The organism is Brevibacillus sp. HB1.4B (assembly GCF_013284285.1).
Taxonomy (GTDB): Bacteria; Bacillota; Bacilli; order Brevibacillales; family Brevibacillaceae; genus Brevibacillus; species Brevibacillus porteri.
This window is the reverse complement of record NZ_JABSUT010000004.1, coordinates 57,672-115,342: the sequence shown is the minus strand read 5'-3', so window position 1 is coordinate 115,342 and position 57,671 is coordinate 57,672. Positions and strand designations below refer to the sequence as shown.

At 48.0% G+C, this 57,671-nt stretch carries 58 protein-coding genes and 1 riboswitch (2 of these 59 cut by a window edge); of the genes, 16 read left to right on the top strand and 42 right to left on the bottom strand.

Annotated elements, in window-relative coordinates; genetic code table 11:
- From HP398_RS11230 to HP398_RS11220, 3 genes are all read left to right on the top strand, one after another.
- Positions 1-356, top strand: partial view of a hyaluronate lyase N-terminal domain-containing protein gene (locus HP398_RS11230; protein WP_173622592.1) — the final stretch only. 2,572 nt of this gene lie to the left of the window's left edge; 356 of the gene's 2,928 nt are visible here — the last part of the coding sequence; its start codon lies off the left edge, out of view; its stop codon occupies positions 354-356.
- Positions 357-489: 133 nt separating this feature from the next.
- Positions 490-843: a hypothetical protein gene (locus tag HP398_RS11225; protein WP_017249740.1), complete on the top strand. Its 354-nt coding sequence runs from the start codon at positions 490-492 to the stop codon at positions 841-843.
- A gap of 180 nt (positions 844-1,023) precedes the next feature.
- Positions 1,024-1,311 (top strand): hypothetical protein, encoded by a 288-nt coding sequence (locus HP398_RS11220; RefSeq protein WP_173622591.1) that lies wholly within the window; start codon positions 1,024-1,026, stop codon positions 1,309-1,311.
- An 85-nt stretch (positions 1,312-1,396) separates the two neighbouring features.
- On the opposite strand, the gene HP398_RS11215 is transcribed toward HP398_RS11220, so the two are convergent.
- The 5 genes from HP398_RS11215 to HP398_RS11195 are packed head-to-tail and all read right to left on the bottom strand — an operon-like array spanning position 1,397 to position 6,410.
- On the bottom strand, positions 1,397-2,533 hold the full coding sequence (locus HP398_RS11215) for a M20 family metallopeptidase (RefSeq protein WP_173622590.1): 1,137 nt from the start codon (positions 2,531-2,533) through the stop codon (positions 1,397-1,399).
- Positions 2,534-2,545: 12 nt separating this feature from the next.
- The gene (locus HP398_RS11210; protein WP_048031089.1) at positions 2,546-3,346 is read right to left on the bottom strand and encodes an ABC transporter permease; all 801 of its coding nucleotides are present in this window, start codon (positions 3,344-3,346) and stop codon (positions 2,546-2,548) included.
- Positions 3,343-4,185 carry an ABC transporter permease gene (locus tag HP398_RS11205; protein ID WP_173622589.1) on the bottom strand — a complete coding sequence of 281 codons (843 nt, stop codon included), beginning with the start codon at positions 4,183-4,185 and terminating at the stop codon, positions 3,343-3,345. The genes HP398_RS11210 and HP398_RS11205 overlap by 4 nt, the downstream gene beginning before the upstream one ends.
- A 3-nt stretch (positions 4,186-4,188) precedes the next feature.
- The gene (locus HP398_RS11200) at positions 4,189-5,283 is read right to left on the bottom strand and encodes an ABC transporter ATP-binding protein (RefSeq protein WP_017249735.1); all 1,095 of its coding nucleotides are present in this window, start codon (positions 5,281-5,283) and stop codon (positions 4,189-4,191) included.
- 8 nt (positions 5,284-5,291) lie between these two features.
- Complete coding sequence (locus HP398_RS11195) at positions 5,292-6,410, bottom strand: ABC transporter substrate-binding protein (protein ID WP_017249734.1); 1,119 nt, start codon at positions 6,408-6,410, stop codon at positions 5,292-5,294.
- Positions 6,411-6,611: 201 nt separating this feature from the next.
- Here HP398_RS11195 and HP398_RS11190 point away from each other — a divergent pair, with 201 nt between their 5' ends.
- Both HP398_RS11190 and HP398_RS11185 read left to right on the top strand, forming a co-directional pair.
- Positions 6,612-7,373 (top strand): IclR family transcriptional regulator, encoded by a 762-nt coding sequence (locus HP398_RS11190; protein ID WP_017249733.1) that lies wholly within the window; start codon positions 6,612-6,614, stop codon positions 7,371-7,373.
- A 226-nt stretch (positions 7,374-7,599) separates the two neighbouring features.
- Complete coding sequence (locus tag HP398_RS11185; RefSeq protein WP_173622588.1) at positions 7,600-8,136, top strand: hypothetical protein; 537 nt, start codon at positions 7,600-7,602, stop codon at positions 8,134-8,136.
- Positions 8,137-8,254: 118 nt separating this feature from the next.
- On the opposite strand, the gene pdxR is transcribed toward HP398_RS11185, so the two are convergent.
- The 7 genes from pdxR to HP398_RS11150 all read right to left on the bottom strand — a co-directional run bounded on the left by pdxR (position 8,255) and on the right by HP398_RS11150 (position 16,922).
- Complete coding sequence (pdxR, locus tag HP398_RS11180) at positions 8,255-9,712, bottom strand: MocR-like pyridoxine biosynthesis transcription factor PdxR (protein ID WP_173622587.1); 1,458 nt, start codon at positions 9,710-9,712, stop codon at positions 8,255-8,257.
- Positions 9,713-9,783: 71 nt separating this feature from the next.
- Positions 9,784-10,491 carry an ABC transporter ATP-binding protein gene (locus HP398_RS11175; RefSeq protein ID WP_069847329.1) on the bottom strand — a complete coding sequence of 236 codons (708 nt, stop codon included), beginning with the start codon at positions 10,489-10,491 and terminating at the stop codon, positions 9,784-9,786.
- Between the two features lie 14 nt (positions 10,492-10,505).
- Complete coding sequence (locus tag HP398_RS11170) at positions 10,506-11,282, bottom strand: ABC transporter ATP-binding protein (protein WP_144617864.1); 777 nt, start codon at positions 11,280-11,282, stop codon at positions 10,506-10,508.
- A 21-nt stretch (positions 11,283-11,303) separates the two neighbouring features.
- A complete protein-coding gene (locus tag HP398_RS11165; protein WP_106834489.1) occupies positions 11,304-12,587 on the bottom strand; it encodes a branched-chain amino acid ABC transporter permease in 1,284 nt (427 codons plus the stop codon).
- Between the two features lie 9 nt (positions 12,588-12,596).
- Positions 12,597-13,643: a branched-chain amino acid ABC transporter permease gene (locus tag HP398_RS11160; RefSeq protein WP_017249727.1), complete on the bottom strand. Its 1,047-nt coding sequence runs from the start codon at positions 13,641-13,643 to the stop codon at positions 12,597-12,599.
- 61 nt (positions 13,644-13,704) lie between these two features.
- Positions 13,705-14,940, bottom strand: a complete 1,236-nt coding sequence (locus HP398_RS11155; protein ID WP_017249726.1) for a branched-chain amino acid ABC transporter substrate-binding protein — start codon at positions 14,938-14,940, stop codon at positions 13,705-13,707.
- A 224-nt stretch (positions 14,941-15,164) separates the two neighbouring features.
- A complete protein-coding gene (locus HP398_RS11150; RefSeq protein ID WP_173622809.1) occupies positions 15,165-16,922 on the bottom strand; it encodes an adenine deaminase C-terminal domain-containing protein in 1,758 nt (585 codons plus the stop codon).
- A 193-nt stretch (positions 16,923-17,115) separates the two neighbouring features.
- On the opposite strand from HP398_RS11150, the gene HP398_RS11145 reads away from it, so the two are divergent.
- The 4 genes from HP398_RS11145 to HP398_RS11135 all read left to right on the top strand — a co-directional run bounded on the left by HP398_RS11145 (position 17,116) and on the right by HP398_RS11135 (position 19,583).
- Positions 17,116-17,655, top strand: a complete 540-nt coding sequence (locus HP398_RS11145) for a YgaP family membrane protein (protein WP_173622586.1) — start codon at positions 17,116-17,118, stop codon at positions 17,653-17,655.
- A gap of 18 nt (positions 17,656-17,673) precedes the next feature.
- Entirely contained in the window at positions 17,674-17,808 is a 135-nt protein-coding gene (locus HP398_RS31180) for an EYxxD motif small membrane protein (RefSeq protein ID WP_017249723.1), read from the top strand.
- Positions 17,809-17,979: 171 nt separating this feature from the next.
- Complete coding sequence (locus HP398_RS11140; protein WP_017249722.1) at positions 17,980-18,363, top strand: MarR family winged helix-turn-helix transcriptional regulator; 384 nt, start codon at positions 17,980-17,982, stop codon at positions 18,361-18,363.
- Positions 18,364-18,374: 11 nt separating this feature from the next.
- Positions 18,375-19,583 (top strand): MFS transporter, encoded by a 1,209-nt coding sequence (locus HP398_RS11135; RefSeq protein WP_173622585.1) that lies wholly within the window; start codon positions 18,375-18,377, stop codon positions 19,581-19,583.
- 83 nt (positions 19,584-19,666) lie between these two features.
- Here the strand turns inward: HP398_RS11135 and HP398_RS11130 are convergent, their stop codons facing one another.
- The 5 genes from HP398_RS11130 to HP398_RS11110 all read right to left on the bottom strand — a co-directional run bounded on the left by HP398_RS11130 (position 19,667) and on the right by HP398_RS11110 (position 25,343).
- Complete coding sequence (locus tag HP398_RS11130; RefSeq protein WP_173622584.1) at positions 19,667-20,512, bottom strand: hypothetical protein; 846 nt, start codon at positions 20,510-20,512, stop codon at positions 19,667-19,669.
- An 83-nt stretch (positions 20,513-20,595) separates the two neighbouring features.
- Positions 20,596-21,579, bottom strand: coding sequence for a hypothetical protein (locus HP398_RS11125; RefSeq protein ID WP_254476078.1), 984 nt, complete (start codon positions 21,577-21,579; stop codon positions 20,596-20,598).
- Between the two features lie 297 nt (positions 21,580-21,876).
- Positions 21,877-23,154: a phosphoribosylamine--glycine ligase gene (gene purD / locus HP398_RS11120; RefSeq protein WP_173622583.1), complete on the bottom strand. Its 1,278-nt coding sequence runs from the start codon at positions 23,152-23,154 to the stop codon at positions 21,877-21,879.
- Positions 23,155-23,233: 79 nt separating this feature from the next.
- Positions 23,234-24,784 (bottom strand): bifunctional phosphoribosylaminoimidazolecarboxamide formyltransferase/IMP cyclohydrolase, encoded by a 1,551-nt coding sequence (gene purH / locus HP398_RS11115; RefSeq protein WP_173622582.1) that lies wholly within the window; start codon positions 24,782-24,784, stop codon positions 23,234-23,236.
- Positions 24,785-24,965: 181 nt separating this feature from the next.
- On the bottom strand, positions 24,966-25,343 hold the full coding sequence (locus HP398_RS11110; protein WP_017249716.1) for a hypothetical protein: 378 nt from the start codon (positions 25,341-25,343) through the stop codon (positions 24,966-24,968).
- Positions 25,344-25,513: 170 nt separating this feature from the next.
- Here HP398_RS11110 and HP398_RS11105 point away from each other — a divergent pair, with 170 nt between their 5' ends.
- Positions 25,514-27,628 carry an EAL domain-containing protein gene (locus tag HP398_RS11105; RefSeq protein ID WP_173622581.1) on the top strand — a complete coding sequence of 705 codons (2,115 nt, stop codon included), beginning with the start codon at positions 25,514-25,516 and terminating at the stop codon, positions 27,626-27,628.
- A 119-nt stretch (positions 27,629-27,747) separates the two neighbouring features.
- Positions 27,748-27,916, top strand: a riboswitch (M-box (ykoK) riboswitch).
- A 293-nt stretch (positions 27,917-28,209) separates the two neighbouring features.
- Positions 28,210-29,145, top strand: coding sequence for a magnesium transporter CorA family protein (locus HP398_RS11100; protein ID WP_173622580.1), 936 nt, complete (start codon positions 28,210-28,212; stop codon positions 29,143-29,145).
- Between the two features lie 60 nt (positions 29,146-29,205).
- Here HP398_RS11100 and purN read toward each other — a convergent pair whose 3' ends face one another.
- Genes purN through purC form a run of 7 tightly spaced genes read right to left on the bottom strand, consistent with a single transcriptional unit; the run spans position 29,206 to position 36,163 of the window.
- Positions 29,206-29,814 carry a phosphoribosylglycinamide formyltransferase gene (gene purN / locus HP398_RS11095; RefSeq protein ID WP_017249713.1) on the bottom strand — a complete coding sequence of 203 codons (609 nt, stop codon included), beginning with the start codon at positions 29,812-29,814 and terminating at the stop codon, positions 29,206-29,208.
- Positions 29,808-30,848 carry a phosphoribosylformylglycinamidine cyclo-ligase gene (gene purM / locus HP398_RS11090; RefSeq protein ID WP_017249712.1) on the bottom strand — a complete coding sequence of 347 codons (1,041 nt, stop codon included), beginning with the start codon at positions 30,846-30,848 and terminating at the stop codon, positions 29,808-29,810. Before purM ends, purN begins: the two co-directional genes overlap by 7 nt.
- Before the next feature lie 30 nt (positions 30,849-30,878).
- Positions 30,879-32,297: an amidophosphoribosyltransferase gene (purF, locus tag HP398_RS11085; protein ID WP_017249711.1), complete on the bottom strand. Its 1,419-nt coding sequence runs from the start codon at positions 32,295-32,297 to the stop codon at positions 30,879-30,881.
- A complete protein-coding gene (purL, locus tag HP398_RS11080; protein ID WP_017249710.1) occupies positions 32,282-34,525 on the bottom strand; it encodes a phosphoribosylformylglycinamidine synthase subunit PurL in 2,244 nt (747 codons plus the stop codon). The genes purF and purL overlap by 16 nt, the downstream gene beginning before the upstream one ends.
- Positions 34,506-35,198 carry a phosphoribosylformylglycinamidine synthase subunit PurQ gene (purQ, locus tag HP398_RS11075; protein WP_017249709.1) on the bottom strand — a complete coding sequence of 231 codons (693 nt, stop codon included), beginning with the start codon at positions 35,196-35,198 and terminating at the stop codon, positions 34,506-34,508. Before purQ ends, purL begins: the two co-directional genes overlap by 20 nt.
- Positions 35,199-35,202: 4 nt before the next feature.
- Entirely contained in the window at positions 35,203-35,451 is a 249-nt protein-coding gene (gene purS, locus HP398_RS11070) for a phosphoribosylformylglycinamidine synthase subunit PurS (protein ID WP_007717324.1), read from the bottom strand.
- The gene (gene purC / locus HP398_RS11065) at positions 35,444-36,163 is read right to left on the bottom strand and encodes a phosphoribosylaminoimidazolesuccinocarboxamide synthase (RefSeq protein ID WP_173622579.1); all 720 of its coding nucleotides are present in this window, start codon (positions 36,161-36,163) and stop codon (positions 35,444-35,446) included. The genes purS and purC overlap by 8 nt, the downstream gene beginning before the upstream one ends.
- A gap of 291 nt (positions 36,164-36,454) precedes the next feature.
- On the opposite strand from purC, the gene HP398_RS11060 reads away from it, so the two are divergent.
- Complete coding sequence (locus tag HP398_RS11060; RefSeq protein WP_173622578.1) at positions 36,455-37,654, top strand: iron-containing alcohol dehydrogenase; 1,200 nt, start codon at positions 36,455-36,457, stop codon at positions 37,652-37,654.
- A 96-nt stretch (positions 37,655-37,750) separates the two neighbouring features.
- Positions 37,751-38,866: an aminopeptidase gene (locus HP398_RS11055; RefSeq protein WP_106834475.1), complete on the top strand. Its 1,116-nt coding sequence runs from the start codon at positions 37,751-37,753 to the stop codon at positions 38,864-38,866.
- 135 nt (positions 38,867-39,001) lie between these two features.
- Here HP398_RS11055 and HP398_RS11050 read toward each other — a convergent pair whose 3' ends face one another.
- The 6 genes from HP398_RS11050 to HP398_RS11025 form a co-directional block, all read right to left on the bottom strand.
- Positions 39,002-39,649 carry a hypothetical protein gene (locus HP398_RS11050; RefSeq protein ID WP_173622577.1) on the bottom strand — a complete coding sequence of 216 codons (648 nt, stop codon included), beginning with the start codon at positions 39,647-39,649 and terminating at the stop codon, positions 39,002-39,004.
- A gap of 274 nt (positions 39,650-39,923) precedes the next feature.
- Positions 39,924-41,015, bottom strand: coding sequence for a sensor histidine kinase (locus HP398_RS11045; RefSeq protein ID WP_173622576.1), 1,092 nt, complete (start codon positions 41,013-41,015; stop codon positions 39,924-39,926).
- Between the two features lie 42 nt (positions 41,016-41,057).
- The gene (gene vanT, locus HP398_RS11040; RefSeq protein ID WP_173622575.1) at positions 41,058-43,211 is read right to left on the bottom strand and encodes a serine racemase VanT catalytic subunit; all 2,154 of its coding nucleotides are present in this window, start codon (positions 43,209-43,211) and stop codon (positions 41,058-41,060) included.
- On the bottom strand, positions 43,198-43,995 hold the full coding sequence (locus tag HP398_RS11035; protein WP_173622574.1) for a M15 family metallopeptidase: 798 nt from the start codon (positions 43,993-43,995) through the stop codon (positions 43,198-43,200). Before HP398_RS11035 ends, vanT begins: the two co-directional genes overlap by 14 nt.
- Positions 43,996-43,998: 3 nt before the next feature.
- Complete coding sequence (gene vanG, locus HP398_RS11030) at positions 43,999-45,051, bottom strand: D-alanine--D-serine ligase VanG (RefSeq protein WP_173622573.1); 1,053 nt, start codon at positions 45,049-45,051, stop codon at positions 43,999-44,001.
- Between the two features lie 2 nt (positions 45,052-45,053).
- Positions 45,054-45,932 (bottom strand): D-Ala-D-Ala carboxypeptidase VanY, encoded by an 879-nt coding sequence (locus tag HP398_RS11025; protein WP_017249700.1) that lies wholly within the window; start codon positions 45,930-45,932, stop codon positions 45,054-45,056.
- A 136-nt stretch (positions 45,933-46,068) separates the two neighbouring features.
- On the opposite strand from HP398_RS11025, the gene HP398_RS11020 reads away from it, so the two are divergent.
- Both HP398_RS11020 and HP398_RS11015 read left to right on the top strand, forming a co-directional pair.
- Positions 46,069-47,016, top strand: a complete 948-nt coding sequence (locus HP398_RS11020; RefSeq protein ID WP_173622572.1) for a helix-turn-helix transcriptional regulator — start codon at positions 46,069-46,071, stop codon at positions 47,014-47,016.
- A 65-nt stretch (positions 47,017-47,081) separates the two neighbouring features.
- The gene (locus HP398_RS11015; protein WP_173622571.1) at positions 47,082-47,603 is read left to right on the top strand and encodes a DinB family protein; all 522 of its coding nucleotides are present in this window, start codon (positions 47,082-47,084) and stop codon (positions 47,601-47,603) included.
- On the opposite strand, the gene HP398_RS11010 is transcribed toward HP398_RS11015, so the two are convergent.
- The gene (locus HP398_RS11010; protein WP_017249697.1) at positions 47,600-48,376 is read right to left on the bottom strand and encodes a DUF169 domain-containing protein; all 777 of its coding nucleotides are present in this window, start codon (positions 48,374-48,376) and stop codon (positions 47,600-47,602) included. The two genes, HP398_RS11015 and HP398_RS11010, sit on opposite strands and share 4 nt — an antisense overlap.
- A 206-nt stretch (positions 48,377-48,582) precedes the next feature.
- On the opposite strand from HP398_RS11010, the gene HP398_RS11005 reads away from it, so the two are divergent.
- Entirely contained in the window at positions 48,583-49,143 is a 561-nt protein-coding gene (locus HP398_RS11005) for a hypothetical protein (RefSeq protein ID WP_017249696.1), read from the top strand.
- A gap of 78 nt (positions 49,144-49,221) precedes the next feature.
- Here the strand turns inward: HP398_RS11005 and HP398_RS11000 are convergent, their stop codons facing one another.
- The 11 genes from HP398_RS11000 to HP398_RS10950 all read right to left on the bottom strand — a co-directional run.
- Positions 49,222-50,535 (bottom strand): VWA domain-containing protein, encoded by a 1,314-nt coding sequence (locus HP398_RS11000; protein WP_017249695.1) that lies wholly within the window; start codon positions 50,533-50,535, stop codon positions 49,222-49,224.
- Between the two features lie 35 nt (positions 50,536-50,570).
- Positions 50,571-50,771: a hypothetical protein gene (locus HP398_RS10995; protein WP_017249694.1), complete on the bottom strand. Its 201-nt coding sequence runs from the start codon at positions 50,769-50,771 to the stop codon at positions 50,571-50,573.
- Between the two features lie 32 nt (positions 50,772-50,803).
- Positions 50,804-51,004 (bottom strand): hypothetical protein, encoded by a 201-nt coding sequence (locus HP398_RS10990; RefSeq protein ID WP_235617602.1) that lies wholly within the window; start codon positions 51,002-51,004, stop codon positions 50,804-50,806.
- A 26-nt stretch (positions 51,005-51,030) separates the two neighbouring features.
- Positions 51,031-51,699 (bottom strand): Tad domain-containing protein, encoded by a 669-nt coding sequence (locus HP398_RS10985; protein WP_017249692.1) that lies wholly within the window; start codon positions 51,697-51,699, stop codon positions 51,031-51,033.
- On the bottom strand, positions 51,700-52,101 hold the full coding sequence (locus HP398_RS10980) for a TadE/TadG family type IV pilus assembly protein (RefSeq protein WP_026043177.1): 402 nt from the start codon (positions 52,099-52,101) through the stop codon (positions 51,700-51,702).
- Positions 52,102-52,135: 34 nt separating this feature from the next.
- Entirely contained in the window at positions 52,136-52,858 is a 723-nt protein-coding gene (locus tag HP398_RS10975) for a hypothetical protein (RefSeq protein ID WP_017249690.1), read from the bottom strand.
- Between the two features lie 23 nt (positions 52,859-52,881).
- Entirely contained in the window at positions 52,882-53,736 is an 855-nt protein-coding gene (locus HP398_RS10970) for a hypothetical protein (protein WP_017249689.1), read from the bottom strand.
- Between the two features lie 15 nt (positions 53,737-53,751).
- Complete coding sequence (locus HP398_RS10965; RefSeq protein WP_173622570.1) at positions 53,752-54,897, bottom strand: hypothetical protein; 1,146 nt, start codon at positions 54,895-54,897, stop codon at positions 53,752-53,754.
- Positions 54,898-54,927: 30 nt separating this feature from the next.
- Positions 54,928-56,373: a vWA domain-containing protein gene (locus HP398_RS10960; protein WP_173622569.1), complete on the bottom strand. Its 1,446-nt coding sequence runs from the start codon at positions 56,371-56,373 to the stop codon at positions 54,928-54,930.
- Positions 56,374-56,502: 129 nt separating this feature from the next.
- Positions 56,503-56,706 (bottom strand): hypothetical protein, encoded by a 204-nt coding sequence (locus HP398_RS10955; RefSeq protein ID WP_254476036.1) that lies wholly within the window; start codon positions 56,704-56,706, stop codon positions 56,503-56,505.
- A 109-nt stretch (positions 56,707-56,815) separates the two neighbouring features.
- Positions 56,816-57,671 carry the 3' portion of a type II secretion system F family protein gene (locus HP398_RS10950; RefSeq protein ID WP_017249686.1) on the bottom strand. The gene runs 80 nt beyond the window's last position, so only the last 856 of its 936 coding nucleotides appear in the window; its start codon lies off the right edge, out of view; the stop codon is at positions 56,816-56,818.

The window sequence follows — 57,671 nt, the reverse complement described above, 5'->3', positions numbered from 1 at the left end:
AGAACATCAAACCTTATAAATACTATCGATTCTACTCTACCTCTTCTCAATACGGGTCTGGTGCAACTCAAATTCAGGAATTACGATTACAAAAGGCCGTAGACCAAAATCATCTACAATCCAAGCCCGAGAAAACCACTACACCGCCAAATAAAATCGTGATTGTCGGAGATGAGACGGTTAATGGTGGAAGCATCAAATACCAGGCATCTCGGGATAGTGGAAACACTTGGACAGACGTTCCTGCACAAACGTTAACGGATATTTCCAGTCAACCGGTCGGAACACAACTCGTCGTAAAAGCAATCATCACTGGGAATGCAGAGCTCAATGCGTGGGGCTACTACTATGAGTAAGACAGGCAGCATTCAAGCCTCGCACTCCGACGACTATGTTGTGGTAGCATTTTCACTCAAAACACCGTGAGAAATCTCCCAAACTGTCTACTCTATATATAGACCTCACAAGAGAAAGCGGGTGAATAAACGGATGATCCAAACACTACTCAACTCTTCCACTCTCCCTTTGGTAGTATCCAGTGTACTGACGGCAATCGTCACCTATCTGGTCGCTCGCCACAACAACAAGAAAGAGTTGATGATTACAGACAGGCAGCAAATCTCGCAGGAAAACCAGCAAATTCGTCAGGAGCTTCGTCAGGAAATGGACAAGCTTCGGGAAGAACTCCACGTTTGGCGCAACCGTTGCATGGAGCTTGAAACCATCGTGCAGGAGTGGCGAGATAAATACACGACGCTGGTAGTAGAAAGACAACAGCTAGAGTACCGTGTCAAAGAGCTAGAAACCGAACTCAAAACGTACATGCAAGCGAGGATTTCCTAGATGTTGCAACGTTAACCACAAAGGTGACTCCTCCCTTCCTTGGGGCGAAATCTCGCCTCGCGAATTAACTCCCTTCCCAATGAATGACGGCTGGATGTTTGTTTATCAGCCTTGATCGCCTCTGACTCCCCGAAGCATGCCCCGCTTTACCAACAAAAGGAGGAACAACCTTTGATTGACATGAACCAATTTATTCACAGCCTGAGTTTGCTTACTTTTATGGCGATCTTGATCGAAGCCGTAACCGAAATTTTAAAGAATGCCTTCCCCGTATTAAAAGATCGCTCCACTTACATCCTCTCTATCCTCATTGGCATTTCGCTCTCCCTCGCTTTTCAAGTCAACCCCTTTGGTCTTGAGGGCAGCGGCTACTACGTTTCTGCCGTGCTGGCTGGTATCCTCACCAGCCGCGGAGCGAACTACCTCAACAGCTTTGTGAAAAAGCTGAATACATCCTCGAAACAATAACCTCTTCTTCCTCACACAAAAACAAAAGCACCTGCTCCGATGCAATCTCTTTCGCATCAGGGCAGGTGCTTCTTCTCTTTTTTCTCTATACTTCCTCTATCAACCGCGCCAACAAAGTAGCCCGCGTCGATATTTCTCCCAGTTCGATCCATTCATCCGGTGAGTGGGCGTAGCCACCTTTTACACCAAGTCCATCCAGTGTCGGGACTCCACAAGCAGCAGCGAAGTTGCCATCGCTTACTCCACCTGTACCCGATTCTTCCAAAGCCATCCCTAGTTCATTGATGCTAATCGATTGTGCAAGGGAAAATAATTTGCCTGTCTCTTCGGTACGCTCCATTGGCGGTCGGCGAATGCCTCCCTTTACGCTGATGTTTGTTCCCGCGAGCACTGGCGTGAGTTCACTCATTACCTTCTCAATGCGTAATGCCTCTTGCATCGAGATAAATCTCACGTCTACTTCAGCTTCTGCCGAGTCGGCTACAACATTGGAGCCAATCCCGCCCTTGATGACGCCCACATTGACCGTGGTTCCTTTCTCGTAATCGGTCAGGGCATGCAGAAATTGCACCTGTCTCGCCAGCTCTTCAATAGCAGAGACACCCTTTTGATGATCGACACCAGCGTGTGAGGAAATACCACTGACTGCCACGGTAAAATGGGCGCTTCCCTTCCGCCATGTTTTGAGTGCGCCGCTTGGTTCGGTTGGCGGCTCCAACACAAAGCTTGCCACCGAACGCGCGGCTTCTTCTTCTACAAGTCGTCGAGAAGTCGGGCTGCCGATCTCCTCGTCACTGTTTAATAGGAGCACGATTTTTTTATCTGTAGGCAGGCGATCCAGCTTTACCAATGCCCGCATCGCAAACATGGCTTGCAAAACGCCAGCTTTCATATCGTATACACCCGGTCCGTACGCTTTCTCATCCCGGATCGCAAATGGTCGGCGAGTTGCCTCCCCTTCTAGCCATACAGTATCGTAGTGACCGATGATGAGGATTTGCTTTTCCCCGTTGCCCAGCGTACAACGCACCTGATCGCCATACGTCTTATTCGGGATCAGCTCTGCTACTCCCCCTGTCAGCCGTTGAAACTGCAGAGCGAACCAGCCCGCCATGCGGTCGCCCAGCTGTTTGTCACGAGAAGGTGAGTCCATGTTGACCGCCTCTTCGAGTAGCTGTAGATAGTGGGACATATTCTCTTGTACATAAGTGTGGATTGACATAGTGCCTCTTCCTTAGTGAGATTGTGAATTGAGTCCGAACAGGCGCTCTAGTCCGTACACTTTTTCCAACAAGACGATGAACACCAGACTCAGCAGGATGACCACCGAGGAGATCGAAGCCACCAACGGGTCAAGTGTTTCCTGCATATAGGTGAAAATCGCGAGTGGCAGCGTCGTCGTATCCGGTGCCACCAAGAATAAGGAAACCGTCACATTGTCAAACGACGTCAAGAACGAAAAGATCATCCCCGACACGATGGCCGGACGCAACAGTGGCAACGTAATATCCCAGAACACCCGAAACGGATGGGCCCCCAGCATGTATCCCGCTTTTTCCAACGTATAATCGAACGAGCTAAGCCCTGTGAGCACCAGCCTTACGACATACGGAATCGAGATCAGCATGTGCGCCAGCAAAAGCCCCGTAAACGTCCCCGCGATACCAATTCGCGTGAAAAACAGCAGCGCGGAAATCCCGATAATGAGCGAAGGAACGGTAAGCGGTGAAAGCATCAGAGCGTTGATGATGCCGCTCCCACGAAACTTGTATTTGGACAGCGCGAATGCAGCCAATGTCCCTATGAGAGTCGCCAAAATTGCCGTTACCGTAGCTAGCTTAAGACTGAACCACAGCGAATCGATGAACTCCGGTCGATCCAAAATCATTTCATACCACTGCCACGAAAACCCTTCCGGCGGAAATCCGAGATATCCTGCTGCGGTAAAGGAGCTCGGGATGATGACCAGAAACGGCAGATTGACCAAAACAAGCACAAAGAATGTGATGAGTCCGAGTACGTTTATTTTTTTCATGACGCAAACACCTCTTTATACCGCTTGGTTTCAATCAGCTTCGTATACAAAGTCACCAATAGAATCGTGCTGCCCAGAAGCAGGAAGGCAAGTGCCGCACCCAAAGGCCAGTTCAGTGTCGCCATGATTTGCTCATAGGCAATGACAGGCATGACCTTCACGGACGTTCCACCCATCAAGGCAGGTGTTACAAAAGCACTCATCGACAAGCTGAACACCAGTGTCGTACCAGCAATCATCCCCGGCAAACACAAGGGCAATGTCACACTGAAAAACGTACGTGCGCGGGAAGCCCCCAAAATCGATGCCGCCTTATTCAGGGACGGATCGATGGCATACAAGCTGGTTGCAATCGCCAGAACCATGTAGGCAATAAAGGAATCCGTCAGACCGATCACAATACCCAGCTCGTTGTACAACAGCCGCAATGGTTGATCGATCACCCCCAGACTCATCAATGTTTCATTGATCCACCCTTTTTCCCCCAATACCACTACCCAACCGAAGTTGCGAATAACAACACTGATGAGGTGAGGGGCTAGGATCAGCATCGTGACGATTCCACGCATTTTCCCTGTAGCCTGCGCCATGTACATCGCTACAGGAAATCCAAGCAAGAGGCACGCCAGTACCGTCCAGAGACTCACGCGAATTGTCCGCCAAAGAATCTCCAAGTAGTACGGATCTTGTATAAATAATGAATAATTGTGAAAAGAGAACGCCTGATTCTCATCCTGAAAGCTGAGCAAAAGCATCATCAGCATCGGGAGGATGAATACGCCAAGCAGCAAAATCATCGCAGGTGCTGTCAACAATGTAACCGAGAGACGCTTGCTCATCCGTCATCCCCTTCCTGCGGGCATGACCAGTACGTCGTCCGCGTTCCATTGACAGTAAACCGTTTGACCTTCTTGGCGGTCCACCGAACTATCGGTCATTTGGACTTTTACCGAAAGCGTATGCTCCCCGACCTTGACCTCACATTCTGTGTACGAACCCAGGAAGGAGGCAAGCTGCAAATGTCCTTTTACCCGATTCGCTTCCTCACTGACTGCTGTATCAGTCAGCTTGATTTTCTCTGGTCGGATAAAAATGATCACTTTTTCATGGAGTGCCACTGTTCGCTGTTGCTTTGCCGCCTTCACGAGCATTCCACCAGTCGTCCGCAGCGTAAGTACATCCCCGTCAATTCCGATGACTTCCCCTTCCAAACGGTTCGTCTTACCGATGAAGGTATGTACGAATTCAGATGCGGGTTGATTGTAAATCTCCAGCGGTGTACCGATTTGCTCCACGAATCCGTGATTCATAACCACGATGCGATCAGAGAGCGCGAGCGCCTCTTCTTGATCATGTGTAACGAAAATAGTCGTAACGCCGATTTCGTGATGTAAGCGCTTTAACTCATCGCGCAGCTCTTCCCGAAGTTTGGCATCCAAGTTACTGAGCGGCTCATCCAAAAGCAGGAGCGACGGCTCAATAACAAGCGCCCGTGCAATCGCAATCCGCTGACGTTGTCCGCCAGAGAGCTGTTTCGGGTAGCGGTCTGCTACGTTTGGCAGCTTGACCAGGCCAAGTACACGATTCACACGCTCTTGCATCTCTTGCTTGCTCACTTTGCGTAATTTCAAGCCATAGGCGATGTTTTCCGCCACAGTCATATGCGGGAACAGCGAGTACGTCTGAAACACCATTCCCAGTTCCCGTTTGTACGGAGGCACGCCATTCATTCGCTGCCCCTTGATCAAGAGGTCTCCGCCATCCGGGTCCAAAAAACCGGCAATCATATTCAAGGTCGTGGTCTTACCGCAACCAGATGGGCCGAGAAACGAGATGAATTCGCCTTGCTCCACCTGCAGGTTGAAGTTTTGAACCACGACATTGCTTTGAAATTTTTTCATGATGCCGCGCAGTTCAACGTCAATCACCTTGGTCACGTGAATACCTACTTTCCTGTTTTAGGTGCGATTTCTTTGTTAAAGCGATCCAACCAAGCAGATGTTTCCTTGCTCACTACGCTATAGTCGAAATCGACTACCTTTGTACGATCGAATTCCAATGTTTTCGCTACATCGTCTGGCAGCTTCACGGATGTTGCCGGATTGTAGTACAGCTTCGTTGCGTACATCGTTTGAATTTCATCTGTCAAAAGGAAATCGACGAATGCTTTAGCGGCTTTTGGACTCTTCGAACCTTTTACCAGCGTAGCTACGTTCGGTACGATGTTTCCGCCCTCTTCAGGGAAAACGAACTCCAATGGTACGCCTGCTTCTTTTTGGGTCAAGCTACGCGCCATTGTCCAAGTGGTGTACGCTGCGCTCTTGTTTTGCAGATTTTGCTGAAGCTGTGCTGCGCTCTTTGCAAAGGTCGGCATGTATCCTGCAATCGTTTCCATTTGTTTGAAGCCCTGTTCCATATTTTTCTCGGACCCGCCATTTGCGTACGCCAGCATGATCATCGCAGAGCGTCCGAAGTTGCTCGCTACGTCTGTCATCGTGATGTAGCCTTTCACTTCCGGCTTCGCCAGATCATTCCAGGACTTCGGTACAGGCAAGCCTTTTTCTTTTACCAGGTCCGCATTGTAGGAAATCCCCATCGGCGTAAAGTTTACGACTACACCGCTATCCTCCGTCACATGCAAATCTTCCGGTACGTTTTTCATGTTCGGAATATCTGTTGCGGATACGGTTTCCCACAAGCCCTCTTGACGACCCTTCTCTTGCTCGCCGCCCTCAACGATGGTCAAGTCAATTTGCGGAGCATTTTTTTGTGCCTTAACCTTCGCTACGATGTCCGTAGAAACCCCGGAAACATAGGTCAGCTTTACATTCGGATATTTCTCGTTAAACTTTTTGAAGACTTCATCCTTCATCATCTTTTCAACGGTTGCGCCATTTCCTGCTACTACCAGAGTGTCTTCCAGCTGAGCTTGTGCTTCGGTGCCGCTATTGTTGCCAGCAGCCGGTGCAGGAGCAGATGTTTGTGGTGCGGATGAGCCACATCCAGCCAGCAAGGAACCAGTCAAAGCGAAAATGGACAAGACGGATAATGCCTTTTTCTTCATGTAAGTTCGACCCCCGATTGTCTATTTTGTTCACGAATAGAGAACAGCGTTTCCTATTAGAGAACGATAATGTTATACTAGCATAAAGATACAGACTATTCAAGGTAGTCGTAATAGCATCATCATTGCCTGAATTGCGAGATTGTCAGTATTGTTTCTTACACGTAAAATAAGGCTAATGTAAGCAAAGGAGACGTTTGTATGGACCAAGTATTGTCTTCTGTTCGAAATGGCTGTCGGCTGTTAAAAATATTTCTCGATTCGCCAAAGGAACTCGGGGTAACGGAGCTCAGCAAAAAGCTCCAGCTGTCCAAGGGAGCCGTTCACAAGCTCCTGTCCACGCTGGAGTCTGAAGGCTTTATCCGCCAAAATGAAAAAACCAAGCAGTATACGCTTGGCTACACGCTTTTGGAACTGGGCACTAAGGTGCTCACGAATCACGATATCGTTGATTTTTCCAAACCGTTCTTAGACCAGCTTGTCTCACGGACAAACGAATTGGCGGTCTTATGTGTACAGGATTCCAAGGACGCGATTTATGTAGCCAAAGAGGATTCACTTCACCCTGTTCGGTTTACCGTAGAATCCTTCCGGCGTTTTCCCCTTTACTCTACCTCCGCCGCCAGGGTTTTGCTCGCCTATCAGCCGGAGGAGTTTCAGGACGAGATATTGCAGGAACATCCCCTGAAAAGCTACACGCCTCATTCGTACACGTCGGTCGAGCAAATCAAAGAGGACTTGGTGACGATCCGTGAGAGAGGTTATGAAATCAGCTCGAATCGACGTAATACAGGCGTGACCGGAATCGCTGCCCCAATTTTTGATTCGACTGGACACATAACTGCATCCGTCAGTGTCATCGGTCCCTCTGACCGCGTGATGCCGAAAAAAGATGAGATTTTACAAGAAACGCTAGCGACGGTACGTGCGATGTCTGCTCAGTTAGGGTATCGAATGTCTTGAAATCTGCTTGAACTGCCATGAAAAAACCTCCTGTTCATCAGTCTGCTCTGATGACAGGAGGTTTCTCTTTGTGCTGACTCGCTTGTTTTGCCCATTGTAATGGCGCAGATCACCAACAAAAATTATGTAAAATTTTTCATCTTGAGGCGAAACGGTCTTATTCGTTTTTCGTCTTACTAATTATGAATCGTATTACATGTAATTAGAAAGGAAGTGACACCCTGTTATGAGAAAAACATATTTGCTGCTTACCTCTTTGATATTCTGTACATTGTTTGGTACTGACGCTCATGCAGGTTCACCCCAAGGAACGGCTGCACCTGTTCCTCCCCAAGTAATGGTTCCAACAAGTAGCAAGGACAAACACGGAAATACCATTGAAAAATCAATGGCATATGTGAAAACGCTACAAGTGAAAAATGGAAAACTAATCGTCTCGCTTGACTATGTTCAATGGTTTTTCGGTGAGGCAGGAGCAAAAGCTTATCGCCAAGATCATCCATTAGAAAAAGAGGACTATCCAATGCCCTATTACATTCGTAATAACAGTCCTAAAATTAGAACGTTTGAAGTTTCTCCAAAAGCTTCCTTTACTCTTCAAACCAACTCTATAAAAGATGACAATTTCAATTGGAATGAATCAGTAAACACCGATACTTTTAAAAAGTTCGTGCTATCCAAGGGAATTCCTTATCATCTACCATTCCACATTGAAGTAACGAATGGAATCATCACAAAAATTACAGAACAGTACGTCCCTTAATTATTAGCAGCATTCCCTTTCTGGGATGCTGCTTTTCATTTTTTCTCTTTTGTTAAACCGGGATCGTTTGATCGCCGTTTAATAATCGATTAGCGCACGATTCGCGACTCTCCCTGTTCTATTCCTCGCCCATGTCCTTGTGCAAATAAGGCTCCCATGCACGTTTCAACAGACGAACGCCACCCTCAATCTCCTCGATGGTCTGCCCCCCGAAGCCGAACTGAAAAGCCGGAAGTCCATTTTCCTGCGGATGAACCCATTTATGTGCGGTTGGATAGACACGAACGCCTGATGCAGCCGCAATTTGCTTCAACTGTTGCGGAGTGCTCTCACTTTTCACTTCTACCGTTACGGACAGCCCGGCATCCTGACCTTTGATCTGGATGTACGCCCCGAAGTGTTCCTGCAAGCACTGAAGCAGAGCCCCATGCTTTTTGCGGTAAAGCGTCCGCATCTTGCGAATATGCCGTTCCCAATCGCCATTTTTCATGAACAAGGCCAGCGTCTCCTGATGAATTCGTGATGCCGACTGGTCAAAATCCACCAATTTCTCCTGAAACACCGCCAATAAAGTTTGTGGCAAAACCATATAGCTCATCCGAATCGACGGCAATAACGCCTTGGAGAACGTCCCCAAATAAATGACGCGTCCCTGCGTATCCAGCCCTTGAAGGGAAGGAATTGGCTTGCCATGATAGCGAAACTCACCATCGTAGTCATCCTCCATGATGTAGCTCCCTGTCTGATTCGCCCAGTGTAGCAGCTTTAGCCGTTTGGCATACGGCATGACAATTCCAGTCGGGTCCTGATGAGACGGCGTGATATAGACCAGCTGCGCTCCACTCTCATTGAGCGCTTCCACATCAATCCCATCCTCCGCCAGCCTGATCGGGCGTACATCATAGCCCAAATGAGAAAACACGGCACGAACACCGTGATAGCCCGGCTCTTCCATCGCAACAGCCTGTCCTCGTGTCCCGAATAAGAACCCCAATAAGCTGATCATCACTTGCGTCCCCGCACCGATCACTATTTGTTCCGGCGTAGCTTGTACACCTCGAGCACGTCCGAGATAGTGTGCGAGCTCCTCCCGCAGCTGCGGCTCGCCTTGTTGGTCACCGTAGTAGAGTACATGCTTGTTTTCTTCCTGCATGCATTGGTTGGTGTACTTGCGCCAACGGTCAAAAGGAAAATGCTCGGCATCTACGCGTGCTTGATGAAAATCATATTGAACCGGGACTGGTGAGGTCGTAGGTGGAGGCGTTTGGACGTGAACCGTTTTAACTGGTGGCTGCCCTTTCCCTGTGGGTACAGGCATTGGCCCATCCCAGTCCACATCGACCACATAAAATCCGCTGCGCTCCCGACTCTCGATATAGCCTTCTGCCATGAGCTGGTGATACGCGCTTTCGACTGTCGTTTTACTTACATGCAAAAATCCGCTCAACGCCCGAACAGAGGGCAGACGCGTCCCGGAGATCAAGCGCCTCCCTTGTATTTCTGTACAAAAATAGCGATAAAGCTGTAGATAGAGAGGCTCGCTCCCTTCTACAAAGCGGGGACTAATATCTAGCAAGCTACATCCTCCTCGCTGACGAAATGAAAAACCGACGGAGACAAAAATCCCCATCGGTACTCACGTTTCTATTACGCCAAATACGCCTCTCTTACCTGTGGATTCATCAATAATGTCTGGGCGTCGTCTTTCAAAATAATTTCGCCTGTCTGAATCACATAACCGCGATGCGCGACAGACAGTGCCTGATTCGCATTTTGCTCGACCAAGAGAATCGTCATGCCTTCCTTGTTCAGCTCCGTAACGATGTCAAAAATCTGCTCCACCAGAATCGGCGCCAATCCCATCGACGGCTCATCGAGCATGAGAATTTTGGGCTTCATCATCAGTCCACGAGCAATCGCCAGCATTTGCTGCTCGCCTCCGGACATCGTGCCACCTTTTTGATTTACCCGTTCCTTCAGTCGTGGAAAGTAAGCAAAGGCACGCTCGATTCCTTCTTCGATCACCTTTTTATCAGATACACTGAAGGCACCCATCTCCAAATTCTCGCGTACGGTCAGCTTAGGAAAAATGCGGCGACCTTCCGGAACGTGGGCGATTCCTGCTAAGGCAATATCATGTGTACGCATCTGCGTAATATCTTTGCCATTAAAGATAACTTTTCCTTCTTTGGCACGAGTCTGCGCACATATCGTTTTCAACGTGGTCGATTTACCTGCCCCGTTGGAACCAATCAGTGTCACCACTTCGCCCTCGTTTACCGTCATGCTCAATCCTTTTAATGCGTGGATGCCGCCGTAATACGTATGAACGTTAGTCAGCTCTAGCAATGCCATCGATTTTCCTCCTTCTACGACACGTCCGACGCACTTTTTCCGAGATAGGCCTCAATGACGTTAGGGTTATTGCGGATTTGTTCGGGTGTTCCTTCTGCAATTTTTCTCCCGTAATCCAGCACGTGAATGTATTCGCTAAGTCCCATGACCAACTTCATATCATGCTCGATCAAGATAATCGTCAAATCGAGCTCTTTTTTCAGCCGACGAATAAAATCCGTCATCTCAACCGTCTCGCGAGGGTTCATCCCTGCCGCCGGTTCATCGAGCAAAATGATTTGCGGATTGGTCGCCATCGCCCGGGCAATTTCCAATCTTCGTTGTAACCCGTAAGGCAGACTCCCTGCTGCTTCATTGGCAATATGTGAGATCCCGACATACTCCATGAGCTGATAAGCTTCGACGCGCGTCCGCTCTTCCTCTTGGCGTACCCGTTTGGAATTGAACAGGATTCCGAGAATTCCAGCCGATAAGCGGCTATGCACACCCACCATGACATTTTCCAATGCCGTCATTTCTTTGAACAGACGAATGTTTTGAAAAGTACGGGTGATACCGCGACTCGCGATCTGATCAGGACGAAGCTTCTTGATGCTTTTGCCGTTCAGCAGGATTTCTCCCTCGTCTGGCTCGTAAAATCCGGTAATCATATTGAAAAAAGTCGTTTTTCCAGCCCCATTCGGTCCGATGACAGCCGTAATGCTACCTTTTTCGATCCCAATCGAGACGTCTTGATTGGCTACCAAGCCACCAAAGCGCTTCGTTAAATTTTTTGCCTCTAACAATGCCATGCTCATTTCCCTCCTCGTCCGCTATGACTGTTTTCCAGAAGCCAATTGGGACAGTTTACCGAGAATCCCCAGCTTTTCTTTGCCAAACTCGCTATTTTTGATCGCATCGAGATCGTTTTTCTTCCGTTTGGCCGGAATCAATCCGTTAGGGCGATACAAGGCAACGAGAATGAGCATAATTCCGAAAATGAGTCGCTGGAACTTGGATGGGTCCAGCTGGTTAGGCAAACTGATGATCCCCGCATTTTGCAGACCGTGCAGGAAGTTGGAGAATTCTTTTAACAGCTGTACCTGCAAGATTGTGACAAAAGCGGCACCAAGCACAACCCCTGGTATACTGCCACTACCACCCAGAATGACCATGACCAATATCCCGATCGATTCCATCAGCGTAAAGGAGGTCGGATCGATAAACGTCTGCTTGGCCGCAAAGATAACACCGACGACACCAGCAAAGGAAGCACCCAAGGCAAATGCAGCCAGCTTGGTATTCAACAGGGAAATCCCCATAGACTGGGCAGCCAGCTCATCCTCACGTACCGCAATCCATGCACGGCCCAAACGAGAATGCTCAAAGCGTATATTCGCCAAAACGATAAAGGCAATCACAAACAACACGATGAAGTAAAAGTAAAACGGCGTCCCCATTTTGATCCCAAACAACTCTGGAGACGGAATCGGCGTGATTCCCTGCGGACCGTTGGTGATGTTGATGGGCTTATCCAGGTTGTTGAAAACAATGCGAATGATTTCACCGAAGCCCAAGGTCACGATCGCGAGGTAATCTCCTTTTACTCTGAGAACTGGCAATCCTAGCAATATTCCGAAAACAGCAGCCACAATCAAGCCGACTATGAGAAATGGCCAAAACCACTCACCGGATAGCGGGAACAGGTTCCCTGCAATAAACTCATTCGCTTGCGAAGTCGAGAAAATCGCGTACGCATAAGCCCCAGCAGCAAAAAACGCGACGTAACCCAAGTCAAGCAGACCAGCAAAGCCTACTACGATATTCAGGCCCAAAGCCATCGCTACGTAAATGCCTACCTGTGATGCTACCTCCATGTAGTAACGGTTTTCACCGGCTACCAACGGAATGATCAGGAGGAGAACGATAGCGCCAATCACCATCTTGATCGTCTTTGAGGTATTGGTGTAATAGACAAGCACAATGGAAGAAAGAATACCGAGAAACGCAATGACCGATTTATCCATAAGGTACAACGCGGCAGAAAAAGCTACAATCCAAATCAACGTGAATACCAGCGGAATGCCTTTAAACGATTTCCAAGCGAGATTTGCCATTTATTTCACCTACACTTTCTCTTTTACAGCTTCGCCAAACAGTCCTTCCGGCTTGAAGAGAAGCACGAGAATTAAAATACTGAACGCGAACACGTCTTTGTACTCTGCACCAAAGGCTCCGTTGGTCAACGGCCCCATAAAGGCACCGGACAGGGATTCCAGAAGACCGAGGAGTACGCCACCGATCATCGCACCACGCAGGTTCCCAATCCCGCCGAGAACGGCAGCTGTAAATGCTTTTAATCCAAGAATAAAACCGATATACGGATCGATCGTCCCGTAGTTTTGCGCAAACAGAACACCTGTAGCGCCACCCAGGCTGGAGCCAATCAAAAACGTAAGCATGATTACTTTGTTTACATTTATGGTCATCAGCGAAGCCGTACTCTGGTCTTGTGCGACGGCGCGCATGGCGATTCCCCATTTTGTTTTATTCACAAATAACGTCAACGCAATCATCATGACGATCGCAATTACAATTACGATCAATCCTTTTGTTGGAATCGTAGCAATACTTCCTAATGGAATCGAACCTGTAAAAAGAGCGGGACTGTTCAGATAAAACTCATTACGAGCCAGTGCTTCTGTAAAACGTACGAGGTCTTGCAGCAAAAACGATACGCCAATCGCCGAAATCAACGGCACAAGACGAGGTGCTCCGCGCAATGGTCGATAGGCAATCCTCTCAATTCCTACCCCCAAAGCACCAGTTAATACCATGGCAATTATGAGTGTTATGAAAAGTGCGACAAATGGATTCATACCTTCAAGTGCCCCTAGCGCATCAGAGATCAATAATACCTCTGTACCGATAAAGGCTCCGACCATGAAAATGTCTCCATGGGCAAAGTTGATAATTTCCAAAATCCCGTAAACCATTGTGTAGCCTAAAGCCACCACTGCGTACATAAATCCAAGTGTCAATCCGTCAACCAACACCTGCGGCAAAATATTGATCATGCTTTCCCATCCCTCATTTCTCTTGTAGACTTGTACAAATTTTCTGCATCCATTCCGTTGACTGGACTTGTTTTCTCGTGGAAAAGGGGCCAACACCGGCGTGCAGCCCCCTATCCTGATATGAGGCATGGGAGTGTGTGCGCGTTGTGTGGTGTGATTACTCGGCCTTGCCTACGAAAATGGATTTGTCCTTGTCGAACTTATAAATGAATACATCTGCATTTGTGTTGTCACCTTTTTCATCAAAGGTAACCTTGGTGAATTGACCCTGAAAATCTTTGGTTTTGTGTACTGCATCGAGGACTTGCTCGCGGGTTGGTTTTTTGCCTCCGTTCGCTTTGGTCGCTTCCAAAACACCATTGAGGATGACGTTCATGGAGTCAAAACCGTAGACGGAATAGGTTTCCAGAGGCTTGTTTGTGGCTTTTTTGTACTCTTCAGCCCATTTCTTGCCCTCTTCGGTTTGCGTTACGTCCCCTGCTACTGACGTAAAGACTACACCTTCGACAGCATCACCGGCTATTTTTATCATATCAGAAGAATCCAAGCCGTCGCCACCCATAAAATAACCCTTAAATCCTTTTTCACGAGCTTGCTTGACCATAATTCCACCTTCTGGATAAAGACCGCCGAAGAAGATGATGTCCGGTTTTTTCACCGTTACCTGGTTAAGTACCGCGCTGTAGTCCTTTTCGCCCTGAGTAATGCCCTCAAAGCCAAGGATTTGGACTCCGTCCTTTTCGAATTGCATCTTCACTTGATCGCTCAGACCTTGGCCGTATGCTGTCTTATCATGGATAATATAGGCCGTTTTTACACCAAGTGTATTTTTTGCATAAAGAGCAGCCTTTGGTCCTTGTGCGTCATCGCGAGCACAAATTCGATGGACAGTTTTCTTGCCTTCCTCCGTGAGCTTCACCCCTGTATTGGCTGGGGATACCATGGTCAGCTTGCCTTCCTCGTACTTCACAGACGATGGAATCGCAACACCTGTGTTATAGTGCCCAACTACACCGTACACATCGGGATCAGAGATAAGCATCTCCGCATTGGATACCCCAATTTTCGGGTCGCCTTGATCATCCTGAGGGAAAAGCTGGAGATCAAAGCCAAGTGCTTTAAACTCTTCCTTGCGCTTTTCGAGAGCGTAACCCGCGCCAGTCTTAATCGCATCTCCGACAGCGGAATTGCTCCCAGACAGAGGGGATTGTGTGGCAATTTTGATGAGACCACCCTCTGTCGTTCCGCCACCGCTGTTGCCTGGAGTTGATTGACTTTGCCCCCCACTTGCATTACTTCCGCCGCTTGAATTACTGTTTCCTGCGCAACCTGTTAATGCCATACTCGCCGCCAATACCGCAGATAAAACCCCGACATAAGAACGCTTTTTCATTCAGAATGAATCCCCCTTTTATCATTCTTTGTTCTTGTTACCCAGTCCATCTACCTCGTTAGCCAGGTTGCGACTTTCAAAAATGATGACTCTTCGGGGATAAAGATAGATGAGGCTTGGTTGCTTTTATTTTAAAATAAATCTGATAATTTACAAGAAGTAAAATATTTTTTATGTACATATATCATTGATGTACAAACAAAAAAACCCAAAAAAATACTCCCTCAAGGTAAAGGGAGTGCCGGAACGACGATTTGCCCACTCTTAATGTCGACAATGCCATCTGCCGTCAGACGCGCATATGGCAAGTGAGTAGCGGTAAAAAACAGAATTGAATAAATTGGATCGAGATGGACATGGCCTTTGACACGGAGCTGATTTACCAAATTTTCACCCATGCTGATCACTTCGTCCATCGGCGCAGACGTGTATTTTCCAGCAAGAGGCAATGGGCATTCGCATATCATTTTTCCTTCATCGATCAGGACGACTCCGCCTTTTATTTCACGAATACGCTCCAATGCTTGCGCCATCGCTTGGGGATTGCGTCCGATTACGATCCAATCGCCAGACGCGGAATAGGTGCTGGCCAGCCCTTCAAGCTGCTCACCGAAGCCACGAAGCACTGCCAATGTTCGCTTGCCGCCAGTCGCATCGATGATGGCGATCAGCGCCAACTGCGGATCATGCTGCAAAGTTACATAACCATCCTTATCGACGGGCATGTCCTCTAGCGACAACCGCGTGATAACGGCATTCAGCATTTCCAAGACTGGGGCCTTCCTGTCTTCATCTGGCCGTAGACGGAACCATTCTGGATTGGCTCTCTTCGCCAAGGGATCTTGCAATCGCAACGAAGCTTCATCCCATTGTGGCTGAACCGTTGGAACAAGCAAGTTTCCATTTTCTGCTGCCAGTTGTCCATTTGCAATCACGATGGATGGTGTCGGTTGATCCTTTGCAGTCAACAACAGCATATCCGCGATTCGGCCTGGCGCAATTCCTCCGACCTCAGCGTCCAGCCCGTAATAGACAGCCGGGTTCAACGTCGCCATGACATATGCTTCCTCTGGCGGCATCCCCGCTTCGATGGCCACACGGATCGTACTATTCATGAACCCGTCACGATGCATCGGCGGCGTACTTCCATCCGATGTCAGCATCATCCGTGATGACCACGGCACCCCCAGCGCAAGCCACCCTTTCACCAGCTCCGGCAGATCAGGGCGAATGGAGGAATGGCGCAGTGTCGCATACATGCCTAAACGGATGCGCGACAACAAATCTGCTGCATGGATGGCTTCATGACAAGCTGTTACGCCAGCTGCTGCGGCAATGTTCAAGGTCTCGTAAGAAGCTCCCGGATGATGCCCTTCCATCCTTTTGCCTAAATCCCGCGCATGCTTCAAACCAAAAAGCAGCGTCTCATCCTCTTGTAAAACCCCGCCCCAATTCGTCAACTCCCCACCCTGGATCACTCTTGGATGCTCCAGCATTCGCGCCAAGCTTTCCTTAGTGAACGCCGGATGAGCCCTCCCTGTCTGCGGATCGAGTCTGCCCCAGAAAAATTGCTTCACCGGATGAGCTGCCAGTGAATCCATGATCGCTGCCGTTTGCGAAAAAGGAAGATGCATGAGCATCAGTGAGTCCGACACCATTCCAGTCGTTCCCGTTTGCAGTGCAAAGTCAGCCAACGTGTAAGGGTTATACCATTGAAACGGATGCGCGTGTGGCTCGATGTATCCTGGCACGAGATACTGCCCAGCCGCCTCCATGATCACGGTCTGGTCATCGACCAATGGCTCTTTTTCTCCTACATAAGCAATACGTTCTCCTGCCACTACGACGTGATGCTCTTGCCATTCTTTTGTGTACACATTGAGAACGCTTGCACCCTTTATCCAGAGGCTTGCCGGTGCTTGACGTCTGCTCACGCGAATCATGTTCAAGTAATCACGATCTGATATGGCTCGTACGCGCATCATTTCTTCTCTCCTTGCTGGTCTGCCGATGTTTTTAAAAAATGAACGATCATTCATTGCTCTTTACAGCTTCGCCGCCCATAAATCATTCCCCTGCAAGATTGGTGATGGTAGTAACAATTCCCACGGGTGTCTTGTCGTCCTTCATCGCAGACTATCGAATAGAAGTCATTGCGACAGGAGGACAACTCTCATGCATAAAAACGTAGGTAGAACGGATGCCATGATTCGTATGACTGGCGGTCTGTTAGGCTTGGCATACGGCATCGGAAGAATGAGTCGTCGCCCATACAATGCTCCATGGCTGCTCATGGCTTTTTCAGCAATGAAAGTAGCAGAAGGGGCTACGCGCTTTTGTCCGATGTACGCAGCGATGGGCATCAATACGACAAAAGGGAATGGCATGCAGGGCATGATGGATCAGCTCAAGAAGAAAGGCGTGCAGATGGCGGTCAATCAGTTCACGCGCTCCATGAATATTGCGCCCATCAAAGACTCGAACAATAGCCAAGATGATGCGAGCAACACTTCAGCGACAACGAATAAGGCAAACATACAGTATTCTGCAAGCCCACAATCATCAGCGAACCAGGAAAAACAACCTATCGACAATCAGCAAAACGCGCAGCTTACTCCCGAGGATCAACTTCTCGAAAAGGCGGCAAGAGAGTTCATTTCATTTCGTTCCCAAGATAATAACAACAGCAGCAATCGCTACCCCACGTACACATAAGGAGAGGAGGCACTGCATATGCTTGTCGGCTCCCAGATGTATGAATGGATGTCGCATAACTTCTTTGTCATTGCCATGATCATTGGCGTCATCGGCGTGATGGGATATTACTTCTTTCGAACGTCGAGAAGAAAAGGAAGGTATCGTCAGTAAAGGAGAAGCAACCAACCGCCTGTCATCGGGCGGTTTTTTCCATTTACATAATTACTTGTTATACATATAATTGTCATTGCAAGTATTTTTGAACGAAAGAGGGTCATTCCCCTGATCGATCATTGGCAAAAAGAACCGGTTGGATTTCTCATTGGAAATACATACCGGAGAATGATTCATTATGTCTCTCTTTTTTTAAAGGAGTTTGATTTGACCACGGAGCAGTTTGCCGTCCTTTATCGGTTACGAGAAGAAGAGGGCATCAATCAAAAAGAGCTGGCCCAGCGCTCGGCCAAGGATCAGCCTTCCATGACACGCATTTTAGACACACTCGCCAAAAAAGGCTTTATCGAAAAGACATTGAGCGAACAAGACCGCCGTGCCTACATCATTACCCTTTCCCCGAAAGGACGGGAATGGATTGAGCAGGCGATTCCCGTAGAGGCTCATGCCGTTGCAGACATTTTGGAAGGGATCTCTCCTGAAAAGCTGGCCTTCTTGCGGGAAATCTTGCTGGAGATTAACGAGAACATCAATAGAAAAACGACAGACTAGGAGTGACAGCATTGGGAGAGAGTAGAGAGAGACTGTGGACGAGAGATTTTGTCCTGTTAACGGTGTGTAATTTGATGTTGTTTCTCACTGTTCAAATGCAGACCCCAACATTCCCTGCCTATGTGAAGGAAGCGTATCAGGCCAATGATTTTGTCGTCAGCCTGGTCATTAGCTTGTTTTCACTTTCAGCAGTGGTCGCAAGGGTGTTTACTGGGGAAGCATTGAAAACGAAAAACAGTAAGATCTTGGCGATCGTAGCACTTGGATTCGTCGCGATTTTTAGCGCAGGCTATTATTGGGCGGGAAGCATTGTTTTCTTTCTTCTGTTGCGAATTTTGGTAGGCATCGGCTTTGGTATGGGCAGCACGACCTTTCCGACGATTGTCTCCAATGTGATTCCTGCCAAACGGATCGGCGAAGGTATGGGGTATTTCGGCTTATCGACCAGCTTGGCTATGGCGCTCGGCCCGATGATTGGACTTGGACTGTTGAACTCGTTTGGGTTTGGCTGGATGCTCATGGTTCTCGTGCTACTCGTTGCTATTATTTTTCCGTTGATGCATTTCATTCGTGCGTATAATCAACTTCCTGTGTCGACCGAAAACACGCCCTCCGTCACAGGCATTCGCCGGTTCTATGATAAAAAGCTGCTGCTTCCAGCTGGATTGAATTTTTGTCTATCCATTACGTATGGCGGGATTCTCAGCTTTTTGGCCTTGTACGGAAAAGAAGCCCACATTGAGAATGTTGGCTGGTTTTTCCTTACGAATGCACTGGCGATGGTGTTGATTCGTCCTTTTTCCGGCAAGCTGTATGATCGCAAAGGGCACATTGCTGTCCTGCCTCCTGGTGCGATTTTCGTCGGGGTCAGCCTTTTGCTCCTGTCCCTGACAACAACAGAGTCCTTGCTTCTCGTCTCTGCTGCCTTCTACGGGCTTGGCTATGGCATGATTCAGCCATCTATCCAGGCGTGGATGGTGAAGGTCGTCACACCTGAGCAACGCGGCATGGCGAATGGACTGTTCTTTAATTCCATCGATCTGGGTATCGCGGTCGGCTCTGTGCTCCTCGGTGTCATTGCGACACATTCGAGCTACTCTGTCATGTACCGCTGGTCGGCAGCGTGCTTGCTGTTGTTCCTCATCGTTTATTTCCTTTCGCAGCTGGCTGCTGCCAAGGCGAAAAAGGCGGCGCTGACGAGTGAAAACGTTGGTGTGTAGTTGAAACAACCTATTTTCCCCATAAAAAAGCTGCTCCCTATGAACAAATTTCTTCATGGGGAACAGCTACTTCGTTATAACACCTATGGACTAGTAACCAAACAACATTTGTAACCTTCTGCATCCGGCTCATGATGAAAAATAATCGTCCAGGTCAATGTAGAGTCAAAGATATACAGATCAAAAGTAAAGCGGGTGTATGATTGTAATAATCGCTTGGTACTCAGCCTGAATACTTTATTTCGAGTGAAGTCTCTTCCAATCGAACTAACAGAATCCCAGAAAAATAATACTTCTTCTTTGTCATGAAGATAATCCATCGCTTCTGAAACTGTTAACCCTGTGGTTCTGTCTCCCTGGATAAATCCCCATAAATAGCCTTTGTCTAGTTTTACGTACCGTTTGTAAAAAAACTCCCTTACACAATCACCCTTGACGTTAAAAAATGTATGAATGTATTGCTCTCTCAATTGGATTGACACTTCTTTAGAAAGGACAGGTATGTTACGAATGTTCAATACATCTTCTCTATACTCAACTGGACGATACATGTGCACAACAGTTGCCGTCTCGTCTTTTAGCATGAGAGTTCTAAATTCAATCTTTTCGATATCCTCATAATTCGTCATTGCAAACAGATCGTGTTCATTATTGGTTTGGCTCTTATGGATCATTGCAAAGGGACCAGTGGGAATGGTCACCACGACACACCCGTCAGGAACATGAGTGATGATACTTACTCGTCTACCTATCATTTTCTTTTCCGAAATCGAATTCCAAACTTCATAGTATAAATGACTGTCGACGACATTATTAATTTCACACAATCTGGAATCTGGCGCTTGCAAGAACTCGTCCCGATCATAGTAACAATCCACTTCAATACCAACTATAAAAAATGCTTCAACGTCAACAACCTTTAGTCGCATGGTATCTCCTTATTTTTCAGCAATCATATCAAGAAAGGGCGTAACAGAAAATAATGTTACGCCGAATCAGTTAACCTATATTTTTACCAAGGGAAGAAATGATGTCCGTCTAATCTTACCCACTGTCCACTAACCTTCTTTGTTAAATGGAAATGAGGAAGATTAGCTACCATCAATCTACCATGCCTATCAAAATAATGGGGATCTTCGTATTCAAATTTATAGTTCTCCTGTGTTACAACTTTTTCTGCATAATTTTTGCTAACACTGAAGGTTTCCCCTCCCCTTCTTGCTTCTAATTGAGCCTGACTGAGAGTTAAAGGTTCAGAAATTATTATTCCACCGTCTGAGTTTAAATAAGCCTTGAAATGTTTTACTTTTTTCTTTTTAATTTGATATTCAACTTCTTCACTCATTGTAACACTTTTAGTCACAAATTTAATAAAGGACCTGTCAAAATATTCCCCTATTTCCTTAGCAAGGGCACCCTGGTTTGCAACATAATCGCCTACAAATTCACCTGTTATTACCGCTCCTGTAACAAGAGCTATAAAATCCCCAACAGGTATTGGGCCATCAATCGCAGCAATAACCCCCAATGCTGCTAAGCGTTTAAGTAACTGTTTCTCAGTTATTTTAATCCCTATATCTTCTAATACTGTTAGAGCGTGGCTCGTCGTTATACTTCTGATCTCCACCTCTTCTGGGAATTCATTGTGGATCTGATAGTAATCATAATATTCTTTAGCAAGCGCATCTATTCGCTCAAAGTCCCTCTGTAAAGCTTCTTTATCTATTACCGGCATATTATTATCGTTGTTCTCAGACTGCGTTGTATTATCTGCATACTCATCAACAATTAAAGCAATTTCTTCGAACAAGTAATATTCGTTATTTTCCAAGTACTTATCTAACTCAGCACTCAATTTTTTGGAATTATCTGTACCCTCTTCTGACAACATGTTTATATACTGTTCAATTTCATTTCGCTGAATATAGCCGTCATTCTCATCGCTCGTTTTTGCAAAAATACCACTAGCATTTCCAAATAACAATGCGATGACCATAAACACCGTTATCCACCTTTGATTCTTAAACATAAATTCAGTTGATACTTCATATTGTAGCAATCAACCTTCCGCCCCCTTCAATAAATATTTTTGGTAAATATTACATATATTACCATAAACATTTATACTACATTCACTATCTTCGGTAAATAGATTCTATAACTTTTGGAAAATTAAGTTATTTAATTCAAGGATTTGAATAAATAAAAGTGAATGCTAACGTGAACTCACTTATCTTTCAAAAAAAACTGTTCCCTAGTAGAATTTCCCACTAAGGAACAGTTTCTTTTGCTGTTACGACTTTTGCTGATACTTCATCGCTCGTGCCGCAATATCCGTGCGGTACTGCGCCCCATCAAACAAGATCCCTTGGACCTTCGCATACGCTGTCTCACGCGCTTGCGCCAAATCCGCTCCGGTTGCCACGACGCCAAGCACACGGCCACCGCTCGTAACGATGCCTTCCTCGGTTGCCTTCGTACCTGCGTGAAACACCGTCGCTCCCTCGTTTGCCTGACCCAGTCCCTGAATCAACGCACCCTTTGGATATTCTCCCGGATAACCCGGAGCTGCCATGACGACACAGACAGCACTTCCTTTTTGCCATGTCACATCAACTGCATCAAGCTCACCATTGATCGTTCCGACAAAAATATCGAGCAAATCTGTTTCGAGCAACGGCAAGAGCACCTGTGTCTCTGGATCGCCAAAACGCGCATTGAATTCCACGACCTTCGGGCCTTGCTCCGTAATCATCAGACCTGTGTAGAGAATGCCTTTGAACGGAATGCCATCCTTGGCCATCCCTGACGCCATCGGCTGGACAATCGTTTTGACGATCTCGTCTACCAGCTCAGCAGACATTTGCGGTACCGGGGCGTATGTTCCCATGCCGCCTGTATTGGGGCCTCGGTCATCATTGAAGATTCGCTTATGATCCTGAGAAGTAATCATCGGCTTAACTGTCTCTCCATCGACGAAAGACAGCAGCGACAGCTCTTCGCCGAACATGCACTCCTCAATGACCACGCGCGCTCCCGCTTCACCAAAGACGCTTTCCTGCATGATCTGACGGAGTGCCTCTTCCGCTTCCTCCACTGTTTCTGCGACAACGACCCCTTTCCCCGCTGCCAAGCCGTCCGCTTTGACAACGATAGGAGCTCCCTGCTCTCTCATGTACGCACTCGCGGATTCGTAATCGAGGAACGATTCATAGGCAGACGTCGGAATCTCGTAGCGTTTCATTAAATTTTTCGCAAAAGACTTGCTGCCCTCGATCATTGCCGCTTTTTGGTTCGGGCCATAGATCGGCAGATTGCGCTCCTGGAAAAATTCCACAATCCCCGCCAGCAAAGGATCTTCCGGGCCAACGACTGTCAGATCAATTCCCTCATCTTTGACGAATTGAGCCAGTGCAGCAAAATCGAAAACGCCAATCGGCACGTTTTGTGCGATTTGGGCAGTGCCCCCATTTCCTGGCGCACAGTATACCTTTGTCACTTTAGAGCTCTGCAACAGCTTCCAGGCAATCGTGTGTTCTCGACCGCCACCGCCGATCACTAATATTTTCATCGTATTTCCTCCTGTGTGAGAGGTAATCCACTCGTAAGTACGTGATAAAAAAGCGAACGTTACTCCCAAATAGCCTCTTTTAGTGCTTGAAATGACGAGTGCCGGTAAAGATCATCGTAATGCCCGCTCGGTTGCAAGCATCAATCGATTCTTGGTCGCGAATGGAGCCGCCTGGCTGGATGATAGCGGTAATCCCTGCTTTGGCTGCCGCTTCCACGGTATCTCCCATCGGGAAAAAGGCATCCGAAGCCATAACCGCGCCACTTGCCAATGCACCTGCTTGCTCGATGGCGATTTTCGCTGCCCCAACGCGGTTCATCTGACCTGCACCCACGCCGATGGTCATATTGTCTTTTGCCAAGAGAATCGCATTCGATTTGACGTGCTTGACGACTTTCCAGGCGAATTTCAGCTGTGACAGCTCCTCTTCCGAAGGCTTACGGTCTGTGACCACTTGAATCTCGCTTTCTTCGAGCTGCTTGTAGTCGAAGTCTTGAATGAGTGCCCCGCCTGCAACAGGAGCCACGCGGAACAGATTGTCCACTTTTTTGGCTGGTTCATTCAGCGCAGGAATACGCAAGAGACGCAGGTTCTTTTTCTCAGCCAGAACAGCCAACGCCTCTTCGGTGAAGTCTGGTGCAATGATAATTTCCAGGAAAATCTCTTTCATCGCGAGTGCGGTGTCACGGTCAATCGAGCGGTTTGCAGCCACGATCCCACCGAAAATAGAGACAGGGTCTGCTTCGTACGCTTTTTGGTAAGCGGCGCGAATATCAGTACCGATCCCTACTCCACAAGGGTTGGAGTGTTTGATCGCAACGACAGCAGGTTCAGCGAATTCGCGTACAATCGCCAACGCTGCATCTGCGTCATTGATGTTGTTATAGGAAAGCTCTTTTCCTTGCAGTTGACTAGCATTCCCGATGCTCAACTGATCCGATAACGGCTCACGGTAAAATGCCGCACGTTGATGTGGATTTTCCCCATAGCGCAAATCTTGTGCTTTCTCGTAAGTCACCGTGTAGCTCTCAGGCAACAGTTCGCCCACCTGCTCACTCAAATAGCGAGAGATCAAGGCATCATAGGCAGCCGTATGACGGAATACTTTTGCAGCTAGCTTGCGACGGGTTTCTAGCGTAGTATCGCCATTTGCCTCAATTTCTTCTGCTACTTTTTCGTAATCGGCTGCATCGACTACGACACTGACGAACGCATGATTCTTCGCAGCAGAGCGCAGCATCGTTGGTCCACCAATATCAATATTCTCAATGGCATCTTCATATGTCACGTCTGGCTTCGCAATCGTTTCCTTGAAAGGATAAAGGTTCACGACAACCAGATCAATGGTTTCAATCCCAAGGTCTTTTAGTTGCTGTACATGTGCTTCACTGTCCCTTACAGCCAAGAGGCCGCTGTGGATATTAGGATGCAACGTTTTGACGCGACCGTCCAGAATTTCTGGAAATCCAGTCACTTCAGAAATGCCAATGACGGGAACTCCCTCTGCTTTTAAGAGAGAAGCCGTACCCCCGGTAGAAATGATCTGTACCCCGGCGGCTACCAATCGACGGGCAAACGGAATCAATCCTGTCTTGTCAGAAACGCTGATCAACGCTTTTTTCACACTCACGGATAGAACCTCCTGAATTTTAGTGAAAACATGGGTAACTATTGACCAAAACACGAACAATACTTATATATTATAAAATAATTGTACGCTATTATCAACAACTTCGTCAGGAAAACAAACGCAGCCGCCCATGCCTGTTCGGCACTTGCGACTGCATACACCTGCATTTGCTTTGATAAAGTTATCGTTTTTTCTTGCCTTTGCCTGATAGCTTTTTAATGCGACCTGACAGTGAGACTGATTTGCTTTTGGCATTCGCCCTGATTGGCTTGATCGGCTTCTTCGACTTGCGGCTCTTCGCCTTTACTTCTTTGGGCATTAAGTTCCCTAACTCTTCCATAGAGATGGATTCGCCGTCCTTTACACGATCCCTGACGCGCTCTTTCGTCTCCTCTGGCACTTCGAATCCCATGTTTCCCAACTCATCGAGCAGTGCATCTACATTGGCTCCGCCCTTCGGCATTTTTTCCGCTAGCTTCATAATATCGTTAAGCGTCCATTGCCGCCCTGTTTTTTGGCTTAGCTTATCGAGCAAGTTCGAAACAAAATCTCCGCTCAAGTCGGCCCCTCCCTTTGTGGGAATATCCCTCTCTTACTGTATGTCACAAGAGTTGATTTGGTTTGTCATGATTCGCGGAGGAAGGAACGCTGTCCAAATATTGACAATGATTTTCAGTTTCATATAACATTTAAATGATACCAACAAAATCCAACAGTCCGGGGGCCCATATGAACTTTATTCGAAATTCTCTGTTTTCTCCGCCTGTTGACGGTTCTTTGGGTGGCTTGTCGTCCTCTACCCTACATGAAACCCTTTTACAACCAATCTTGGAGCATATGGAAGCAGGGGTGACTGTTTACGGGCTTGACGGCAATGTCCTTTTTTTCAACAAAGCTGCCAAACACTTCGGCATGTCCGAAGCGATAAATCTGCACGAGCAAACATACGGCTCTTCTGCCTTTTATCATCCAGACGGCATTACTCCTATAGCTTTTGGGGAGTTGCCGTCTGTTCGAGTATTACGCGGGGAAATCGTCAATGGCCAGGAATTATGGACACAACCGAGTGGAAAAGCCGTTTCGATTCTCGTAGCCAATGGGAAGCTCCTCACCCAAGCATCTGGTGAACCTGTTGGTGCCCTGATCGTTACACACGATATTACGGAGCGTAAATGGGCTGAGCAACGGCTGGAGGTTAGCGAGCAGCGCTACAAATCACTGTTTGAGCACAACCCGGACATCGTGTGCTGGCTGGATCTAGCAGGCAAGTTCTTGAATCTGAATCCGGCGTTTGAAGTCGTCACTGGTTACAGCCTGAACGATCTTCGCAACCAGTCCTTTCAACAGTTACTGGACAGAGAAGGCGTCAAGCGCGTCCTCTCCATGTCACGTCATACACAAAAAGGCGTATCCGATAATTACGATCTGTCTGTGCTCCATAAAAATGGAACGCGCATTGAGCTAAACGCCACCGTCGTCCCTATTGTCGTAAACGAGACCAATGTCGGCTATTTTGTCATTGCCAAAGATATTACCAAGCGCAAAGAAACCGAGAGAATGATTCACTACCTTGCCTACCATGATACACTGACAGGTCTGCCCAATCGCTCCTTATTCCAAAGCAAGCTGGAAGATTCGCTACTCCATGCCTCTCACCAAGCACAACCGCTTGCGATCCTGTTTCTGGACTTGGATCGCTTCAAATACATTAACGATACACTCGGCCATTCCACCGGGGATCATCTGCTTACGCAAGTTGCCGAGCGCTTGCGAGACAGCGTCGGTCCTCATGACACCGTTTGCCGTCTAGGCGGGGACGAATTTACCATCATCCTGCCAGGAATGGCTCACGATGAAGCGATGCATTTTGCTGAAAAGCTCATGCAAAAGCTCATCTCGCCGATCTTTTTGGGCAACCAAAGCTTCGTGGTCACTACCAGTATGGGCATCAGTCTCTTCCCTCAAGATGGAACTGACGCTGAAACCTTAATAAAAAATGCGGACACAGCGATGTACCAAGCCAAGGAACACGGCAGAAACAACTATCAGTTTTTTTGCCCCGAACTGAATATTGCTCTCGCCAAAAAAATGATGCTGGAAGCCGGTCTTCGAACCGCATTGGATCACAACGAGTTTCAGCTACATTACCAGCCGCAGTACGATCATGAAAAGATTGTCGGCCTGGAAGCCTTGATTCGTTGGCAGCATCCTGCATACGGAATTGTGTCCCCTCTTGATTTCATTCCCCTAGCCGAGGAAACGGGCTTGATCATCCCAATCGGTCAATGGGTGCTGGAAAAGGCCTGCCAACAATGCGTGGAATGGCAGCAGCAAGGCTTGCCACCTGTACGTCTCGCCGTGAACTTGTCCATGCGCCAGTTGCAAGACAAGCATCTGGTGACTATGGTCCAGCAAACGTTGCAGAAGACAGGTCTCGCCCCTGCTTACCTTGAGCTTGAAATTACCGAGAGCATTGCCATGCATCGACTCGATACAGTCATCCCGCGTCTTCAGGCACTTCAAGACATGGGGATCCATATTTCCATCGATGATTTCGGGACAGGCTATAGCTCGTTAAGTTGCTTGCAGTCGCTCCCGATCAACTCTTTGAAAATCGATCAGTCTTTCATGCGTAACATGCCCACCAACACGTCCATCGTGTCCGCGATTGCTGCCATGGCACATAGCTTGAGTCTTTCTCTAGTAGCCGAGGGCGTGGAGACAGAAGCGCAGCTGGAATTTTTACGCTCACTTGGCTGCAGCACCTTCCAGGGATATTTTTTCAGCAAACCTATTTCAGCAACCGAATGTGAGTGGTTGTTGGCAAACCTCGCAGCAAAATAGGGTGAGTCGGTCATAGTTAGAAGCCGACACCGTATGAAAGGACATGAATAACATGCATGTAGGACGAGAAAACATGATTGACAAATATTGGTGCCAAGAATACGATGACAAAGTCAATCATTCATCCTCGTTAGGTGAGGCTCCTATACAAACATAGGCCACTGCCCGGAAATATCGAAAGATGCCAATGGGTAGAACAGGAACTGCCGAACTAAGGCTTTTCTTAAGGTGGCTAAGGAATGTTTCCTTTACGTTGTATAGTGCCAAAGCTCTGGTAGGGGGAGAAAAAGTGGTGTTATTTTGTGCACTTTTCTAACCCTCTAGATTCCCGCTAGAGGGTTTTTATTTTGAAAGGGGGGAACGTTTTAATGGACAGTAGTCCAAGGTACCGAATGAATAACTGCAATCAAGATTGTGTACGGAGAATTTTCCGGCCTTGTGGCGCTGCGGCATGTTCCCCATACCTTATTTGACATTCTCCCTTTTTATGGGACGAGTGTATGTAAGTAACTTTATGTAGACATGCTTGCGCAACATGGTCGTATCCCTCCGATCCTTATTTGCGAAAGGATGAGAAAACCATGTTGAACATTTACAAAACGAATACCATGGGAAAAATAGAAGAACTACATCAATTTGAAAAAGGCTGCTGGATCCATCTGACCGATCCTTCTGAGCAAGAAAAGCAACAAGTCGTCAGGGAGTTGTCGATTGATCTTCATTTTTTGCAGGATGCCCTTGATGACGAAGAAATCGGACGGATCGACAAGGAAGGAAACCGCGTGAAGCTCTACGTGGACATTCCGATCTCCACGAAGGAAGCGACGAAGGACCACTATACGACGGTTCCGTTGGGAATTATGGTGATGGAAGATTATATCTTAACCGTTTGCCTGGTAGAAACAGCTGTCATGAAAGAGTTCGTCAAAGGGAAAGTGAAAAACTTTCACACGCACATGCGAAACCGGTTCGTCCTGCAAATTTTATCGAATACTTCGCATGATTATTTGCATTACTTGAAAAAAATCAACAAGCAGACAGAAACGATGGAAAAATCGTTGCGACAATCGACGAAAAACAATGAACTGCTTACCTTGCTAGAATTGCAGAAAAGCCTCGTTTATTTTTCGACGTCCCTGGAAACGAACAGTCTGTTGATCTCCCTGCTTCGGAGCGGCAGTTATTTGAAAATGTACGAAGAAGATAAGGAACTGCTGGAAGAAGTAAAAATCGAAACCAAGCAGGCCATCAAAATGACGGAAATCTATACCGCCATTTTAGGGAACATCATGAATGGCTTTGGCTCCGTCATCTCCAACAATCTGAATCGCGTAGTGAAGCTGTTGACCGCCATTACCATCGTCATCACCTTACCTATGGTGATCGGCACCTTTTATGGCATGAACGTCCCGCTTCCTTTACAGGATCATCCGCACGCATTCACGATCATTATGGTCATGTCCACTGCTATTACGTCCGTAACAGCCCTCCTGTTTTGGAGAAAGAAGTATTTCTAAAACAGATGACCAAAAAACCGACATCATAAAAGGATGTCGGTTTCTCCTTTATCTCTCGATTTACGTCAGCTGGACAAGCCTTCCTTCCAGCTTCACTCTCTCTTCTGCTAAATAGCCAATGACCTTTACCAAAAGCTCATGCTCCACGGCATGGATACGAGCCGCCAAAGTCTCAGCCGTATCTGCATCTTGCACCGCTACGGGAATCTGGGCAATGATCGGCCCTGTATCCAGACCGGCATCAACCAGATGTACCGTTACCCCCGTTATCTTTACCCCGTATGCGAGTGCCTGACCAATCGCGTCTTTTCCTGGGAAAGCAGGCAAAAGCGACGGATGCAAATTGATGATTTTTCCTTCGTAGTCAGACAAAAGAGTGTCGCCCACCAACCGCATGTAGCCTGCCAGCACAACCAGCGATATATCGCGTTTTTGGAGCTGCGCCACTATTTCCTGCTCAAACGCAGCCTTGTCTGCATACTCCTTCGGTTGAAAAACAAAGGTGTCGATCCCTAAACGCTCTGCCCGTTCCAAAACCTTGGCGCCAGGCTTGTCGCACACGAGCAAGGCAACTTCTACACCTGGGAGCTTGCCGTCCTGTACAGCCTGCACGATCGCTTCAAAGTTGGAGCCGCTGCCTGAGGCGAAAATGGCCAGCTTTCTCACCATTCCACCCCGTTGTATACGACTTTGCGCTCTCCCGCTTGAATATGTCCGATCAAATACGCCTGTTCTCCCAGCTCTTGCAGCTTTTCCATCACACTCACTGCGTCTTCTGGCTTCACGACAAGCATCATGCCAACGCCCATGTTGAACGTTTTGTACATATCCGGATATGAAATGTTACCTGCATCCTGTACCAGCTCGAAGATCGGCAGCACCGGCCAGGAACCAACGTTGATCACAGCCTGCATTCCTTCTGGAAGCACGCGTGGAATGTTTTCAGTAAAGCCGCCGCCTGTGATGTGTGCCAGAGCTTTCACTTCATGTGACTCAAGAACGGATAGCACTTGCTTCACGTAAATGCGGGTCGGTGTCAGCAGCTCTTCGCCGAGCTTTTTGCCTAATACGTCAACATGATCATGCAGGGACATGCCTTTGTCTGCCAAAAGAACCTTGCGAACGAGCGAGAAACCGTTGCTGTGCACGCCGCTGGAAGCCAGACCAATCAGTACATCGCCTGCCGCCACGGACGCTCCCGTAATCATTTTGCTCTCGTCCACGACACCTACGGTGAAGCCTGCGATGTCGTATTCGCCTTCTGCGTACATGCCAGGCATCTCGGCAGTCTCCCCACCAATCAGCGAGCAGCCAGACTGGGAGCAGCCTTCCGCGATCCCTTTGACAATCGCTTCGATTTTTTCCGGAATGACCTTATCTACTGCCAGATAATCGAGGAAAAAGAGCGGCTCTGCCCCTTGAACCACTACGTCATTGACGCACATAGCGACAGCATCGATGCCGATTGTATCGTGTTTGTCCATGGCAAAAGCGAGCTTCAGCTTGGTTCCTACTCCATCTGTGCCAGAAACGAGAATCGGTTTCTCGTATTTTTTGGTATCCAGGCGAAACAGCGCTCCGAACCCGCCCAAATCCGTCATAACTTCCGGGCGGAATGTTCGTTTGACGTGCTTTTTCATGCGTTCGACGGCTTCGTTGCCCGCGTCGATGTCTACACCAGCTTGTTTATATGCTTCACTCATCGTTTCTCCCCCTAGCAAGAGGTGCTTGTATTAGCATTTGAGCGCAGGAAGCGCTTCTTCGAATTCAATCTCAGTCGGATATTCTCCGTTAAAGCATGCGAGGCAGTGTCCTCTATTAGGAGCCGAATCGGTGCGGCCAATCGCATCGATCATTCCTTCAACAGACAAGAACGACAGCGAATCTGCCTCAATGATTTGACGAATTTCCTCTACGGATTTGGTCGATGCAATCAGTTCCTCACGCGACGAGGTGTCGATGCCATAAAAGCAAGAATTCATAACAGGCGGAGAGCTGATACGCACATGCACTTCTTTGGCGCCAGCCTCACGCAGCATGCGAACGATCCGATTACTCGTCGTACCACGAACAATGGAGTCGTCAATCATAACTACGCGCTTGCCTTCCACTACCTTGCGAACCGCAGACAGCTTGAGATAGACAGCACGCTCGCGCAGCTCCTGACTCGGCTGAATGAAGGTACGTCCGACATAGCGGTTTTTGATCAAGCCGATTTCGTACGGAATTCCTGTCGCTTCCGCAAATCCGATAGCAGCAGAGATACTCGAATCCGGTACACCTGTGACGACATCCGCATCAATCGCGGATTCCAATGCCAGTTGCTTGCCCAGACGTTTGCGCGCCATGTGGACATTGATTCCGTCGATGTCACTGTCTGGTCTGGCAAAATAAATGTATTCAAACGTACAAATCGAACGTTGTGTCGTTTCGGTAAACTTGCTTTCGGTAATGCCATCCTTGTCGATGACGATCAGCTCACCCGGTTGCACGTCACGCCAATATTGGGCGCCAATGATATCGAACGCACAAGTCTCGGACGCGACAGTGATCGCATCTCCGAGTCGTCCCAATGACAGCGGACGCAAGCCATTCGGATCGAGGGCGATCACGAGCTGATTCTCGTTCATGACGAGAAGGGCATACGCTCCCTTAATGTATTGCAGGGCGTCCTTTACCGCTCCCGGCAAATCCTTGCACTCAGAGCGGGCGATTAGATGTGCGATCACTTCTGTGTCACTGGTCGTCTGGAAAATGGAGCCTTTTGCTTCCAGCTCTTTTCTAAGCACGGCGGCATTCACGAGATTTCCGTTGTGGGCAACAGCCATACTGCCTTGCGCATAGCGGAAAAAGAGCGGTTGGGCATTTTCAATCTTGCTCGAACCAGCAGTCGTATAACGGGTATGACCAATCGCGATATGACCGCTGAACTTCTCCAGATCGCCCTTGCCAAAAGCCTCTGACACAAGACCCATTCCGCGGTGCTTATACCATTTCTCGCCGTCGGAGGCGCAGATACCTGCGCTCTCCTGACCGCGATGTTGAAGGGCGTGCAGACCCAGATAGGTCAATTGGGATGCTTCTTTGTGGTTGTAGATGCCAAAGACGCCGCATTCTTCGTTCAATTTGTCCCAGATTAGCCGATCAAACATGGAATCGCATCCTTCCAGGCTGCTTTCACCTCTTGAGTCGAAGCGTTGATCGCTTCTGTACCGTTCACGTTTACTACCAGACGATTGCCGCCGACCGTACCGATGTTTTCAGCAGGTACGCCATGTTCACCTGCCAATGCGAGAATCGCCGCTGCTTTCTCCCCAGAAGCACTGAGCAAGATGCGAGATTGAGATTCACTGAACAAGAGCACGTCAGTACGCAGCTCGGACGTAAGAGCCACCTGCGCACCGAAGCCTTTGCCGAAGCAAGATTCAGCCAGCGCAACACCCAGACCGCCTTCGGACAGATCGTGTGCGGAGTTCACCAGACCTTGGCGAATCGCTGTGAGAACCAGCTTTTGTACTGCCGCTTCCTTGGTCAGATCGATTTGTGGAGGACGTCCGGAAATGCTGCCGGTAGCCATCTTTTGATACTCACTACCGCCCAACTCAGCGAAGGTCTCACCCAACAGGATGATCGCGTCGCCTTCATTTTTGAAATCCTGCGTCGTAATATGGTCAACATCAGTGATCAAGCCGACCATTCCCACCGTTGGGGTTGGATAGATCGCGTCACCGCTGCGCTCATTGTAAAAGGATACGTTTCCGCCGATGACCGGAGCATCGAGTGCTACGCACGCTTCGCTCATGCCCTCGCACGATTTTTCAAATTGCCAGAACACCTCAGGCTTTTCCGGGCTTCCGAAGTTCAAGCAGTCCGTAATCGCCAGCGGTTCTGCACCGGAGCAGACGACGTTGCGCGCAGATTCTGCAACCGCAATGGCACCGCCCACTTTTGGATCGAGGTATACATAGCGACCGTTGCAATCCGTACTCATGGCAAGAGCCTTGCGAGTACCGCGCACCATGACAACAGCAGCGTCAGAACCAGGCTTTACAGCTGTGTTTGCACGCACGATGTGATCATATTGCTCATATACCCACGCTTTATTCGCCACTGTTGGCTGAGCCAGCAAGCTTTTCAGCGTAACATTCAGATCTTTCGGTTCACTGATTGCAGCCGCTGCATCTACATTCGCGTTTGCTTCGTAGTAAGCTGGCACCGCAGATGGACGATGGTAAACAGGCGCATCATCTGCCAAGCTGTCTACTGGCACTTCGGCTACTACTTCACCTTGATGCAATAGGCGCAGCTTGCTGTCTGCCGTTACTTTTCCAACTACCGCGGACGCCAGACCCCATTTGTCAAAAATCGCGATCGCTTCTGCCTCTTTACCTTTTTCCACGACGACGAGCATACGCTCCTGCGATTCAGACAGCATCATTTCGTATGCAGACATGCCAGCTTCACGCTGTGGCACCAGGTCCAGATTCATTTCGATACCATTGCCCGCCTTGGACGCCATCTCGGAGCTGGAGCTGGTCAAACCAGCCGCTCCCATGTCCTGAATGCCGACAACGATACCCGTGTCGATCAACTCCAGGCACGCTTCCAGCAGGAGCTTTTCCATGAATGGATCGCCGACTTGTACCGCCGGGCGTTTTTTCTCCGACTCTTCGGTGAGCTCCTCAGACGCAAAGGTCGCCCCGTGAATACCGTCGCGCCCTGTGCTGGAACCAACATAGATAACAGGGTTGCCGATACCGGACGCTACCCCTTTTTGAATCTTTTCGTGGTCGATCAAGCCGACGCACATAGCGTTGACAAGCGGATTGCCTTCATACGTAGGGTCGAAATTCACTTCGCCACCCACAGTCGGAATCCCGATGCAGTTCCCGTAGCCTGCGATACCTGCAACGACGTTTTCGAACAAATATTTGACACGAGGAGACTTGAGCTCCCCGAATCGAAGCGAGTTGAGCAGCGCAATCGGACGCGCGCCCATCGAGAATACGTCACGGATAATACCGCCCACGCCAGTCGCAGCCCCTTGGTACGGCTCGATCGCAGATGGGTGGTTATGGCTTTCGATTTTGAAAACAACCGCCTGATTGTCACCGATGTCGACAATACCCGCACCTTCCCCTGGTCCTTGCAAAACGCGAGGTCCTTTTGTCGGGAAACGACGCAGGACAGGCTTGGAGTTTTTGTAGGAGCAGTGCTCCGACCACATGACACTGTAGAGACCAGTCTCGGTCCAGTTCGGCTTGCGGCCGAGAATTTCTACGACACGCTGATATTCTTCGTCAGTCAGACCGATTTCTTTGTATAGTTTTTGATCGGCAATTTGTTCGGCTGTCGGTTCTTTATGCGTGAGTTGTGACACTGTTCTGCTCCCTCCAAGTCTTCAGGATCGAAGTAAACATGCGGCGTCCGTCATCGGAAGTCATCCATGAGTGGACGGCACGCTCCGGGTGAGGCATCATGCCAAGTACGTTTCCACGTTCGTTGCAAATGCCTGCGATATCTTCCAGTGAGCCATTCGGATTCTCGCCATGATAGCGGAAAACGATCTGCTTGTTCGCTTTTAGCTTCGCCAGCGTTTCTTCATCACAGTAGTAGTTTCCTTCGCCGTGTGCGATCGGAATTTGGATGACTTCCCCTGCCGCGAAATCACGGGTAAAGGAGGTATCGTTGTTTTCCACACGCAATTCGGACAGCTTGCAACGGAATTTCAGTGAACGGTTGCGCAAGAGTGCTCCTGGCAACAGCCCGACCTCGGTCAGGATCTGGAAGCCGTTGCAGATTCCCATGATCAGCTTGCCTTCTTCTGCTGCCTTCACCACTTGCTCCATGACGGGTGAAAAACGAGCAACTGCACCACAGCGCAGATAATCTCCATAAGAGAATCCGCCTGGCAAGAGAATCGCATCATATTTAGAAAGATCCGTATCGGAATGCCATACGTAATCCACTGGCACTCCCATTACATCTTCAACTGCGTTAAACAAATCAATGTCGGCATTCGAGCCTGGAAAGACGATAACGGCTACTCGCATGTCCTTAGCCCTCCACGATATCAAAGCGATAGTCTTCTACCACCGTATTGGCCAGCAGCTTTTCGCACATTTCACGTACACGTTCTTCTGCTTGCGCACGGTCAGAAGTGTTCAATTCCAGCTCCATGTACTTCCCGATGCGCGCATTGTTTACTTCATCAAAACCCAAGGTGTGCAGAGCACCTTTTACAGCGTGTCCTTGCGGGTCCAAAACACTCTCGCGCAATGTTACATAAACAACAGCTTTAAACATGTACGTCTCCTCCTAGTCTCGTAAGCATTTCTTTGTAAGCTTCCTCCACATTGCCTAAATCGCGGCGGAAGCGGTCTTTGTCGAGCTTTTCATTTGTTACCGAATCCCAGAAACGGCATGTATCCGGGGATATTTCATCGGCGAGGAGAATCTCCCCGTCCGTTGTTTTTCCGAATTCCAGTTTGAAATCGACCAAAGTAATGTTGCGCTCGCGCAGGTAAGGCACGAGGACCTCGTTTACAGCAAGACCCATGCGCTCCAATGTCGCTTGGTCACTCTCACTCGCAATCCCCAACACTTTGATATGGGAGGCATTCACCAATGGATCTCCCAGTGCGTCATCCTTGTAGTAAAACTCGACAACGGGCTGCGGAAGCACAGTTCCTTCTTCCATGCCAAGACGCTTGGCCAATGAGCCTGCTGCGATATTGCGAACGACTACCTCCAAAGGGATAATCTCCACTTTGCGAACAACTTGCTCTGTGGCGGACAGCAGACGGACAAAATGGTTGTCGATGCCCCGCTCCTTCAGCATGGTGAAAAAGATTGCCGTAATGCGATTGTTCAGCTCACCTTTTCCGGTGATTTGCGCCCGTTTCTCTCCATTAAATGCTGTTGCGTCGTCTTTGTACTCTACCCAGTACTGATCAGGCAAAGATGTCCGATAAATACGTTTTGCCTTACCTTCGTAGAGTTGTTCCTGTTTTTCCACCGTAGGAGTCACCTTCCCAGTCAAAAAGGTTGAGTTTCGGTTAATTCACGAACGTTTCAACTACATTAAAACACAAACATACGCATTTATCAACGAAAAATGATGGAATACACTTCGACAAACGTTCGGGATTTACACTATATTTTTCTTCTCAACCTCACTAACATTCGCAAACTCATTATTCAAACTACCTCATATGCACATAGAGCCCGCCCACGGAGCAGACTCTTCTCTTTTGTTTATGGTAAACTTGTCGTTGGTACAACCAATACGTGAAAGAAGGAATTTCAGATGTTTCCATTTGAAGTGTCTTTTCCTACCAAAATTTACTTTGGCATGGGCGAACTGGAACGTTTGGGCCAAGAAGCAAAATCGATGGGCCAAAAAGCATTGCTCGTCACAGGCGGCAATGCGGCCAAGCGTACAGGACTTTTGGACCGCGCCAAGGCTCTATTGCAGGAAGCTCAGGTGGCGTATCTTGTTTTTGACAAAATCGAACCGAATCCACGTACGGCAACGGTTGATGCTGGAGCTGCTCTTGCTCGTGAGCATCAGTGTGACTTCATCCTGGCTATCGGTGGCGGCTCCGTGATGGATGCCTCCAAAGCGATTGCGGCGGCAGCGGTTTCCGGACGCCCGATTTACGATTACATGCGAGGAAATCCGAGCGGCTCTGGTCAATTGCTGGTACCCGTTCAGGAAGCACTGCCGATCATGACCGTCCCGACAGTAGCCGCTACAGGTTCGGAAGCAAACCATATCAGCGTCCTGACTCATTGGGACACGCATGAAAAATCTTCGATCAACGGTCCAGCACTTTACCCGAAGATTGCCATTCTTGACCCGTCTATCACCTTTACCGTTCCTGCTCGTGTCACAGCGGAATCTTGCGCCGATATCTTTTCGCATCTGTTTGAGAACTACTTGATCAGCGCAGAAGGAACCCACGTTCAGGACGGTATTTCCGAAACACTCATTCGTCTCGTCGTCGAGCACTCCATCACAGCGATTCAGCAACCAGACCATGCAGAAGCACGATCCACCCTTTTGTGGGCGAGCACGCTGGGCATCAGTCCATTCGCCGCTGGTGGTCGTGGTGCTGGTATGCCGTTGCACGGTGTTGAACATCCGCTGAGCGGAATCTACGATATGGCTCACGGTCGGGGACTGGCGATCCTGTCCCTTCCTTATTTTGAACAGGTGATTTTGCAAGACCGTCCCGAGAGACTAGCCCGTATGGGACGTCATTGCTTTGGCGTTACCGTGGAGGACGAGGGCGAAGCAGCACGAGCAACGATTGAAGCCGTTCGCCGTTGGTATGAGCGCATGGGAATCACAGAACGTCTGTCTGACTTCGGCGTGACCCAACAATCGTTGGCACAAATGGCTGAAGAAGCAGTTCGCATCGGCGGACGCGGAATCGGGTATCTGCCTAGCTCACGAAAATTGAATGAATCTGATGTGATCGCGATCTACGAGGCTTGCCTGTAATCGAAGCATCAAACACACTGGCGAGCCCTCGTTTAGTTGTGTAATAATACAAATTAATCATTAATCAAAATTATTTTACTACGGAGGTTACCACCTATGGCAGATCCACGCATTAATGAACTGGCAAGCCGTCTCGTCCGTTACTCGCTCCATTTGCAAAAAGGCGAAAAAGTTCTGATCGAAAATACAGGCCTGCAACCTGAACTCGTTCGTGCACTTGTGCGTGAATCATTTGCAGTTGGGGCTCTGCCTTTGGTCACCTTAAAAGATCAGGAAGTCATGCGTGCACTCTATCAAGGCACGAGCGAAGAACACATGGCCCTAATGGCAAAATACGAGTATGACCGGATGAAAGACATGGACGCTTACATCGCCATCCGCGCTTACGACAACATCAACGAGTATGCCGACGTACCGGAAGACAAAATGGGCATTTACGCTCGCGTCCTGTATCAACCTGTACATACGAACGAGCGCGTTCCGAACAAACGCTGGGTTGTACTGCGCTACCCGAACAAGTCGATGGCGCAGCTGTCCAAAATGAGTCTCGAGGGCTTTGAGGACTTCTACTTCTCCGTCTGCAATCTGGACTACGCAAAAATGTCCGCTGCCATGACTCCGTTGAAAGAGCTGATGGAGCGCACCGATCGTGTACGCATCGTCGGTCCAAAAACAGACCTGCGCTTCTCCATTAAAGGAATCAATGCCATCAAATGTGACGGCAAGCGCAATATCCCGGATGGCGAAGTATACACCGCTCCTGTGCGCGATTCCGTTGAAGGAACGATTTTCTACAACGCGGCATCGATCTACAACGGCATTACCTTCAATGATGTTCAGTTCACTTTCAAAGAAGGCAAAATCGTGGAAGCGACCAGCTCCAATACAAAAGCATTGAACGACATCCTCGACACTGACGAGGGCGCACGCTATATCGGAGAATTCGCGATCGGCTTCAACCCGCACATCCTCCACCCGATGCTGGACATCCTGTTTGACGAGAAAATCGCGGGCAGCTTCCACTTCACGCCAGGAAATGCTTACACAGTAGCAGACAACGGCAACCGCTCCTCCATTCACTGGGACTTGGTCCAAATCCAACGCCCTGAATACGGCGGCGGCGAAATCTGGTTTGACGATGTGCTGATCAGAAAAGACGGTCGTTTTGTATTGCCAGAGCTGGAAGGCTTGAACCCGGAGAATTTGATTTAATTGAAATGAATGAAAAAATGGGTTAGGGAATGAGGTTCCCTAGCCCATTTTCTATCTCTGTGAAAAGCCAACAGCTAGCTTTATACGCAAAAAGGAACAGCCACTATTGCTGTTCCAAAGTAAAATGCATTTCATTTATTCAGATTTACTTCCCATTTCTAGTTGGTTTGTCTTTTCTTCATTCACCGATTCCGCACCTTCTCGAATTTTTTCTACAACTTCTTCAGATTTGAGTTGCTTGTGCGAAGGAAGATCTAAGAATGTAGACGCACGTTGATCGAGCCACAAGCTTTCCTCACCTTCACTATCAGTTGCAACGAAAATAAACCCACCTGAATAACTAACGTACGTAATGTTTACATCTTTCTCGAGTGTATTTTTAATGTTCTCGTAAAGGTCAAACAATTCAGGGCCACTTTTTTCACCACCAGCCATGATTGGCTCTTTATCTGTTGCTATAACGATACCTTTTACTTCATCCTCTTCCATAATGAACGAAAGTTTTTCATCCGTTGAAGATAGTAGTCCTTGCATATTCGTATCGTTGTATTTACGTATTTTATCCGCTTCTGGTAAAACAGCTCCCTGAATCGAAAAGTCTGACAGGGTTACATTACTACTCGATTTGCTTAAGGGTTGGTTCTCTTGGTTACGTGCCTGTTCCATCTTTTTATATGCATGTAGTGCTTCCTTATCCCCTTGGTTAATGGCCCCAGCCCAAGTAGCCAATGATATTCCAGCAACAATTACCGCACCTATCAATGTCCATGTGTATTTATTCATAACTAACCCCCAAAGTTAATTTGTTTCGAAGACATACAATGAGTCAACCCACGGTATAGTTATAGGAACATTCTACCAAAATACGGTAAATAGTTGCGCACGCCAATCGGAATTTAGATCTCCATGAATGAGGAATTCCATTTGTCGTTGATAGATAATATCTGCAATAAAAAAATGGAGACTTTGAAGCGTCTCCATTTTTTATTTATGCTGGAAGTTTATATACCTATTGCTTGAAATAGAATTCGGTACGAGAGTTGTTCTTTGGCATATTTCATCCATACGGCAACCGCACCTCAAAACACGTTCGAATCACATCACTTTGAACAGAAATCGTTCCCCGATGCTTCTCAACGATATTTTTTACAATAAACAAGCCGAGTCCAGTGCCTCCCCCTTGATGAGCTCGCGCTTTGTCGCCCGTAAAAAACATTTCAAAAATATGCGGCAGCGCCTCTTCAGGTATCTGGTCACCGTAATTCATGATTTGAACAACTACTTCATCGCCCTCCCGGTAAGCGTTCAAATCGATAAAATGGCCATCTCCCCCGTAGCGTATCGCATTGGTCAGGATATTCTCAAATACGCGCGCCAGCAGCTCTCCATCTCCCACGATCACTAATTGAGCAGCAATCGTACACCGTGCGACCAGCTCATTTTTCTCAAAGGAAGGATACATCTCTTCATTTAACTGAACCAGCAATTCACTCAAATCAATGACCTTTTGCTCGATGTTGACCATGCCGTAATTCATTCTCGTAATTTCGAACAGCTCATCAATCAACTTTTCCAATCGTTGCGACTTGGTAAAAGCAATCGTCGCATAATGCCGCATCTGTTCTTGTGGCATCTGCTCGTCTCGTAAAACTAAATCTAAATAACCCAGCACGGATGTCAGTGGTGTGCGTAAATCGTGTGCCAGATTCAAAACAAGCTGATCCTTGCTGCTTTCCGCGAAGTCTCCTCTTTCTACCGCCTTTTGCAGCATTTCACTTGCCAGATTGATATCCTTGGCGATATCTGCGAACTCATCATGGGAAGAAATATGCACATTGTGCGTAAAATCTCCATTTGCCAGATAATGAATGCCTTTGGAAATCTCCTGAAAATAGCCAACATACCGTTTGGTTAGGAGATAGAACAACAAGATCGCAATGGGAGCAAAAACAAGCAAAAAGAAATTGATATCTCCCATTTCCTTGATGTAACGGCGAACCAGGGCAAGCGGATCTTCGTACTTGACCTCCGCCCGATAGTAAAACTGGAGCACTTTATAGAGCAGATAGGTTACGAGACCGGCCAAAAGCATGCCAAACCCAAGAAGCTCAATCATTTTGGAACGAAAGCTATATCTCCTCTTCATCATGGAAAAAATGAACCACTCCCTATACTCGCTTCCGTCCAGTGCTCAATCATGATAGACTCTTTTGACACGTTCTCCCAAACGACTAACCAGTTCGTTCGTAATGGTTTTACATGGAAGGGCCATTTCCTCGGCAGTGATACCCTCTTCTTGATCTCTGCCGATAAAGGTCACCACATCCCCTTTTTGCACCTCTTCCATATCTGTAATATCTACAATGAGTTGATCCATGCAGACAAAGCCAATAATCGGTCGCCTTTTTCCTCTGATCAAGCAGGTAGCGCCCGCTTGAGACAGCATACGTGGAACCCCGTCAGCATACCCGATAGATACGATGGCAACCTTACTGTCTTGCTGTGCTGTGTAAGCTCGGCCATAGCCCACGGAGGCTCCTTTTTCCAACTGTTTCACCTGCACAACTCTTGCTTTTAGTGATAACACAGGACGTAGGTCGACGCTTGTTTTTACCGTGTCTCCCTGCTTGCTCAACATTCCGTAGAGAGCAATCCCAATCCGAGCATAATCGTATTGCAGCTCCCCATAATTGAGCACGCCGTAACTGCTTTGGACGTGTAGCTTCTGTGGATCGATTCCCTTTTCTTTCAACTGCTCGATCACTTTCTGGAAACGAGCAATTTGATTTTTCGTGTATGCGATATCCGAAGCTTCCAAACTGTCAGCCACACTCAGATGCGTAAAGGTACCGCATACCTGCAAATTTTTATAGCGATACATAGCCGCAATTTTTTCCGTGTGTTCCCAAGATTCTCCGAGTCTCCCCATTCCCGTGTCGATCTTGATATGAACAGGGATTTTCACGTTGTAGCTATTCAGTTTTTGGGCATATTCGTCATCTACTACGGTTTGCGTCAGTCTGAAACGGGCGATTTGGTGTATCCGTTGCTCATCGGTATAGCCAAGCACCAGGATCTCCCCTTTTACGCCCTTCTTTCTTAGCTCGATTCCTTCATCGATTGTGGCAACAGCAAAGTGATCAATCCCGAGCTTGTTTAAATACCTCGCGACTTGCCACCCGCCGTGACCATATGCCTGCGCCTTCACGACTGCCATCACCGCACAATCCTTCGGGAGAACCCGCTGGATTTCCCTGACATTATGTTGGAGATGAGGAAGATGGATATCCGCCCATGCCCGTCCTGTTTGATCCGATTTCTCACCTCGAAAGCGCTGGATCACCTTCATCGCCATCACAGAAAAAACAAACGACAGCACCGTGACTAGCGTAAAATGAACCAAGCTGTTTTCAACAAGTAGCCATGTCAGTCCCGTTACTTTGGCCGCCGCGCGAATGAGCACAATACATAGCGGATGAATGACATAAACATACAGACTCAGCTTTCGTAAGGCTGGGCGATTTCTGCCTTTCCAGAACAACAGAAGTTGAAAAAGAAAATACATGCACGGTATCAAAAAAATATACATACTGTCATGGCGTTGCAGCTGAAAAGCGTGTAAAAGCAAGCCTTCTATAACTAACATGCTTCCGAACAAAACAAACCCGATGGCATACGGTGCAACCTTTTTCTTTTTCCGTCTGCGAGTATTGGCAATCATCCCTCCCATGACTACAAAAACCGGGGCAAAAAAAATACCGTTCCGCGTGTAATCAAACAGGGTAAACATCGTTTGATAGAAACTATCCACATACGGATTCATCTGGGCAAATCCAAAGTAACTGTCTCCCAACAGCCCGATGCCATACAGCAGCATGGTCACCCAAAACGTTTTCCATGCGGATAGTCTTGTATACAAAAAGGTACTGATACACACCCCCAGCATGATGCCTGGGAAATACCACAGATGATACAGGGTCCCGTTAAAAAGGAGGTCTTTTACCACCGAAAACACGGTCAATTGATCCGTAAAATAGCCTGCGTACACATTCACTGGAAGATAGAGAAGAATCGAAAGCAAATATAGCTTTCCTACTTTCCATAAAAACGGCTTCAGCAAGTACGCATTTCTGTTGCGATCTGTGCCAAGCTTTTGCAAGAAGAAAAATCCTGTGCACATAAAGAAAAACGGAACCGCCACCCTGGCTATTGTTCGTGTCAGTGTAAAGTCAGCCCATTCGCTTATGGACAGCAGAGGAGAAGTATGGATTGCGATGACAAGGATCGCTGCGATGATTCGGAATTGATCCAGCCCACCATACTGCTTTTCACTACCCACGTTCATTACGTGCCTCCTGATGAAACACCGTAATGATAAATCCATCCACATTGTTGCCCGATATTTCGTATCTCTCACCATCCACAACCGGGATGTGCGTAACAGTATCGGTAGCTTTTACATAGTAGATTTCAATGCTCTCTTCATCCACTAGCAAATGCTCCTGATGGAATTCGTAGTTTTTCACATACTCGATATACTCTTCCAGACAGAGCTGAAGCTTTTCCATTAAAACGGCATGCGGATAGCCCACATATCGAAAATGCCACGGCTCATCCGAAATGCCTGTCAGCTGTTCCTTGTCTTTGTCGTAGCGTTTGATAAACCCATATTGACTGGCACGTTGGCGAAACATTCGGCATACGCCATGATCGGGAAAAGAAGGGCAAATAAAATCGATCTCTTCCTTCTTTTCCCCTACATCAATCGCAAGCCCGGTCTGATGTTCACTTTCATTCGGACGTGCTACAAATTTACTGGTAAACACCTGTCCATTTTCGAGCAAGGATTGATCATAGATATCCGTTTGTTCGGCCTTGCTGCGAAAGCCACTGACTGGCACGATTGTCTGCTGTGCGTTACAGGCTTTCAGCAGCTTGGCAAGCATCTTCGCAGCCGTGTTTTCCAGCATAATATGGTTGTGTGTTCCATCAATCAGCCTCATGCGGTTTAGTAAAATACTGTCGTCTGTTTGCCAGCGGATCGGGTACTGGCGATTCACCAGAATCAGATGCCCGTGATGCAGATTTTCGCTGTTCAAAGAAATCGTAGAGACGTGAAGTTGTGTCATCGATTAGTCCTCCTCCAACGCTAGCATAATCAACGTATCAAGAAGCTCTTTATAGGAAATTCCCGCTGCACGCAGCATGCTTGGATATCTGCTTTTCGAGGTAAAGCCGGGGATTGTATTCACTTCGTTAAACACAATGTCTCCGTCTGGCGTGACAAACATATCTACGCGAGCAAAACCACGACAACCTAAAACCTGATAGAGATGGGTGGCTGTTTGCTTGATTTTTGCAGCGAGTTCTTCGTCAATTCTTGCTGGGACGTGGATGTGGGCAGTCTCCAATGAGTACTTTTCCGTATAATTGAAAAAGCCTTGGAGCAACTCGATTTCATCCACTTCTCCCACAAGGATCTCACGATTTCCTAGTACCGCACAGCCGACCTCAAATCCCACGATGTTTTCCTCGATGACTACTTTGTCATCATGCAGAAGGGCGTTTTCTATACCGAAAACCAATTCTTGCGTGTTGTATGCCTTTGTAATCCCAATGGAGGACCCTGCCTTTGCAGGTTTGACATACAAAGGGAATTCCAGTGCTTCAGTGGCAGATTGAACAGTGGCAAGATCAGTATTTGGATAAACGGTAACGGATCTTGGTGTTTTTACACCGGAGCTTGCCGCCAGCGTGTGAGCGATATCCTTGTCCATACAAATCGCAGAGGATAGTGTCTGACAACCGACAAACGGAATTCCGGCGAGCTCCAACAGCCCTTGCACCGTTCCATCCTCTCCGTTTTTGCCATGCAAAATTGGGAACGCCACATCAACCTGCGTGATCATCATGGCACCGTTCTCCTGTGTAACAATTCCCCGCATCTGTCTGCAAGGAGAGAGAAAGGCAGGCACGCACTTCTCACTTTGATGCCAACTGTCATTCCGAATGCTTTCGATGTTGCCGGTATATCGCAGCCATTGCCCTTCCCTCGTAATTCCTAGCAAAATCACCTCATACTTTTCCAGACACAAACTCTCCAGCACCGAACTCGTAGATTTAAGAGATACTTCATACTCCGAAGAACATCCCCCAAACAATATCGCTACAGTCAATTTCTTCATACTCATTCACTCCTTCTTTCTTTGTTCACGTAGCTTGTTACAATCACGCCGCCCATATTGTCACCCGAAATCTCATAGTTGCGAGCAATCGGTACTTTGAGCGTCATCTCTTGATCGACAGGGTAGTAGTTAATTTCATAGATCTTCCCATCGTTTGTCACGGAGATGCTTCTTTCGTCTTTTAGGTAATCCAGGTATTCCTCGAGCGAAAAGTTATTCTGCTTCATGATCGCGCTATGCGGCAAGCCAACATATCGGAAATGCCAAGGCTCGAATTCCGTTCCTGTAATGGCTACCTTGTCCTTTGGGTAGCGCAAAATAAAACCGTATTTCCATGAATAATCTTCCAACCACTTGCCTTCAGGAGCGCGCTCCATTTTCATTTGCGTCGATCCAATATCAAGCGCGGAGCCTACATTATGTTCGCTATAACCGCTCGGCATCGCATACGCTGGCCCCATTTCTGCATATAGCTGATCTTGTTCTTCCTTGCCTCGATAACCGCTGTTCAGGATAAAGTGGCTCACGTTATCTTGCTGCGCAGCTTTGATCATCTCCAAAAATTCTTTGGCTACACTCTCTGACACTTCGATTCTTTGATCTTGCAAACGATAGCCTTGTAACAGTTCTTCATTCTCAGACAATCGAACCACATCGTTTTTTACCCCTGCCTCATGAACCGGATACTCTTTATTGACCAAGAGAAGGTCTCCTTGATAAATTTGATCTTTTGTGATTTGTATCGATTGGTGCTCCACCTCGGTAGCCTCTCCCAACGTTTCAGTGTGTCCCCCAACATTAGGTGGTCCATCTGCTATTTTTTGAATCACGATATATCCAAACAGCAAAAGCATCACAAGCCAAAAAACCCTCTTTTTCATTTACAGTTCCTCCTTCACTTACACATGTAGGATAGGGAAAACTGTTAAAATAAAAAGTAGGGTAAATATAAAATAATTTTAAAGTTGGCCATTCATTTTTATAAAGATGCTAGCTGGATAGAGAGGGGGTCAGAGCATGAACAAAACAGACCGTTTGTTGGCAATTGTTCTGGAGCTGCAGCGCAAAGGTACGTTGCGCGCAGAAGATTTGGCCGCGACCTTCGAGACGAGCGTTCGGACGATTTATCGTGATATGCAGGCATTGAGCGAAGCAGGCGTCCCCATCGTTGGGGCACCAGGGCAGGGCTATTCGTTAATGGAAGGGTATTTTCTGCCGCCCGTCAGCTTTTCGGTAGAAGAAGCCGTTGCACTCTTGATCGGTGCAGACATGGTTGAGCAAGTATTTGACCAAAACTTTGGCAATAGTGCAAGAGCTGTACAGCGCAAAGTAGAAGCAATCCTGTCAACGGATGTAGGTGAACAAGCAAGACGTATCCGTTCAACCTTTCGCCTCATAAGCCCCAGAGCAAACAATCTGCGCGAGCAGGAAAAGGCGCATGCACAACTCCTCCACGATGCGATCATCAATGAGCGGAAGGTACGGTTCCACTATCGGAGGGGCACACCTGGGCATGATGACGATCGTGAGACAGTGCGTGACGTTGCTCCATATGGTCTGGTGCTGGTTCGTGGTTCTTGGATACTTCTCGCTCATTGCGATCTGCGACAGGATATTCGTCGATTCCGCCTGTCACGCATGAGCGGCCTGATCGTATTGGAAGACCGCTTTATCCTCCCTGACCATTTCCATTTTGATGATTACACGCCTCTCGACGATCGGTCCCTGGAGGTGCAGATCGTTATCAGTGCAATTATCGCTGATCGGGTAAAAGAATCGGGCTATTTTTATATAGAAGAGATTACGGAGCATCCGGACGGCTTTCTCCTCAGATTGCGCGTCAGAAAAATCGAAGAAATATTGTCTTGGGTACTTGGGTTGGGGGCAGATGCGGTTGTTCTTACGCCTGAATCCTTGCGTAGCCGAATGCGAGAAGAAGCCAAAAAATTATTCGAACGCTACTGACATACTGCTGTCAGTAGCTTTCTACTATGATAAAAACAAGAAAACCAAGAGGAGCTGATTCGCCCATGAATACAAAGGAAATCGTGAACAAATTTGAAGACGTGACAAACCACTACCTGCATGAATTAGAAGGCTTCACCATGGAACAACTCTTGCAAAAACCAAGTGAAGAGGAATGGTCGATCGGTCAAATGTACCTTCACTTGATCCAATCTGCCCGGTATTTTCAACTGGGAAGTATCGAGAAGTGTAGACAAGGAGGTCCTGCTGTCACAGAAGCAGGTACCGAAAAATCCGAGATCGGGCAGACGATATTTGCTCAAGGCTCCTTGCCGCCTATTCGCGTGAAAGTCCCTGCCTCCCCGGAGTACACACCTGCACAGCCAGAGAGCAAGGAGCAATTGATTGATGGACTCATCAGCGTACTCACACAAATGAAAGAGCTGGAACCGATTCTGGACGAAATTCCTGCGCATCACACGGTGGCTCACCCAGCCTTCGGTCCGCTGACGGCAAAGGAATGGTTTGCCGTCGTAGAAATGCACTATCGCCATCACCTACTCCAGCTCAACCGACTGAAGGGTTAATTTTTTTCTCCAAACATCCCCGCAAGCTTCTGATAAGTCGGCGGAAACTCTGCCTGATAGCGCAAAAAGGACGGAATCGGGTAGCGGATTCCGCCTTTTTGCGTTCCCACTAATCCCTCCACCAGCTCGGCGGCATCGCGAAAATGAAAGCTGAAGGCCATCTCGTGATCCTGTGTCTGGGCAAACAATCTGTCTCCATAACACGGTACGATCACTTGCGGCTGTCCCGTCTGGATCGGCTTGATTGCGATGTCTGCACAGTCAGCCCGACTGGAAAAGGTGGAAGGAATCGATCCACCACGCTTGTACAGCATCCCCGCCACCAATCGCATGACTTGTGCCGCATTGCCGTAAATCACGACGACATCTGGCTCGATCTCTGCCCGCTCCAGCGGAAATGATACGTAGTAGCCGCTTTCTTCTGCTGAAAATTTCGGGACATCCAGCTCGCTTTTCGCCCCATTTTCCAATGAATCTGTATACATCCCACAGGCGAGATGCCCCTCTGTATAAAACGCAGGCTGCTCTTCATAGCCAAAAGCCACCTGCGCGATCGGACAGGACAGATCGGCTCCATTCATCGCGATACTCCAGCCATAACGCCGTGAAAAACCGACAGCTTGGCAAATGGTAATCGGATAACCCAGATCACGAACAGGTCGCTTTGCCTTTGACGGCAGAGCGGCTTCTTCTTTTCGGATGCTAACTCCTACAGGAAAGGTCTCGGTCCTCACATACATTTGAAGCGCTTGATTTAGCTCGATGGCGTTCATTCCATTTGCCCCCTCGTATTCACTTACACCACTCATACTCCGAATTTTTCGTCTTTTTTGCCCAAAGTCCTGTCATTCCCTACATTTTTCTCAAAACTTACAACATCGTAAGGTAATGGAAAGGTTAATCGATAGGGAGTCGAAACAATCCCTGTTAGGATAAAAAAAGATTACACGTATGACTTGGGATGGCTGGAGGGTTCACAATGAAAAAGTTCACATGGCTGGGCACGGCGCTTCTCGTCTTTCTGTTAATGGGATGCTCCTCCAGCTCACCAGATGCAGTGCAAGGGCTCGGAAAAGAAGAAGCGGCGCAAATCGCTGCAGCCGCTGTTAGACAATATTATCAGATGGATGTTGATACGACTGATCGGGAAATCACGCTGGAGGACCCAACCAATTCGGTATACAGAGGAGTCCCTGTTCACGCCGTACTGAAACGCGAACCCGTGAGTGGCGATGTCCATGGCTTTCACGCCATCATCGAACCGAGATCAAAGCAAATCCTTTCTCTGTCGATTGACGTTATTGGAATAAACGGAGAAATGGCGACAAAAACGATGACAGAAGCAGATTTGGAAAAGACGGCATCCGATTTCATCCGCTCGAAAAACCTGCTTGCGACGAACGACTTCCAATTGGTTAAAGCTTCTGACGCTCATTCCAATGACGCCAAGCGTTACTTTTATTACACAGATGGCTTACATGATGTGGCAATCGGAGTGGACCCAGGCCTGCAACAGGTCGTTACGTTCACCTATGATTGACGCACCCTAATCCTTTACATTTACAGTGGGTTCTCCGTTGCGACCGCAATCGCTTTTGTAACGGAGAACCCATTGTTGTTAGTTTCCGCTGTATTTATCCTCAATTTCCTCTCTCATTTCCTGATAGGTCTCGGTTGTGAGACTTACCAAGTAATTGGTAAGCTCCTCCTTGGACTGTGTAGCCAACGCTTCTCTTGCTTGCCTTTTCCCAGTAAGGTACTCCCTCGCTTGATTGCCAATCTTGCCACTTGCAGACAAATGCTCAATCGCCATTCCGATGTTCAGACTCTCCCGCCAGTTTTTCTCGTACCAGTCCCGGTCGTAAGCATCCACCCATTTTTTGCGGTCGATCAGCACAGCGTCTGCTTCTGTCAAAGCATCCCGTTTCCACTGCTCCCACTTCTGGGCAATTTCTTTCGCGCGTTCCAGCTCTTGCTTGAACTGCTCACGGTTCGTCACATTTGCATACAGACCTTCTGACGCGTGGGCAATTTCCTTCAATTGCTTCTGCCCTTCTGCATTCACGTCAAAGCCAATGACGTTCAACAACGGCATAATTTTGGACTGGGACAATTCCTTGGCTACTGCCACCGGATTGCCATCGCACGTCTCGATGCCGTCACTAACTAGATAGATGACATTCGTATTTTTATCCGCTTCGAATCCCGCCAAATCCTCCTGAGCGAGACGCAAGGAGTGCGCAATGGATGTCCAGCCCGTCGGCTCAAACATGCCAAGTGCTTGTTCAAGACCTTTCTCATCGTAGGCTTGCAATGGATAGACCATCTCACTGCTGCCACAGGAGAGCTGTTTATGCTCATCTGCATTGCTACCCTTATGTCCATACACGCGCAACGAGATTCTCGCCTCATCTGGTAGTGCTTCCGCGAATTCCTGGATCGCTTCCTTGGCGAGCTGCATTTTCGTTTTGTCCCCGATTTTCCCAGCCATGCTGCCGCTTGCATCCAGGATGATTTCTACGTTGAAATTTTCCCGAAACTGAAAGCGGGCGTCCTCGATGTCAGGACTCCCATACGAAGCCATTCTCCAACGGTCGACAACCATTTGGGGACTGAGGTAATCCTCGGCAAACAGGGTGAGCAATTGATTCCAGTACAAATCCAAGTAAGCATCATTCATTCCATCGACCAAGGTAGGCATTTTATCCAAAACCTGTATGATCTCAGCTCGATGCGGATAAGCTGCATGGAAAAATTGTGTGCCAGCAAGCGGTCCGGGCTGTGAAGCAATCAACTCCTGTGTCGTCTGCGGCCATTGATTTTGCTGGATCCCTGTACCCGCTCCTATTGCGCCCAGTGAACAGCCAGAAAGCAGCAGCATGATCATGATGCTGTTGATCAAGAGCGACATCCGTATTTTAGTGTTACGCATTCGGTCATATCCTCCTTGCCTTGTTGCCCTGTTGATCAGATCGCCGCGTTTTTCTTTCGGATGAACGCCAGATGGTTTCTTTTGATAAAAGGCATACCGATGGCGAGTATGAGCAGTTGCAATGGAAACTCTTCTCGATAAAATGCGCCGATGACCGTAGCCGGTACGATCAGGGCGTAAAAGTAAATCATCATGTATCGCCAAAAGCGCTGCCAGTTTCGTTCCTGTCTGGACATGGCCTACACCTTCCTTCTCATCCACTTGATCATCACCGACTCATTTCTTTTCGACGCAAATGGTCCATGCCAGCCTGTTCAATATAAGGAAGAGCAAACATAAAAAAGAGCAGTGCATACGGGAGCTTTTCACCCAACGCCATGAACAGACAGGACAGCGGCAGGAAAACGCCATAGATGATCACCGTCATTCCATTCCAGAACCGCTGCATTTTTTGTAGCTTTCTTGTCATGCCATTTCCTCCAATGCTCGCCGTTCCTACATAGGGATGTGCAGATTCGCCCATCCGCTTACTTCATCAATAAAACCGATCCGTCTGCTTTCCCCTGTCTGGTAGATTTGCTCGGAATAGGCAGGAATGAAGTCAAAGCCCATCGATTCCGATTCGTACTTTACAGAAGTTGTTACTTCAATCCGATTGTCACTGTTGAACAATTGGACGGACGAGCCGCTGAGCGTTGCATTGTTGTCTGATAGCACTTTGGCAACCACCCCAGTAATTTTTGCTGTTGCCGTTTGCAAGCCAGCGTAGACATAAGTCTGCAACTCAACATTGCTTGGTAATTCGTTGCTCAATACCAAGTCAATCGCGCCATATTCAATTTCACTTTGAGACCAATCGGCGTGCGATGCTCTCATCTGGCTCTTGGCAGCTCCTAGTTTGAGCGTGAGATAATTTTGGTCATAATACCGCTGGGGTGACGCATCATGTATTTTAATAGCCCACTCCATCTCATCATAAATATCCTTCACCGCCGCAATACTCGCCTGCTGCGCACTGTTCGACGCCTGCTCCTTATCTACAAAAATGGTCGAAAAGTTGAACAGCGCAACAAACACCAGCATGAACATAAACCAGTAAATCGTCAGGGTGAAGATCGTCATATTTCCACGTTCATTTTGCAAGTGACGCAGTATACGTACCATCTAGTTCATCACCCTGCTCTTCATTTCCCGATCAAAGGAGATATATCGGTCTTCCTTTTTGATAGAGAGCCAGTCAGGAAGGAAACCCAGCTCCATCTGGACGCCGACCTTGGCTGTAAAATATCCGTCACCATCCCACCTGATATCGCCGTCACTGAAGGAAATATAGCCTCCTGCCGCGTTCACCACATTTCTGGCAGCTTGTATGGCTTCACCCGAATTCCCCGTTATGGCGTACACCTTCGCTGCCTCATTTGCTGCCGACTGAGAGATGATGACGCCGTAGACGCCCACAAGAAACTGCCAGCAAATCAGCATGATCAGAAAGACGAACGGCAGTATGGCGATAAACTCTACGGTGACCGAGCCCTTTTCATTGGAAACGATCTTCTTCAGGCGCATTCTTCGCTCATCTCCTCTCGAACTTATTTGCAAGCTATCTTTCATCGAGCAGCAATCCCCCTGCTACAGCTGCTTCCGCTCCTGCCGCCTCGTCTTTCCATTTATTCACGTACATCATGAACATGACCGCAAAAAACGGGAGAACAATCACATTGAGCAACAACTCAATAAACATAACCGCCCCAAAGGTCGCCGTAATAGACGTGACGAGGAACAAGCCCGCCAAACTGATTAGCCATTCCACCACGCTCACCATTAGCAATAGGCCAAAGATTGGGAAGAAATGCTTTTTGCCCATTTCCATGGCAGATCGCCAGCAACGCCAAGCCGATTGTTTTTTCAGCACTACAAAAAACGGCGTCAAATAAAACAAGATCATAAGAATCAACCCGGGTATCATGAACAGCATCATTCCTGTAGAGACAAGAAAGCTAAACACGATCCCAAATACGAATACAGAAAAGCTGTGTTCAAAAAAAGTCCGAAATGCTTTTCGAATCGGACGCTCATCGCCGTCCAGATCACTTTGGACATACTGGGCAAAAGGGATCTGGAGGATCAGCAAAAACAGAAAAAGTAAAAACAGATTGAAAAAGCTTGCTACGAATTTGGCGCCCGTGATCGCGGCAATCAGATTCAAGTAGTTCAGCGTAAAGTTGTGGATGATAAAAAATGGAACCACGAGCACGGCGGACAAGAGCAGCAAAGATTCGATGTTCCGTGCATAAAACCGAATGCTTTCTTTGAAGGGATGCATATGGGTTTCTCTCACCTTTCCTGTTAAGGGTTTCGCAGTTTATCCATCAGCCCGTTTTCCAAGATGGTCCTATTCAGCTTCTCGTGGGCTTCCCGCAACTGTTCAACCGAATGGAAAGACTCATGCTTCCCTGTCGTATGCGTCTCAAAGCTTTTCACGGATTCATCGGCAATATTTCGCAGTGTTTTGTCTTTGTATACAGAGAGCAAGTCGCTCAGCTTTTTTCGTTTCTGCTCCTGTACCCGATCTAGTTCTACTCGATCAGATTGGAAAAACTGGTAAAGTCGATCCACCGAGTCTTTGATCAGCACCTGCTTGCGAATGCGATCATACAAAATATAGTCAGATTCAAATAACACATCCCGTAATGCCGTTTCTTCTCCCGCGATGACGTAGTTGCGCGCGAAAAATTGATTGAGCAGATCCATCCCTCGATCATAAATGGCACGCAGCTGGTCCCGGCTTTCCATCATGGTTTGGCAAACGTCGATCAGCTTCTCTGCATCTTGCCGAAGCACCGTGTCCATCTTATCCTGGTAGCTGGGCAAAAGCGCCGTCAAAAACTCGTATTTTTGCTCGTACATCTCGATCGGCTTATCCTTATCAATGGCCAGATTGTTCTTAATCTTGCGCCCCGCATGTGCATGCACCAAAAATAGTTTCACGACGGGCTCTGCTTCCTTGCGGCGAACCACTTCACCATCCGGTCGCAACACCAAGTACCCGACAGCGTCTTTTTTCCCCCATCTCCAGTACGCGACATGGTAGTAATATTCTCCGTCTACGTAGGCCGGGTAATTATACAGCTCTGTCCTCTCTAAAAAACGCTTATTCCGCTCGATCTGAGCCTGAACCTGTGGTGTATTCACGACTTTCATAAGCAAGGACCTCCGTTACGCAAATAAGGATTTTACCCAGCCAACAGCTTTTCCGACTCCATCCCGGATTCCACGGGTAATCGCTCCTCCGGCTAGCTTATCAGCGTACTTCACGAGTTTGCTCAACCCCCACAAAACCGCACCGGTGACAACAAGCACACCGCCTACCGCCTGCCCACCTGGTATGACGGCAGCAATGACCCCTCCATCCATCAGCACACTGCCGAAATTACCGACGCCATCCACGAATTTTTCATTTTGTGTCGCTTCATTCTGGCTCGGATCAAACGCCATGCCAAAGCTGCCGATCGTATCCATGATGTCAAACGGAAGGCTGATCGCTGCTACGCCCACATTTAAGCCTTTTACGATCCCCGGCATTCTGACGCCGGATGGATTTGCCGAATTCGTCAGCTGACCGCCTTGGAAAATATCTCGAAAACTGTTATTCGGCAATTGTGCCAACACAAATTGATAGTTGGCCCACGCATTCATCCCGTCGAGTGAATCGACACCTAAGCCTGTTACTGTGTTTACATACGGCGTATTCTTGAAGGCAAGATCAAGGCCTTTTATCGCCAGATCTCCCAAGAACAAGCCTTTGCCACGAAGTCCCGCTGCCATGTCTACTTCGCCATTCATAAGCAAATCAGCGCTATATGCCAGCGTTCCGCCCATGACGTCCTTGAACGTCCATTTAACTGCACCGTATTCAAGCGTCTCCGTCATCGGCTTCGAGCTATCTGGATCGACGCCAGGCTGCTGAGAAGCAGGCATTTGTACATTTGGTGCAGGTGCGGTTGCATTTGGCGCTTGCGGGTTCGAGTGATTGATGCTTGGCCCCTGCAAATCAGGTGCCTGCGGATTTATCCGATCCCAATTTGGTGCTTGCGGATTCGTCCGATCCCAGCTCGGCGCCTGCGGGTTCAGCTTTTCCCAATCAGGAGCCTGTGGGTTTATTTGTTCCCACTGCGGCGCTTGTGGGTTGAGCTGCTCCCATTGTGGCGACTCCAGATTTGGCTGATCCCACTTCGGGGCCTCGTATTGTAACCCTTGATACTGAATGGAAGCTGCCAGGCCCACCAGCGGAAACAGATTCATCATAAGAATCAGAAAAGCGAAAGTCGCCGCTGCCATTGGGCCTCTTACCCATTTTCTCACTTTACAAACCTCCTTTTGGAGATTTCGTCTCTAGTTCGTTTTCGTATGTTGAGCAAACTTCTGGTTGATCGCATCCACGGCTTCCTTATAGGACTTCTCGTTCAAGGTATCCAGGAATTGCTCCAGTTCATCTGCCTTTTTCTGTGCGATTTCCAGCTGCTCATCGTTCAACTTCCGCAGATGATCAGCGAATTCATCTGAAATGATGTTGTTTGCATCCATAGTCATGATCGCAGATGTGAGATCATGATTTTCCCGTTTGGCGATACGGCTCCATTTCAAAGCAAAGTGACTAATGTCGATCGATCGAGAACTACGAGTGGATACGGCTTGATGGGATGCATTGGCTTTCCACTCTTTCCACTTGTTCGCGATTTCTTTCCCACGATTGAATTCTTCCTGTAGCTCCTTCTGATCTTGAATCAGAACATAGCGGCCTCCCGCTGCCTTTGCGACTTCTTTCAACTGCTGCTGTCCCGGACCATCTACACCAAATCCAATCACGTTAATAATCGGCGTAATCTCGGATTGGGCCAACTGTTTGGCAGCTTCGACAGGGTCACCATCACATGTTTCGATTCCGTCACTGACGAGGAAGATCATATTGGTGTTCTTATCTCCAGGCAATTTGCTTAAATCCTTTTTCGCTTCCTGCAAAGAGTAGCCAATCGGAGTGTATCCGGTAGGCTGGAATTGATTCAAAGATTGCTGCAATTTTTCTTTGTTGTAAGGCTGCATTCCGTATACCAGTTCACTGCTGCTGCAAGATAGTGCTTTATCCGACTCTTTCCCGCTGCCCTTGTGCCCGTATACGCGCAGAGCGACATTCGCCTGTTTCGGCAAAGATTCAGCAAAGGCTTGAATCGCTTCTTTAGCAGCATCCATCCTCGTCTTGCCATTCGATTTTGCCGCCATGCTGCCACTCGCATCCAAGATAATTTCAACATTGTAGCTTTCCTTAAACTTGAACCGCGGATCATCGATGTCCGGATTCCCAAATGAGGCCATTTTCAGTTCATCCATGATCTGTTGCGGATCGGGGTAGCTCTGGGCAAACAGCCCCAACAAGGCAAGGTAGTATTGGTTAATCATTTCTTCGTCTGGGTTTTCAACAGAAGGAAACTTTTTAAGTTCAGGCAATACTTCTTCCCTGTTGTTGTCATACGAAACCCCAGAAAAACGTCCTGGTGGGGAATTGACGAAGTCCTCTGTCGTTTCCCGCTTTAGCGGCATTCCTTCCTGTGCCATCGCCTCCAACGCTTTTACTTTTTCTTCTCGCGTCAGTTGGGCATTTGTTTCCCCTGTTTGGTCTGGCGGCTGGCTTTGCGTAGGCGGTGTTTCCGTGCCTGGTGGAACAGAAGGATTTTGACTCTCTGTGTTCTGGGGAGTCTCCGGTTGATTGTCCGCCTCTTGCGAACACGCCGTTAACAGGCTCAACAGGAGGATCACTGCAATTATTCCCTTCACGAGTCTCATCAAAGTGCTACCTCCTGCTTGATTTCGACTTACTATGTATGAAGCCTCGTATGATTCAGGTGGTGAAGAAACATCCCTTCACCACCTCTTTTCCATATGCTCATCACCAAAAAAGCATTCAATTGTTGATTAATTTCCGTCTAATTTTTTGATGATATTGCTAAGCGTATCCCCAATCGATTCGCCAACAAGTGCCGGGTTACCATTAAAGTAAGTAATCACCGCTCCAAACACAGCGATCACCACACCCGCCAATGCGATCCACTCAATTGCTTGCGCTCCTTTTTCATTTCCCAGAGCTCCTTGACCTTTTGCATACCATTTCAGCATCATGCTTTTCATAAAAAATCTACTCCCTTCATTATTTGGATGATGAATAAATAAAGAACTGTGCACTCCCATCTCGCTGACGGGCATCACCTCCTAAAAGTGAAGCCATGGATTATGGCATGATGTCAGAGAACAAACTGAAGTTCTCCAAAATATTCAATACCATCAAACCACCAATCAGGATAATCGCTGTAGGAGTCACGACAAACGTGGTGATCAGGGTTACTTTTGGCGATGCCTTGGCCGCCTTTTCCTTAATCAGCTCTTTGCGGATTCTCCGCATGTTTTCCGCCTGTGCCTTGAACGTGACGGCAATCGGCACCCCTAGGCGCATCCCCTGAATGAGCGCTTTGATCAGCATTTGAAACTCCGGATTGTCGTTGCGTCGCAGCAATTGTTCATACGCCTTTTCCCTCTGCACACCGAGATCCAGCTCTTGATTGAATCGAGAAAACTCTTCCCGAATCGGCCCATCAAAAAACTTGATGACTTCACGCAAAGCCTGATCGAGACTCACCCCCGCCTGAAGCGTCACGCTTACGGTGTCGAGAAATTCTGGCAGGTCGTAGCGAAGCTGATGTTGACGATCGCGCGCTGTTTTCTTCAACAGAAGAATGGGTAAAAAGTAGCCGATCAACGGCCAGGCGATCAAGCCTAGATGCGATAAGGGAAAGCGGAGAATGAAAAACAGCGTTCCAGCAATAATGCCGAGCAGAGCCATGAAAATTTTGACCCCTTGGAATTGGGCGACGGTCAAATCTAGCGGCCGTCCAGCTTTCAGCAACCAATCCTCGACCTCATGCGACTCACTGAAAAAGTTGATGCGCTGCCCCATGACAGCATAGTCGTCTCCATACCGTAGCAATCGCTTGACCAGACGCTCGGATGAGGTCTCCTGCTTGCGCACACCGTAGTTTTTGTGCCCGCTCATTTCATGGACATGTGCGAGCAGCTTTTGCTTCTCGACG

What these genes read in the sequence shown, in the direction of transcription:
- HP398_RS11000 (WP_017249695.1), bottom strand. Translation starts at nt 50,535, where the DNA reads ATGCGTAACACTAAAATACGGATGTCGCTCTTGATCAACAGCATCATG.
- HP398_RS11150 (WP_173622809.1), bottom strand. Translation starts at nt 16,922, where the DNA reads ATGCGCGTACGAGCCATATCAGATCGTGATTACTTGAACATGATTCGC.
- HP398_RS10990 (WP_235617602.1), bottom strand. Translation starts at nt 51,004, where the DNA reads ATGACAAGAAAGCTACAAAAAATGCAGCGGTTCTGGAATGGAATGACG.
- HP398_RS11215 (WP_173622590.1), bottom strand. Translation starts at nt 2,533, where the DNA reads ATGTCAATCCACACTTATGTACAAGAGAATATGTCCCACTATCTACAG.
- HP398_RS11165 (WP_106834489.1), bottom strand. Translation starts at nt 12,587, where the DNA reads ATGGCAAATCTCGCTTGGAAATCGTTTAAAGGCATTCCGCTGGTATTC.
- vanG (WP_173622573.1), bottom strand. Translation starts at nt 45,051, where the DNA reads ATGAAGAAATTGACTGTAGCGATATTGTTTGGGGGATGTTCTTCGGAG.
- HP398_RS11220 (WP_173622591.1), top strand. Translation starts at nt 1,024, where the DNA reads ATGAACCAATTTATTCACAGCCTGAGTTTGCTTACTTTTATGGCGATC.
- purD (WP_173622583.1), bottom strand. Translation starts at nt 23,154, where the DNA reads ATGAAAATATTAGTGATCGGCGGTGGCGGTCGAGAACACACGATTGCC.
- HP398_RS11020 (WP_173622572.1), top strand. Translation starts at nt 46,069, where the DNA reads ATGAACAAAACAGACCGTTTGTTGGCAATTGTTCTGGAGCTGCAGCGC.
- HP398_RS11050 (WP_173622577.1), bottom strand. Translation starts at nt 39,649, where the DNA reads ATGAATAAATACACATGGACATTGATAGGTGCGGTAATTGTTGCTGGA.
- HP398_RS11175 (WP_069847329.1), bottom strand. Translation starts at nt 10,491, where the DNA reads ATGGCATTGCTAGAGCTGACTAACGTTCATACGTATTACGGCGGCATC.
- HP398_RS10970 (WP_017249689.1), bottom strand. Translation starts at nt 53,736, where the DNA reads ATGAAAGTCGTGAATACACCACAGGTTCAGGCTCAGATCGAGCGGAAT.
- HP398_RS11015 (WP_173622571.1), top strand. Translation starts at nt 47,082, where the DNA reads ATGAATACAAAGGAAATCGTGAACAAATTTGAAGACGTGACAAACCAC.
- HP398_RS11010 (WP_017249697.1), bottom strand. Translation starts at nt 48,376, where the DNA reads ATGAACGCCATCGAGCTAAATCAAGCGCTTCAAATGTATGTGAGGACC.
- HP398_RS11105 (WP_173622581.1), top strand. Translation starts at nt 25,514, where the DNA reads ATGAACTTTATTCGAAATTCTCTGTTTTCTCCGCCTGTTGACGGTTCT.
- HP398_RS11060 (WP_173622578.1), top strand. Translation starts at nt 36,455, where the DNA reads ATGTTTCCATTTGAAGTGTCTTTTCCTACCAAAATTTACTTTGGCATG.
- HP398_RS11170 (WP_144617864.1), bottom strand. Translation starts at nt 11,282, where the DNA reads ATGGCATTGTTAGAGGCAAAAAATTTAACGAAGCGCTTTGGTGGCTTG.
- HP398_RS11025 (WP_017249700.1), bottom strand. Translation starts at nt 45,932, where the DNA reads ATGAAAAAGAGGGTTTTTTGGCTTGTGATGCTTTTGCTGTTTGGATAT.
- HP398_RS11100 (WP_173622580.1), top strand. Translation starts at nt 28,210, where the DNA reads ATGTTGAACATTTACAAAACGAATACCATGGGAAAAATAGAAGAACTA.
- HP398_RS31180 (WP_017249723.1), top strand. Translation starts at nt 17,674, where the DNA reads ATGCTTGTCGGCTCCCAGATGTATGAATGGATGTCGCATAACTTCTTT.
- vanT (WP_173622575.1), bottom strand. Translation starts at nt 43,211, where the DNA reads ATGAACGTGGGTAGTGAAAAGCAGTATGGTGGGCTGGATCAATTCCGA.
- purF (WP_017249711.1), bottom strand. Translation starts at nt 32,297, where the DNA reads ATGTTTGATCGGCTAATCTGGGACAAATTGAACGAAGAATGCGGCGTC.
- purM (WP_017249712.1), bottom strand. Translation starts at nt 30,848, where the DNA reads ATGAGTGAAGCATATAAACAAGCTGGTGTAGACATCGACGCGGGCAAC.
- HP398_RS10955 (WP_254476036.1), bottom strand. Translation starts at nt 56,706, where the DNA reads ATGATGCTGAAATGGTATGCAAAAGGTCAAGGAGCTCTGGGAAATGAA.
- HP398_RS11210 (WP_048031089.1), bottom strand. Translation starts at nt 3,346, where the DNA reads ATGAAAAAAATAAACGTACTCGGACTCATCACATTCTTTGTGCTTGTT.
- HP398_RS10995 (WP_017249694.1), bottom strand. Translation starts at nt 50,771, where the DNA reads ATGTCCAGACAGGAACGAAACTGGCAGCGCTTTTGGCGATACATGATG.
- HP398_RS11055 (WP_106834475.1), top strand. Translation starts at nt 37,751, where the DNA reads ATGGCAGATCCACGCATTAATGAACTGGCAAGCCGTCTCGTCCGTTAC.
- HP398_RS11125 (WP_254476078.1), bottom strand. Translation starts at nt 21,579, where the DNA reads ATGGTCATCGCATTGTTATTTGGAAATGCTAGTGGTATTTTTGCAAAA.
- HP398_RS11145 (WP_173622586.1), top strand. Translation starts at nt 17,116, where the DNA reads ATGCATAAAAACGTAGGTAGAACGGATGCCATGATTCGTATGACTGGC.
- purN (WP_017249713.1), bottom strand. Translation starts at nt 29,814, where the DNA reads ATGGTGAGAAAGCTGGCCATTTTCGCCTCAGGCAGCGGCTCCAACTTT.
- HP398_RS11035 (WP_173622574.1), bottom strand. Translation starts at nt 43,995, where the DNA reads ATGACACAACTTCACGTCTCTACGATTTCTTTGAACAGCGAAAATCTG.
- HP398_RS10960 (WP_173622569.1), bottom strand. Translation starts at nt 56,373, where the DNA reads ATGAGACTCGTGAAGGGAATAATTGCAGTGATCCTCCTGTTGAGCCTG.
- HP398_RS10980 (WP_026043177.1), bottom strand. Translation starts at nt 52,101, where the DNA reads ATGCGCCTGAAGAAGATCGTTTCCAATGAAAAGGGCTCGGTCACCGTA.
- HP398_RS11195 (WP_017249734.1), bottom strand. Translation starts at nt 6,410, where the DNA reads ATGAAGAAAAAGGCATTATCCGTCTTGTCCATTTTCGCTTTGACTGGT.
- HP398_RS11045 (WP_173622576.1), bottom strand. Translation starts at nt 41,015, where the DNA reads ATGATGAAGAGGAGATATAGCTTTCGTTCCAAAATGATTGAGCTTCTT.
- HP398_RS11140 (WP_017249722.1), top strand. Translation starts at nt 17,980, where the DNA reads ATGATTCATTATGTCTCTCTTTTTTTAAAGGAGTTTGATTTGACCACG.
- HP398_RS11005 (WP_017249696.1), top strand. Translation starts at nt 48,583, where the DNA reads ATGAAAAAGTTCACATGGCTGGGCACGGCGCTTCTCGTCTTTCTGTTA.
- HP398_RS11185 (WP_173622588.1), top strand. Translation starts at nt 7,600, where the DNA reads ATGAGAAAAACATATTTGCTGCTTACCTCTTTGATATTCTGTACATTG.
- HP398_RS11225 (WP_017249740.1), top strand. Translation starts at nt 490, where the DNA reads ATGATCCAAACACTACTCAACTCTTCCACTCTCCCTTTGGTAGTATCC.
- HP398_RS11205 (WP_173622589.1), bottom strand. Translation starts at nt 4,185, where the DNA reads ATGAGCAAGCGTCTCTCGGTTACATTGTTGACAGCACCTGCGATGATT.
- purQ (WP_017249709.1), bottom strand. Translation starts at nt 35,198, where the DNA reads ATGCGAGTAGCCGTTATCGTCTTTCCAGGCTCGAATGCCGACATTGAT.
- HP398_RS10985 (WP_017249692.1), bottom strand. Translation starts at nt 51,699, where the DNA reads ATGGTACGTATACTGCGTCACTTGCAAAATGAACGTGGAAATATGACG.
- HP398_RS11155 (WP_017249726.1), bottom strand. Translation starts at nt 14,940, where the DNA reads ATGAAAAAGCGTTCTTATGTCGGGGTTTTATCTGCGGTATTGGCGGCG.
- HP398_RS10975 (WP_017249690.1), bottom strand. Translation starts at nt 52,858, where the DNA reads ATGCATCCCTTCAAAGAAAGCATTCGGTTTTATGCACGGAACATCGAA.
- HP398_RS11130 (WP_173622584.1), bottom strand. Translation starts at nt 20,512, where the DNA reads ATGCGACTAAAGGTTGTTGACGTTGAAGCATTTTTTATAGTTGGTATT.
- purS (WP_007717324.1), bottom strand. Translation starts at nt 35,451, where the DNA reads ATGTTTAAAGCTGTTGTTTATGTAACATTGCGCGAGAGTGTTTTGGAC.
- HP398_RS11190 (WP_017249733.1), top strand. Translation starts at nt 6,612, where the DNA reads ATGGACCAAGTATTGTCTTCTGTTCGAAATGGCTGTCGGCTGTTAAAA.